Genomic DNA, 57,671 nt, shown 5'->3' on the forward strand with positions numbered 1-57,671 from the left:
GACTCGAACGCCCGACCAATTGATTAAAAGTCAACTGCTCTACCGACTGAGCTAACGACCCATACCTAACTGTGTGATATTGCGTAAAATAACCTGATGAAGTGGTGGGCGGTATTGGGCTCGAACCAACGACCTCCTCCTTGTAAGGGAGATGCTCTACCAACTGAGCTAACCGCCCACTTCATAATGACTAAATTCTCATTACCACGCTTTAATGTAATTGGTGGGCGGTATTGGGCTCGAACCAACGACCTCCTCCTTGTAAGGGAGATGCTCTACCAACTGAGCTAACCGCCCAATTACATTAAATAATACAACTATCACAACGAATAATAATGGTGGGCGGTATTGGGCTCGAACCAACGACCTCCTCCTTGTAAGGGAGATGCTCTACCAACTGAGCTAACCGCCCGTCGTGATGGGGTGCATTATAGGGATACTGCGCTATGAGTCAACGATTTTTATCGGTTTTTTATCGTAAAAATGATCGTTCGTTTTATTTTTAGTCAAGATGCTTTTTTTAGCACCATAACTGACACAGCAATTAACCAAAATAATCCGTTGTTGTTACTTCGTCAAACAAAAAATAACCTATTTGAAATTTTTCTGCAGGTTAAAAGCTTAATGCCATTGAGGAATTAGCATCCAGTGATAAAATAAAGCAACAATTTCGTTTTTTTGATAATCACGGTTACTTATCTTCTATTTTTGGCTCCTTATATAAGAAAGAATATAAGTAAAACGTACTAAGGCAATCTCAATGAGTAAAATAAAAACCCGTTTTGCACCAAGTCCTACAGGCTATCTACATGTTGGTGGTGCTCGTACTGCACTGTATTCCTGGTTATTTAGCCGTCACAACAAGGGTGAGTTTGTACTGCGTATTGAAGACACCGATTTAGAACGTTCTACTCAACCTGCCATTGATGCAATTATGGACGGTATGAATTGGTTAAATCTAAACTGGGATGAAGGTCCTTACTATCAAACCAAACGCTTTGATCGTTATAATCAAGTTATCGATCAAATGTTAGCAGCTGGTACTGCTTATCGTTGTTATTGTTCTAAAGAACGTTTAGAGAAACTACGTGAAGATCAAATGGCGAAAGGTGAGAAACCTCGCTACGATGGTTGTTGCCGTCACGGTGATCACAACCATACCCCAGATGAACCTCATGTAGTTCGTTTTTTAAATCCTCAAGAAGGATCTGTGATTTTTGATGACAAAATTCGTGGCCCGATTGAGTTTAGTAACCAAGAGCTTGATGACTTAATTATCCGTCGTACTGATGGTTCACCTACCTATAATTTCTGTGTAGTGATTGATGACTGGGATATGGAAATTACACACGTTATTCGTGGTGAAGATCATATCAACAATACCCCACGTCAGATCAATATATTAAAAGCACTTGGTGCTCCAGTACCTGAATATGCACACGTATCCATGATCTTAGGTGATGATGGTAAAAAATTATCTAAACGCTATAACGCAGTAAGTGTAATGCAATATCGTGATGACGGTTATTTACCAGAAGCGTTATTAAACTACTTAGTACGTTTAGGTTGGTCTCATGGCGACCAAGAGATCTTTAGCATCGATGAAATGATTAAAGATTTCACTTTAGAAGCTATTAGTAAATCAGCAAGTGCGTTTAATACTGACAAATTACTTTGGTTAAACCATCACTATATTAATACCTTACCTGCTGAACAAGTAGCCGTACACCTAGATTGGCATATCAAACAACAAAATATTGATACTAGTAATGGCCCATCACTGGTTGAATTGATTAAATTACTCGGCGAGCGTTGCAAAACATTAAAAGAGATGGCGGAAAGTTGTCACTACTTTTATGTTGACTTTGATAGTTTCGAAGAAACCGCGGCGAAAAAACACTTACGTCCTGTCGCTCGTCAACCATTAGAAGTAGTTCGTGATAAATTATCAGCAATTACTGATTGGACAGCGGAAAATGTACATAAAGCAATCCAAGAAACCGCTGAAGAATTAGAAGTTGGTATGGGTAAAGTCGGTATGCCTCTACGTGTTGCTGTCACAGGTGCGGGTCAATCTCCTGCACTAGATGTTACTGTTCATGCTATTGGTAAAGCTCGTAGCATCGCTCGTATTAATAAAGCATTAGATTTTATTACTGACAGAGAAAATCAAGCTTAATTGAGCTGATTATCTTATTTCACAACGAAGAGTCGTCACTTATTTTTAAGCGGCGACTCTTTTTTTGTATTCTTTTTCATCAATCAATAAATAATGTGAGATTAAGTGATTGACAGCATTGTGCTTGTTGCCTATTATCAAGCCCGTTCCAGTATGTTGGGGCTATAGCTCAGCTGGGAGAGCGCTTGCATGGCATGCAAGAGGTCAGCGGTTCGATCCCGCTTAGCTCCACCAATATACTTTTGAACAATCCATTATGTGGGGTTATAGCTCAGTTGGGAGAGCGCTTGCATGGCATGCAAGAGGTCAGCGGTTCGATCCCGCTTAGCTCCACCAGAATCTTAAGATCCTGAAGAGAAATCTTCAGGATTTTTTATTTTCACCAATGTATTCACTTAATTAGTGATTCACACTACCCGCAAAGATAAAACTACTGCGCAGTATATCCCCCATCTACCGCATAAAAAGCGCCTGTTGAAAAACTACTCTCATCTGAAAGTAAAAAAGCCACCATATTAGCCACTTCTTTTCGCGTTGCCATTCTCTTCATCGGATGTGTTGATGCCATCCATTGACGAACTTCATCCGGTAACTGTTGCATTCGCGGTGTGTCTACATACCCAGGCCCTATTGCATTCACACGTATACCTTGCTGTGCAAATTCCAAGGCAGCTGAACGGGTGATCCCTAACACAGCATGTTTGGCTGCAGTATAAGCAGAAATTCCGGCAATACCGACAATACCATTTGTCGAAGATAAATTAACGATACTCCCTCCACCACTTCTTAGTAAGGCCGGAATACCATATTTCAATCCGTAAAATACGCCGTTAATATCGGTATCCATAACCGCTTTCCAATCATCAATATTATAATCAACAATCGATGTATTATGCGGACCTGTAATACCTGCATTATTCACTAATCCATGTAATGCGCCTGTTTGTGCTAATATTGCTTCAAACATGCTTTTAACTTGCTCAGGTGATGTCATATCTGCTTGTAATGCTATGACTTTTTCACCTGTAGGATCGATTGTGTAAGCGGTTTTTTTAACCTGTTCTAATTGTCGTCCACTTATAAAGACTGTTGCACCCGCTTGATATAATCGTTGGGCAACGCCTTCCCCTACTCCTGTTGCAGCCCCAGTCACTAACACCGTTTTGCCTTCAAAATAACTCATATTCACCTCAGTTCACTTAGTTTAAGTAATTAACTTTAGTTAATCATGTTAAATAGGATATTTGATTAACTAAAGTTAATCAATATAAATTTTCTTCAGCTAAAATGAGCTGTTATTATTAACTTCAATTAATTTGATAGAAAAATGTAGGTACTAATGGAGCAACTTGAGCTAGAAAACGCCCTATCGCTTTTACAGTGTACTCTGGTTGCACAACGCACCCGTTATACACCAGAGCAAGTAACTTGGGGACAATATGATATTTTAGAATTATTGCGTTTACGCGGTGATTTAACGCCATCTCAACTTTGTGAAATTTTAGCTATCTCACGCCAAAATTTATCTAAGTTTATGCGAGGATTAAAATCATTAGGTTTTATTGCTCAGGATCGTTCTAAGAAAGATAAACGTGAATTAATTACGCATTTAACAGATGAAGGTAAAGCTTTTTTAGCAAGAGCCGCTTTAGGCCGAAAACAGAACGCACAGAAGCTACAAGCGCAATTAACACCTGCAGAACAAGCTATGTTTATTGAATTGAGTCATAAAGTTATTAACGCACTAATAGCGGATAAGTTACCTACAGAGCCTGATTAACGCGACTGCTTTAATGGTTTTAGTAACCCTTCTAAGCCATCAATTTTAATTGCTAGGGTCATTTCCATTAGTTGCCCTAGCTTTCCTTCAGGGAAGGTGCCTTTCTTGGCAAACCACAATAAATACTCTTCAGGTAAATCCACCAGCATTCGCCCTTTATATTTACCAAATGGCATTTGTGTGTTGGCTATATCAATAAGATGCTGTTTTTCTAGCATGATCTCTATCGCTTTATCGAGAAGGAATGATAAGGATTATAAGGTAATTTAACGATAAAAAAAGCAGTACCGACGGGTACTGCTTGATTTATGTTACATGATAACTAAGTTATCCATCTTACATTGTTATTTATTTCACATGCTATCTGTCTTATCTCAATGATTAAACAAACAGGCCTGTGATAGCAGCAGATAAGAAGCTAACTAGCGTAGAACCAAATAGTAATTTAAGACCAAAACGAGAAACCACATTACCTTGCATTTCGTTCAGACCTTTAATAGCCCCTGCAACAATACCGATAGAAGAGAAGTTAGCAAATGAGACTAAGAAGACAGATAAGATCCCAACAGAGCGTGGTGTTAATTCAGCAGCCAGATCTTGCAAGCTTCCCATCGCGACGAATTCATTAGAGACTAATTTAGTTGCCATCACACTACCTACACGTAATGCATCTTGCTCAGGTATACCAATCACCCATGCTAATGGATAGAAAACATAACCTAAGCAATCTTGGAAACTAATACCGAAAATCATACTAAAGATAGCGTTTACCGCAGCAATTAATGCGATAAAACCAATCAACATTGCCGCAACGATTAAAGCAACTTTGAAACCAGCTAAGATATATTCACCTAACATTTCGAAGAAGCTTTGACCTTCATGCAGATTCCCCATCTGAATATCTTCTTCATTTTCAACAGAATATGGGTTAATCACTGATAGGATAACGAAAGTACTGAACATATTCAGAACCAGTGCAGCAACAACGTATTTAGGATCAAGCATAGTCATATAAGCACCAACAATTGACATTGATACCGTAGACATCGCTGTCGCCGCCATAGTGTACATACGGCGCTGAGACATTTTGCCCAATACATCTTTATAAGCGATAAAGTTCTCAGATTGGCCAAGTACTAAGGAGCTAACCGCATTAAACGATTCTAGTTTCCCCATACCGTTCACTTTGGACAGCACTGTACCGATAATGCGGATCACGAAAGGCAATACTTTGATATGTTGCAAAATACCAATTAATGCAGAAATAAAGATGATGGGACATAATACATTCAAGAAGAAGAATGCTAGACCACCTTTCATCATACCACCGAAGACAAACTCAGTACCTTGTGCGGCATAACCTAATAAGTGATCAAATAGCCCAGCGAAACCACGGACAAAGCCTTCACCAATATCAGAATTGAGGAAGAACCATGCCAATGCGATTTCAATAATTAATAACTGCACAATATAACGCAGACGGATCCCTTTGCGGTTATTACTTGCAATAAATGCTAATGCACCAATAACTGCGAGAGCCAAAACAAAGTGAATGATAGAAGACATGCATGCTCCAAAAATAAAAATAAATCTTGGAGAGCATTTTATGTAACGCGTAACATTACGATGTGATTATTGTCACAATACAGTGAAACCATATACACACTATTTATTAAATAAGATAGGTTGATCACACTTTAGGAGTAACTTAAGTAACACGAAATGTGAATTTAGCTTAAGTTAAAGATGCTACTGAGAACTGCTCTCAATAGCATCTAAGTTTATTGTAAACGATTATTTAGATTGATCAAGCAAGCGGATCATTTCGTCTTCATCAATAACAGTAATACCTAATTCATTTGCTTTGGCTAATTTAGAACCCGCCGCTTCACCAGCAATGACCATATCTGTCTTTTTCGAAACGCTACCACTCACTTTTGCACCAAGTGCAACTAATCTATCTTTTGCTTCATCTCGCGTTAATTGAGAAAGAGAGCCTGTCAGCACGACTGTTTTACCAGCAAAAGGATTATCACCTGCTTCATGAGTAGCCACAACCGGTGCCGGCCAAGTAATGCCAATGTCATTAACAAGTTGATCAATCACATTTTTATTATGTTCTTCTTGGAAAAAATTAACCACATGCTTTGCAACAATATCACCCACATCAGGAACTGCCTTTAAGGCTTCAATATTTGCTTCACGTAATGCCTCTAATGAAACAAAATGAGCGGTTAATCCATTGGCCGTTGCTTCTCCTACTTCACGAATACCAAGGGCATAGATAAAACGGGCAAAAGTGGTTGATTTTGCTTTTTCTAATGCATTAAGCAGTTTTTTGGCTGATTTCTCCCCCATACGTTCTAAACCAGATAAGATCTTTTCATCTAAACGGAATAAATCAGCCGGTGTTTTGACATACTCTTTTTCAACCAATTGGTCGATAATTTTATCTCCCATGCCGTCAACATCCATCGCACGACGAGAAACGAAATGTTTAAGCGCCTCTTTACGTTGCGCTGCACAAATTAATCCCCCCGTGCAGCGGGCAACAGCCTCACCTTCTATACGCTCAATATCAGATTGACAAATAGGGCATTGGGTTGGAAAAACAATTTCTTGTGCATTCTCAGGGCGTTTTTCTTCAATCACACTCACAACCTGAGGAATAACATCGCCTGCACGGCGAATAACCACCGTATCACCAATACGTAATCCTAAACGTTCAATTTCATCAGCATTATGAAGTGTGGCATTACTGACTATTACCCCTGCCACTTGTACGGGATCTAAACGAGCGACAGGTGTAATCGCCCCTGTACGCCCCACTTGAAATTCAACATCTTTAATCACCGTCATCTGCTCTTGGGCTTGGAATTTGTAAGCAATCGCCCAACGGGGAGCACGAGACACAAATCCCAACTCTTCTTGTAGAGCTATATCATCTACTTTGATAACCACACCATCAATATCAAAGCCTAGATTAGGGCGAATTTCTGCTACATGATGGTAAAAATCAAGTACAGCTTTAGTTCCGGTACATAATTTAATAGCATCACTAACAGGTAATCCCCATTTTTTAAATTGCTGTAAACGTGCATAATGGCTTGTCGGTAATTCACCGCCTTCAAGCACGCCAACACCATAACAGAAGAAAGTCAAAGGGCGCTTGGCTGTAATACGAGGATCTAACTGACGTAATGAACCCGCTGCTGCATTACGAGGATTAGCAAATACTTTTCCTCCCGTGCGTCGAGCTTCTTCATTTAAATGCTCAAACCCTTTTTCAGTCATAAAGACTTCTCCACGAATTTCAATTCGTGCGGGGATATTATCGCCATATAAACGCAAAGGAATGGCTTTAATGGTTCTGACATTCTCAGTAATATTTTCTCCAGTGGTACCATCACCACGGGTTGCAGCTTGTACTAAGCGACCATTTTCATACAGTAGACTTACCGCAAGTCCATCTAATTTTAATTCACAACAAAAAGTGATCTCTTCATTATTTTTCAGACGTTCACGTAAACGTTTATCAAATGCTAAATAGGTTGTTTCATCAAAAGCATTATCTAAAGAGAGCATTGGAATTTCATGTCTAACTTGCTCAAAAGCCGTTAAAGGTAATGCCCCTACCCGTTGAGTAGGAGAATCTGGGGTAATGAGTTCAGGATGTTCGGCTTCTAATGCTTTTAGCTTATTCATTAAGCGATCGTATTCAGCATCAGGAATTTCAGGTGCGTCCATGACATGATAGAGATATTCATGGTGACGTAGTGTAACGCGAAGTTCATCAATTTGTTGTTGAATATTTTGATTCATGAGGTATCACCAAAGAAAGAAAAGCCCCCGCAAGCGGGGGCTGAGGTTGTTGGCAATGTGAGAAAAACCAAGTTTCCCCACTTTGTATTATCAGCCGAAAATCAAGTCATTAATTTTCCTGATTTCTTTAAATCTATCCAACCTAGCACCGCAAGCGAGCTTTTGATAAAAAGACTATTGATGTAAATCTAGTGTTCTACGAATTCTAGATTTATAAAGTTCAATTTTTTGTGGTGTTAACAGTTTGCGCTCTTCATCAAGCACAACACCGCCCACATCAGAGGCAATACGCTGAGCTGCTTGCAACATCAATTTAAAGTTTTGATTAGCATCACCATAAGATGGCACCATCATAAACATGGATACGCCAGGCGTGGTTAATTCAGCCATCGTATCAATATTGAAAGTACCCGGTTTTACCATATTGGCAAGACTAAACAATACAGGGCCATTACCCGTCGGGTTAAGATGTCGATGGAAAATATTCATCGCACCAAACTGGAAACCCGCTTGAATAATGCTCTGCATTAACACCTCACCGTCAAGCATTTGACCATGATGAGCGCTGACATTTAATACTAATACCAGCTCTTCTTCTGCTTTTGGCTCTTCTGTTCCGGATAAAGCTTGCTCAGCTTGTTTCACATCAGATGAGGTTTCAGCATCCAATGGCCTATCTGTATCAGTGGTATGTATTTCATCACTAGCAACAGAGTTCGACGATTCTGGTATCGGCTCTACATCGGCAAGTTTTGTCTCACTAATATCACCTTCTTTTACATCAGCATGGTTTACCTCTACTTCGGGTATCGGTTGTTTTTGCTGAGGCGCAGAGTCATTATTTTGTTCAATAACATCAAAAACACCAAGACTAGGCTCTCGTTGTAATGAAGTATCGTTAGAATGTCCCTGTGCTGGTGTTCCAGACATAAGTGGATCTTTATCTGCAACTGAGGATTGTGGCGCAAGTGTTGGCTCCGATTTAACCGGTGGCACACTTTGAGCCTCCTGCGTTGAAGTTAAAGACGACATCTGATGATTTGCCTCAGTATACTGGGGTTCATCATCGTTCTCATCTGACTGATAATTCTGTTTCTGACGTTTTACTGGGCGATTACGGAAAAGCTTAGAACGCTCTTTTCGACCAATCCATAAGCCGTGTAATAACAAAGCTATGATTAAAATCGCACCAACAACGATTAATATCAGACGCAAATTTTGCTGCATCATTTCTATCTCTGTTGTCTTGAGGTTTAATAGCCACAATGGCGAATATTACTTTTACTAAGAGTATTTGCCAATGCTTATAAGTGCAAGCCAATACTTAATTTTCTTGTCACAAAGATACACTCTTCAATACCTTATGCGCATTTTTTAGACAATTTATCACTAGTAAGGCTGATTATCTCTCTATATGATACTAGCTTGCCCTTATAGGAGAGAATAGGAAGTATGACAAATTTGACAGAATCGACCAAAAATTTAAATGGATTTCACTATTTTGCACTTGGGTGGCGATTAATTACTCGCCCGGGTCTAAAACGTTTTGTTATTTTACCCTTACTTGCCAATATTATTATTCTCGGTAGTGCCTTTTGGTGGTTATATGGCCAGATTGGTGAAATGGTCAATTGGATGATGGAAAAAGTCCCTGATTGGCTACAGTGGTTAAGCTATGTTATCTGGCCACTGTCAGTTATTTTTATTTTGCTGGTCTTTACCTATTTCTTTAGCACCATAGCCAATATTATCGCTTCGCCTTTTAATGGATTATTAGCGGAAAAATTAGAAGGCCAAATAACGGGTATTAATCCTCCGGATACCGGCTTATTAGGTATTACAAAAGATATTCCACGTATTTTAAAACGAGAAATCATCAAGGTCGTTTATTATTTGCCAAGAGCCATTGTATTGTTATTGCTCTATTTTGTTCCCGTTGTTGGACAAACTATCGCCCCAATTCTTTGGTTTATATTTGGTGCTTGGATGATGGCAATCCAATATAACGACTTTCCATTCGATAACCATAAAGTCTCTTTCGCCAAAATGAAATCAACGCTGAAAAAAGACAAATGGAACAATTTACAATTTGGTATGGTAATTAATATCTTCACTATGATCCCAATCTTAAACCTAGTCATTATGCCGGTTGCAATTTGTGGTGCCACTGCCATGTGGTGTGATCGATATCGTCATCAACATGTACAAGCAGGCCAGTGGTAATACCACTGGTTTCATTGTGATTAGAATCTTTTGGAATAAAAAGTAAAAAAAGTTATAAGGATATTCATAAAGCTTATTTCCATCTTTTGCTTGATGGCGTATGGTAATTTCATCTGACCTTATAAAAAATCATGTACCGAGGATAAAAATGAGCAAAATTTTCGAAGATAACTCGCAAACTATTGGCCATACCCCCCTAGTTCGTTTAAAACATTTCGGTAATGGCAATATCTTAGCTAAAGTAGAATCTCGTAATCCAAGCTTTAGTGTAAAATGCCGTATCGGTGCAAATATGATTTGGGATGCAGAAAAAAAAGGTATCCTGAAACCCGGCGTAGAGCTAGTTGAGCCAACCAGTGGTAATACTGGGATTGCCTTGGCTTATGTAGCTGCTGCACGTGGCTATAAGCTGACACTGACTATGCCTGATACCATGAGTATTGAGCGCCGTAAATTATTAAAAGCATTAGGCGCTAACCTTGTGTTAACTGAAGGCGCTAAAGGTATGAAGGGAGCGATTGATAAAGCGAACGAAATTCGTGATAGCGATCCTAGCCGTTACCTTCTACTACAACAATTTAGTAATCCAGCAAACCCAGAAATTCATGAGAAAACCACAGGCCCTGAAATTTGGAATGACACTGATGGCAAAGTTGATGTAGTTATCGCAGGTGTCGGAACGGGTGGTACCATCACGGGTATTGGTCGCTATTTGAAAAATACTCAAGGTAAAGCTGTCACCATGGTTGCGGTAGAACCTAAAGATTCTCCTGTTATTAGCCAAGCATTAGCAGGTGAAGAAATTAAGCCTGGTCCACATAAAATCCAAGGTATTGGTGCAGGTTTTATCCCTGAAAACTTAGAGTTATCACTATTAGATCGCGTGATCCAAATTACTAACGAAGAAGCATTTGAAACAGCTCGTGACGTTATGACCAAAGAAGGTATTTTAGCGGGTATTTCATCCGGTGCGGCAATTGCGGCTGCAGTGAAATTAGCTAAAGAGCCAGAATTTGCTAATAAGGAAATCGTAGTGATTTTACCTTCTTCAGGTGAACGTTATCTCAGCACCCCACTTTTTGCTGATATCTCTGACAGCTAAATCGCGTCACCTAAAATGTAAAATATTTATTAAAAAAGCACCTTCAGGGTGCTTTTTTTGTGGTAGAGATCAAACTTTGTTATCCAGATAGGTGATTTATTCTGTCGAGTTTAGTATTTAATCAAGTAATTATTTCGAAGGTCGAAATTAATCAGAAAATAGGCAAGTGATAAAAATAGCACTGCTTTCAATTTCTGGGGACTATTTTTATCGGATAACGTAACATGGCTTATATTATCTGATATTGCTACGCAAAGCAGGACAATTTCATCTACACTTACTAAGTCCTGACTTAATGTGAATAATTGAGTTATAAAAGGAAAAAATCCTATGTACCAGCAAGAAGTTACTATTACAGCACCAAACGGCTTACATACTCGTCCTGCAGCACAGTTAGTAAAAGAGGCTAAAACTTTCTCTTCTGATATTAGTCTTATTTCTGGTGGTAAATCAGCCAGCGCGAAGAGCTTATTCAAATTACAAACTTTAGGATTAACCCAAGGTACTGTAGTCACTATTTCTGCTGAAGGCGAAGATGAAAAACAAGCAGTAGAACATTTAGTTAAGTTAATGGCTGAGTTAGAGTAATCCAGTTACCTTTCGCTATTCATTAACGTCCTATTTTCCCCTGAAAATCGCTCAGGGGAATTTATAACTCGATGATTTTAAAACAGCAGTGTCTCTTGATCCTATTTTTTTAAAATTATCACCAGCAAGTCGTAGGATAAATTATGATTTCAGGAATTTTAGCTTCACCGGGTATCGCATTTGGTCAAGCTCTTCTACTTAAAGAAGAACCTATTATTATTAGCCAACGTAAAATCCAAAGTGACGAAGTTGACACCCAAATCGAACGTTTTAAAGATGGTCGTAATAAATCAGCGCAACAACTAGAAATCATTAAAGCCCGTGCTGAAAAAAATCTTGGTGCCGATAAAGCTGAGATTTTTGAAGGCCATATTATGTTATTAGAAGATGAGGAACTCGAACAAGAGATCATATCCCTCATCAAAAGTGACAAGAAAACCGCAGAAGCAGCGGTTCAATCTGTTATTGAAGATCAGGCAACCGCATTAGAAGCCTTAGATGATGAGTACTTAAAAGAGCGTGCGGCTGACGTTCGTGATATTGGTAAGCGCTTAATGCGTAATATCTTAGAGATGCCAATTATCGATTTAAGTGCTATTTCTGAAAAAGTGATTTTAGTTGCTACAGATTTAACGCCATCAGAAACAGCGCAGCTTAGCTTAGACAATGTGTTAGGCTTTATCACTGACTTAGGGGGTAGAACATCACACACCTCTATCATGGCACGCTCTTTAGAGATCCCAGCGATTGTTGGCACATCTAATGCAACAGAAACCATTAAAAAAGAAGATTATCTGGTTCTTGATGCGATTAACAATAAAATCATTATTAATCCTTCTGATGAAGAGCTCGAAGCATTAAAGGCTATCAAAGAAGAGTACCTACATGAAAAAGAAGAGCTGGCAAAACTAAAAGATTTACCAGCAATTACCCTTGATGGGCATCAAGTTGAAGTTTGCGCTAATATAGGTACTGTACGTGATGTCGCAGGTGCTGAGCGTAATGGTGCGGAAGGTGTTGGACTCTATCGTACTGAATTCCTATTTATGGATAGAGATTCCTTACCAACAGAAGAAGAGCAATTCCAAGCTTATAAAGCTGTGGCTGAAGCGGTAGGCAGTCCTGCGGTCATTATCCGTACTATGGATATTGGTGGCGATAAAGACTTACCTTACATGAATTTACCGAAAGAAGAGAATCCATTCTTAGGTTGGCGTGCAATTCGTATTTGTCTTGACCGCAAAGAGATCCTTCATCCACAATTACGTGCTATCTTAAGAGCGTCTGCTTTTGGTAAACTACGTATTATGTTTCCAATGATTATCTCTGTTGAAGAGATCCGAGCATTGAAAGCGGAACTTGAAATACTGAAAAGCCAGCTTCGTGAAGAAAATAAGCCTTTTGATGAATCTATCGAAGTCGGTGTTATGGTTGAAACGCCAGCAGCGGCTGTTATGGCTCGCCATATGGCAAAAGAAGTTGACTTTTTCAGTATTGGGACTAACGATCTAACACAATATACTCTGGCTGTAGACCGTGGAAATGAGCTGATATCTCATCTATATAATCCAATGTCACCTGCTGTACTTAATCTGATTAAACAGGTGATTGATGCATCACACGCTGAAGGTAAATGGACTGGAATGTGTGGTGAGCTTGCCGGGGATGAACGGGCAACAATGTTGCTTCTGGGCATGGGATTAGATGAGTTTAGTATGAGTGCTATATCAATTCCTCGCATCAAAAAAATTATTCGTAACGCCAATTTTGATGATGCAAAAGCACTGGCAGAGCAAGCACTTGCTCAGCCGACTGCAAAGGAATTAATGGACTTAGTAGAAACTTTTACTAAAGAAAAAACACTGTGCTAATAACGTTAGCCAGAGCCCGGTCCCAACTAAAATAATTAGGAGAAGATTCATGGGTCTGTTTGATAAATTAAAATCACTGGTTTCAGAGGAAAAGAAAGGCAGTGGCACGATTGATATTGTTGCACCACTTTCTGGTGAAATCGTCAATATCGAAGATGTTCCTGATGTTGTTTTCGCTGAAAAAATTGTAGGTGACGGTATTGCTATCAAACCTGCTGGTCATAAAATTGTTGCACCAGTTGATGGTACTATCGGTAAAATTTTCGAGACTAACCATGCTTTCTCTATTGAGTCTGACAACGGTATCGAATTATTTGTCCACTTCGGTATCGACACAGTTGAACTAAAAGGTGAAGGATTTAAACGTATCGCTGAAGAAGGTCAACAAGTTAAAGTCGGTGATACTGTTTTAGAATTTGATTTAGCTGTTTTAGAAGAAAAAGCAAAATCGGTATTAACACCGGTTGTGATTTCTAATATGGATGAAATCCAAGGTTTAACTAAAATGACAGGCCCAGTAACTGTTGGTGAAACCGTTGTAATGCAGATCAAAAAATAATTTTTAATCTGTTCTCACTTTTAAACCGCCACATTTCCTCTGTGGCGGTTTTTATATGCAAGCGAATAAGCTTTAACGAGGGCAGAAAACTCAACCAAACACCCCAGTTGATAAATAGCGATCGCCTCTATCACAAATAATAGCCACAATCACAGCCCCTGGGTTCTCTTTAGCAACGCGTATTGCACCAGCTACGGCTCCCCCAGAACTAACGCCACAGAATATACCTTCTTTACTCGCTAATAGGCGCATGGTTTGTTCTGCTTCTGTTTGGGACATATCTATAACACTATCAACCAACTCTTTTCGAAAAATACCGGGTAAATAGGCTGGAGACCAACGACGAATACCCGGAATTTGACTTTTTTCTTCCGGTTGTAAACCGACAATTTTTACTGTGTCCGATTGCGTTTTTAGGTAACTCCCCACCCCAGTTATCGTACCTGTTGTTCCCATGCTAGAAACAAAATGGGTAATGCGCCCTTGAGTCTGTTGCCAAATTTCAGGTCCAGTTGAAGTAAAATGCGCTCGAGGGTTATCGGGGTTATTAAACTGATCTAATACCTTCCCTTCACCTTTACGCTCCATTTCTTGCGCTAAATCTCTCGCCCCTTCCATACCAATTTCGCGGCTAACCAAAATAAGCTCGGCGCCATACGCTTGCATGGATGCTTGACGCTCTTTACTCATATTTTCTGGCATTAATAATTTTAGTCGATAACCTTTTACTGCCGCTATCATCGCTAAAGCAATCCCTGTATTACCACTGGTTGCCTCAATTAATGTATCGCCAGGTTTAATTTCACCGCGTAATTCAGCTTGCTCAATCATCGATAACGCGGCTCTATCTTTCACAGAACCCGCCGGATTATTGCCTTCAAGCTTAACCCATATTTCTGCATCTAATCCTTGTGAAAGTCGTTGTAATTTGACCAATGGTGTATTACCAATAAATTGTTCTAAGCCTGCCACAATAAATCCCTGATCATTTATTTGTTTGTATTAATGAAGAAATCATATTTAACTTATTAACGCAATAAAATTAACATTTTTTAATAGATTTTATTCTTTTTCGTGTTATAGCCTGTATAGTTAGTTTTACTCAATAGCCAAAATACCCATGCAAAAAAATCTGCATGGGCAGTCATTAACTGTAATAAAAGAATAATGCTATTTTTTTAAGCTGTGTATGCCAGTGAAACTGTTGTTAAGGGACGATCTTGTGCATATAACCGCGCTTTTGCACCGCCCATATAGTAAATATCACCTTTATGGGGTATTGATGTCATATCATTCCATACCGCGCTAATTGGCGTATTTCCCCACTCAATAGGCTGTAAAACCAATTGCCAATAGTGTCCTTTAGGAGTCACTTCTATTACTTTGACGGGAAGTTTACATAAGCTATCACTATGCGGGCTAAGTGAAATTTCCCAAGGACGCAAAAAAACATCAACTTTGCCTTGATAGAGCGGCGTAACCGATAAAGGTAAGTGATAGCCAGCAATTTGTAATTGCGCACCATTAATTTCACCTTGGAGATGATTAACATCTCCGAGAAATTCTAAAACAAAGCGACTTTCAGGCGTATGCCAAACTTGTTGCGGTGTACCCACTTGTTCGATTTTGCCATTTCCCATAATAACGATGCGATCAGCGACTTCCATTGCTTCTTGTTGATCATGGGTGACAAAAACACTGGTAAATTTAAGCTCACTATGTAATTCCCGTAACCAACTGCGTAATTCAGTTCTCACTTTGGCATCTAACGCACCGAAAGGCTCATCGAGTAATAAAATTTGCGGCTCTACAGCCAATGCTCTCGCTAAAGCTACGCGCTGTTTTTGCCCTCCTGAAAGTTGTGCAGGATAACGCTGTGCTAAATGAGGCAGTTGGATCATCTCTAATAATTGCGTGACTTTTTTATCAATCGCGGCTTTGTTAGGACGTTCGCGACGTGGTAATACGCTTAAGCCAAAGGCAATATTTTCAAATACCGTCATATGGCGAAACAGTGCATAATGTTGGAAAACAAACCCAACTTTGCGCTCGCGAGCATGTAAGCGACTGACATCTTGCCCTGCAAAACAGATTTTACCTTCCGTTTGATGCTCAAGTCCTGCAATGATACGTAATAATGTGGTTTTACCTGAGCCTGATGGCCCCAATAGCGCCATCATTTCACCGGAATTGACCGTTAAATTCACGTCATGCAACACTTCAGTGCGATCAAAATATTTTGTGACATGATTAATTTCAATACTCATATTTTGCCCCTGTTTTGCGTTATTGCTGACGTTCTAAATGCCATTGCAACGCACTTTTAACCATTAATGTAATAATTGCCATCATGGCAAGTAATGCTGCTGCCGTAAAAGCCCCCACAGTGTTGTAGTCTTGGTGCAAAAGTTCGACCTGTAAAGGCAGTGAATAGGTTTCACCACGAATAGCACCCGAAACAACAGAGACGGCACCAAATTCCCCTATAGCACGTGCATTTGTTAAAACCACACCGTAGAGCAATGCCCAACGAATATTAGGTAATGTCACTCGCCAAAACATTTTCCAACTACTGGCACCTAATAACACAGCAGCTTCATCCTCTTGGCTTCCTTGGCTCATCATCACCGGGACAAGCTCTCTCACAACAAAAGGACAAGTGACAAATACCGTCACTAATACCATACCGGGCCAAGAGAACATTAACTGAATATCGAATTGTTCCAACCACTGCCCTGCCCAACCATTGCTACCATAAAAAAGCAGATAGAGCAGTCCCGCGACGACAGGAGATACCGCAAATGGGATATCAATCAGCGTCATTAACCACTGACGCCCCGGAAAACGAAAACGCGTAACAAGCCATGCCATACTAATACCAAACAACATATTTATCGGTACAGTAATTAAAGCGATAAGTAGCGTAAGCCAAACAGCATGTAACATATCGCTATCTAGCAAGTTGTCGGTAAATATTTCTATGCCTTTTGAAAACGCAGTCATAAAGATCCACGCAATAGGCACCACTAAAAATAAAATGGATAACACAACGCCTGTAAGGATCAATCCCCATTTTACCCAATCAATTTGGCGACGATAAAGAGAGCGTTGTTGCGCTATATCCGACATTAATGCCCCCTTAATCGCTTGCCAAAGCGGCTTTGTAATCCATTAATTGAAAACAGTAAGACTAATGAAACCAATAAAATAACAGAAGCGACCGCGCTGGCTGCAGGATAATCAAACTCCTGTAATCGAATAAATATCATCAAAGAAACCACTTCGGTCTGCCATGCAATATTGCCAGCAATAAAAATAACAGCACCAAATTCCCCTAAACTACGCGTAAAAGAGAGCGCCGTACCGGCTAATAACGCCGGAGACAATTCAGGTAACACAACTTTACGGAACGTTTGCCAACGGTTTGCCCCTAATGTTTCAGCCGCTTCTTCATATTCAGGGCCTAACTCTTCTAAAACAGGTTGCACCGTTCTGACCACAAACGGCAAACTAGTAAAAGACATCGCCACAGCAATACCAATCCATGTATTGATCACCTTGATATCAAACTTATCTAACACCAAGCCATACCATCCTTGTGTAGAAAACAACGTTGCTAAGGTTAATCCCGCTACCGCTGTAGGTAAGGCAAAAGGTAAATCCATTAATCCATCAAGAAACTTTCTGCCGGGGAAACGATAGCGCGTAATGATCCACGCTAATAACATGCCAAAAATAGCATTAAAAATACTTGCAACACCGGCTGACAACAAAGTGACTTTATACGCTGCCACGATTTGAGGGTGGGTTATCACCGCCCAATATTGTGCCCAACTCATTTCAGATAACTGCACAACCAGCGCACTCATAGGTAGTAATAAGATCAAACAAGTATAAAAAAGCGTACTACCTAAACTAAGCCCAAATCCGGGTAATACTCGCTTGCTGGCTGTGGCAAACATTATTGGCGTCCTTCTAATAATAATTTATCTAGCGTGCCATCTGTAGCAAAATGCGTTTTCATCACTTGGTTCCAATCACCAAACACATCTTCAATGGTAAATAATGAAGTCGCTGGAAATTGATCTGCTTTTTTGGCCATCACCGCTTTATCATTTACGCGATAGTTAAATTGTGTGATGATCTCCTGCGCTCTCGGGCTATATAAATAATTTAAGTAAGCTTTGGCGAGGTTTTCTGTTTTATTGCGTTGCACATTTTTATCAATCCATGCCACAGGAAACTCCGCTAAAATATCTACAGGAGGGACAATAACTTGATAATCATCTTCACCATATTGCTGGCGAATATTATTTACTTCAGACTCAAAACTAATTAAAACATCACCAAGTCCACGTTCAATAAATGAGGTCGTTGCCCCCCGTCCCCCGGTATCAAATACCGCAACATTTTTAAGTAACTTTGTCATAGCATCACGGGTTTGCGCTTCATTTCCATAAGCTTTTTCAAACGCTCCCCATGCGGCTAAATAGGTATAACGACCGTTACCTGATGTTTTTGGGTTAGGGAAAACCACTTTGACATCTTCACGGGTCAAATCTTGCCAAGAAGTGATATTTTTAGGATTTCCTTTACGAACCAAATAGGCCATGGTGGAATAATAAGGTGAGCTATTATTAGGTAGACGTTGTTGCCAATCAGCAGGAATAAGCTTGCCTTTATCATGCAAAATTTGTACATCCGTCACCTGGTTATAAGTGACAACATCCGCAGGTAAACCTTGTAATATGGCTAATGCTTGCTTAGAAGAGCCAGCATGCGACTGTTTGATAGTGACTTTGTCATCAGGATGTTGAGCATCCCATTGAGTTTTAAAATCACTATTAAGCTGTGTAAATAACTCGCGAGCAATATCGTAAGAGCTATTAAGTAATTGAGCTGCATTTGCATAACTACTCGCAACCAAAGACAATGCAACGGTTGCCTGTAATGCAAAAGTTCGGATTGTTTTGTTCTTCATTATAGTACCCATCAGCGTAAGTCTTATTCTAATGGTTACTCTATCGGCTTTATTTATAACAGTGTAGTTAGCTTTTGTTATTTGATATAACTAATAGCTATTATAAATGGATAAAGAGTGAGATTGCCCAAATAAATAAGCATCATAATGATTTAACTGAAAATAATTCAACATTGAGATATCGAGAAACGACCTCGTCAAAATAAAAACGCCAGCATAGTAAATGATACTGGCGTGGCAAAATAGCAGTGTAACGCTAAGACTTACAGAGCGGCTAATACTTCATAAGAAGGAGCGAAATAGTAGCTACCTGTCACAGGTTTACTCATACGCAGTAAATCATCGTATTTACCATCAACTTCACCAAACATACTGAGTAATTGCTGTTCAATATTATATAAACGGCCACAGTAAGCTAAGAAATAGAGGCCATGTTTACCACTAGCAGTTCCATAAGGTAAGCTATGACGCAAAATCGCTAACTCTTCACCATTTTCTTCAATAGCAACACGGGATACATGAGAGGTAATATTGCGTTCTGATTCATCCAACTCAATGCTCTCTTTTTTAGTACGACCAATCATTTTTTCTTGATCTGATTCACTAAAACGCGCCCATTTTTTTAGGTTATGCTCATAGCGTTGAACTAAAACATAGCTACCACCAGCATCAATACCTTCATTAATTAAAGCAACACCATAGCGCTCGTCACCAACAGGATTTTCTGAACCGTCAATAAAACCACTAAGATCACGCTCTTCAATCCAGCGGAAACCGTGGATCTCTTCTTCTATTTGGAGCACGTTACCAAAAGCAGCTATTGCAGCTTGCGCTAATGAGAAATTCACATCATGACGCATGGATTGGATATGGATAAGTATATCGCGCTGAGTCGCAGGAGCTAACCCTTTACCTAATGGACGAAATGGCTTTAACTCTGGCGCACTATTATTATCTGATAATTTTTTCCAAAGATCTGAACCAAAAGCTACTACGGCACCTAATGAAGCATCAGGATACTGTTTTTGTAATTCGCTAAGGGATTGCATAAATTGTTGGCAGCCTTGACGTAGTTGATCAATTTCCCCCACCACCATTGCTTCAATAAATAGACCGAATTTACTATGTGCGACTAAAATACCGCTTTGTGCATGAGACATATTGCTTCCCTAATAAATAATAAAAAACATATAAATTAATGTGGTTTATTATATCCAACATTTATTTTTAGGCTTTGCTATTTAACAAATTTTTGTTAGCAGAAAAGGTAAATATAAAATTATTTTATTAATAACACTTAAAAATAACCTATTTTTGCCAAACAATTTGTGTTACCTGCCAATTTGCTAATGTTTCATCGGGTGGCATTAGACCATCAGGGCCATCCCATTGCCCAGCAAAAACATAGCTCACTGATTTTGCTTGTTCTGATTGGCATTGAATGGTTTTTTGTTTATCGACTTTCGGCCCGTTACTGCACATACCAAATGCTTTTTTATAAATATCTTTAAATGGTGTACCTATTGTCGTTCCCCACGCTGTTTTCGCATTAGGATCAGATACCGTGATTTTATCTACTGTGCCCTTTTCTTGGCCATAAAAAGCCACTTGTACTTTTTCATCTTCAAGTGCTTGCACAATAACTATAATATTGCCTTGTTGCATTTCCATTCCTTGTCGGTAATGGAAACGGCTACCCAACTCTTTTTCGAGCGCTTGCTCTGTCACTGCCGTTGAAGCGGTGATATTACCTAATCCATTTGCAGAAACCGTTAACGTCTCATTTGAGAACCAATTCATTGGATTAAGTGCAGAAAAAGACATTCCCCCCATGGATGAACAGCCACTTAATAGCAAGACACTTGTGCTTAAACACAAGGGTAACCAAAATTTAGGCATTATAAATACTCCATTTCACTTTTTCGTTATAAATTCAATTGATGCTAAGGCAACAAGTTTTTACTCGCGTTAAACTAAAATAACTGAATACTTCAGACTAGTTACGACCATAACTCAGCCAAGTTTGTTCCCTTAAATCGACAATATCAGATTTTATCCAGTAAATAAGCAAGGTTAAGTTCTTTTTTATCGAGGCAACATCATGATAGGAAAGAAAGTACAAAAAAAGAAAATCCTCTCTATTAACCGATTAAAATTATCTTAACCGTCAATAAAAGAGGATTTAGCGAAGAATTAAAGATCGAAGTCCTGAACGATAATTAGGCGTTTAGTGTAAGCCGTATTCTCTTGATTTTGATCTTCATAGAGAAGCTTTTCAAACATACAAATAGTGGCATCGTTCTCTTCGGGGATCATTAAAGTAATTTGTGGACACCCTTTTGCAATGAGTTTTTTCTCTAGCCGAGAGATTAGTGCATTGGCAATTCCTCTACCGCGAAACTCAGGATGAACGCCCAAATAGTAAAGCGAGCCACGATGACCATCATAGCCTCCCATTACACTACCGACTATTTCGCCAGCAACCTCTGCGATTAAAAAGAGATCGGGGGAGTGGTTAATCTTTCGTTCAATATCAATTTCAGGATCATTTTCTGGTGAGATCAAGTCGCAACGTTCCCAAAGTGTAATGATTGCCTCAAAATCATCTTGACGGAATACACGTATTTCCATTGTTTTGCCTGTTATCTTTCACAAGTTACTAAATTTATTATCCCTTGTTTACTTTATCAATCAACTTCAAAATGAGAGCATAGGTCATATCGCGTTCCATTTTTAATAAATATGATAAAAACTGTAGGTTATTATGAGTTTACCTGATATTCATCGTGTGCAATCATTTTTTTTGTCGTTGCAAGATAGTATTTGCCATGCTATTGAAAATATAGACCAAAAAGCAACCTTTCAGCAAGATAATTGGCAAAGAGAAGCTGGCGGTGGTGGTCGTACTCGAGTGCTCACCCAAGGTGCTATTTTTGAACAAGCGGGTGTTAATTTTTCCCATGTTTATGGAGATGCCTTACCTGCATCAGCCACGGCTCATCGCCCTGAATTAAGCGGTCGTCGTTTTCAAGCAATGGGCGTTTCATTAGTTATTCACCCTCTTAATCCCTATATTCCTACTTCACATGCAAATGTTCGTTTTTTCATTGCTGAAAAAGAGGGAGAAGCTCCTGTATGGTGGTTTGGTGGAGGCTTTGACTTAACGCCTTATTATGGATTTGAAGAAGATGTTATCCATTGGCATAAAGTGGCTAAATCTGTGTGTGATCCCTTTAGCCAAAATTATTATGCTCGATATAAAAAATGGTGTGATGACTATTTTTATTTAAAACATCGTAACGAACCGCGTGGTGTTGGTGGTCTATTTTTTGATGACTTAAATACTCCTGATTTCGATCACTGTTTTGAATTTGTACAACATGTCGGGCAAGGCTACCTGGATGCCTACTTGCCGATTGTCGAAAAACGCAAATCTATACCCTGGGGAGAGCGTGAACGCCAATTCCAACTTTATCGCCGTGGCCGTTATGTCGAGTTTAATTTGGTTTGGGATAGAGGCACGCTATTTGGTTTACAAAGTGGCGGACGTACTGAATCCATTTTAATGTCAATGCCACCATTAGTGCGCTTTGCATATGATTATCGCCCTGAACCTAATACTCCCGAAGCTAAGCTGTATACTGATTTTTTAATTCACAAAGAGTGGGTATAGCAGTTACTGACGCATTAAAACTAAAGCCATTTATTTATTATAATTGGCTTTAGTTTGGTAAAAATTACTGCTTTATTAATTAGTCATTAAATAAAAAGGCGAGTAATCCAGTCACTTTATTTTTATTTTCCCACCCCTCTCCTCTCATACAAATATCAAAATACTGTTTACGCTCTGATTCATTGGCATCATAACGAGAATAGGAATAATAATTTGAATTAGGAATAGTAACTTCTTTACCATCTACTGTTATCGTTGAAGAAGAAGGATAGCTATAATTTGGCGTTGAACTCAAATAATGCTCAGGGTAGCGTTGTTTTGCTTCTTGCATGCATAGATTTTTAGCGATATCTAAAGGTGTGGGATTTTTCATATTTACTTGCCATTTTTCTGGCGTAGCACAGCCAGAAAGTAAAAAAATAGCAAAACCCATAGTTATTTTTTTCAAAGTAAAAAACTCATTAATACGAATAGTAATCAGTTACAATTTAACTGTTTTTTGAAAAAAATACTTAATTTTTGCTTAAATTGTTTCGGTTTCTTTTATGAAAGTATGAAGAATTCATCAATAATCAATAAAAAAACTGAGTCCAGTGAAACGAACTCAGTTTTTATTCTACATTTAACTGGCTATTTAATTTATTTTGATTTCTTTAAATGAGCCATTAAACGCTTACGTTTACGTATTTGCGAAGCTGTTAATTTATTTTTCTTATCCGCATAAGGGTTTTCCCCTTCTTTAAATTGAATACGGATAGGAGTTCCCATCACTTGTAGTGTGCGACGGAAATAATTCATTAAATAGCGTTTATAGCTATCAGGTAAATCAGACACTTGGTTACCATGAATAACCACGACAGGTGGATTATATCCCCCAGCATGGGCATATTTCATTTTTACACGGCGTCCACGAATAAGAGGGGGTTGGTGATCATCCTCTGCCATCTTCATTATGCGCGTCAACATTGATGTACCAACACGACGTGTCGCGCAAGTATAGGCTTCTTGAATCGACTCAAACAGATTACCAACACCACTACCATGTAATGCCGAGATAAAATGAACGCGGGCAAAATCAACAAAACCTAATTTGAGATCAAGCATATCTTTAACTTGTTCGCGATCTTCTTGGGTCATACCATCCCATTTATTGACAGCAATAACTAAAGAGCGTCCAGAATTAAGAATATAACCTAATAAAGAGAGATCTTGATCCGAAATACCCTCACGAGCATCAATAACAAGTAGTGCAACATTACAATCTTCAATCGCTTGTAATGTTTTGATCACTGAGAATTTTTCTACCGTTTCTTTTACTTTTCCGCGTTTACGAACGCCAGCGGTATCAATAAGGATATACTCCTTACCATCACGCTCCATCGGTATGTAAATACTATCACGGGTAGTGCCTGGCATATCGTAAACTACAACACGCTCTTCACCTAACATACGGTTAGTCAGAGTTGATTTACCTACATTAGGGCGGCCTACAATAGCTAATTTAACAGGAAGTGTTGTCGGATCGAAATCATCCTCTTCTTCCTCTTCTTCTTGCTCTTTCTGCTCTGCTTCTAAAGCAGCCCAATAAGCGGCATTCTCTTCTTCTTCTGTTAATTCTTTCTCTTCTTCGACGACTTTACCCACAATAGGTAACAACGCTTGCTCAATCAGTTGAGAAACACCACGACCATGTGAAGCAGCAATAGGGAATATTTCCCCTAATCCTAAAGAGTAGAAATCAGCCAAAGCGGTATCAATATCGATACCATCTGTTTTATTCGCCACTAAATAGGTTTTTTTCTCAACACCACGCAAGTGTTTAGCAATACCTTGGTCGGCTGGCATTAATCCTGCTCGCGCATCGACTAAAAATAGCACAATATCGGCTTCTTGAATGGCTTGCAGTGATTGTGATGCCATACGGGTTTCTACACCCTCTTCTGCACCATCAATACCACCAGTATCAATGATAATAAATTCTTCACCGTCTAATTCTGCACGACCATATTTACGGTCACGGGTAAGTCCAGGAAAATCCGCAACTAATGCGTCTCTTGTGCGTGTTAGTCGGTTAAATAATGTGGATTTTCCCACATTAGGGCGCCCTACTAAGGCAATAACGGGTATCATTTTTTGATGCCTCATAAAAATACAATCATAAATCTGATGGTATTTTACATGTAAATACTAAAAAGACGAAACGGCTCCTTTAAAGGAGCCGTAAAATAATTATATTTGTCAGTGCTTAATTACCGACGATATAGATAAAGTTTACCGTCACGTGCTTGGATCATCAGTTTATCTTGAACAGCCTGTGGACGGCTTAATAAACCTGAGCTATTTACTTTATTTTGAGCAATAAATTTGCCTGTACTGGTATCAATCCAATGGAGATAGCCTTCTGCATCTCCCACCACTAAATAACCATCAACGATAGCCGGGGCGGTTAAATTACGGTGCAGTAGATCTTCTTGTGTCCATAATGTCACACCATCAGATTTGCGCACAGCTAAAACTCGGTCATTTTGGTCAACAAGGTATAGATTGTCACCCAAAAGTACCATGTCATTAACTGAACCTAAATCACGTTTCCAGATGATCTGCCCTGAACGCATATCTAGACTGACTAAATTACCGTTGTAAGCCATGGCATAAACAGTATTTTCATCAATAATTGGCGTAATATCGACATCATTTAAGCGGCTGATCTCAGTAGAGCCTTTCACTTGTGAAATATTTTGCTGCCAAACTAATTGCCCTTGAGATAACACTACCGCACTAACACGGCCATTATCAGCGCCCACAATCGCTGCACCATAAGCAACAGCTGGTGCTGATTCACCACGTACGGATAATGATGGTGTATCTAAGTTGACCGTCCATGATACTTCACCTGTCAGCAAATCAAGCCCTTGCAACATACCGTTACTGGTATGAATAAGCACTAAACCATCACTAACAACAGGTTTGGAAATCGCTTCTCCGGCAACATCTGTTTCCCAATCAATAGAACCATCATCTGTATTTAAAGCATACACTTTTGCTTTTTCTGTACCGACAAAAACACGAGTACCAGAGACGGTTAAACCACCGGAAAGTAATGCTGATTCATTAGAGGAGAAGAAACCTTTTTTAGTTGAGAGATCTTGAGACCAAATCTCTTTACCCGTTTCTAATTCTAATGCTTTAACTACCCCATGGCGATCAGCGACATACACAACTGAACCATCCCATGCTGGTGACAAGTGGGAATAGTATTTTCCAATACCATTGCCAACCGATTTGTCCCACACCACATAAGGGGTAAATTGGCTCTGCACCTCAGGCAATGGAGACATTGTCACATTATCCTGCTCACTAGAACACCCAGCTAATAATGCTGATGCTAGTAGACCGATCAGGAGAGTTTTACGCAGTTGCATGTCTGAAGATCCCTTTAATTGGATAAATTATTGAGTTTAAGTTCAACCAATGAGCGAATAGCGCCTGCATTTTCATCATTCAATGCATTACGATAAGCGGCGGCTGCACCTGCGTTATCGCCTTTTTTCGCTAATACATCACCACGGATATAATTTTTCATTCCATCCCATGCTTTACTTTTCACTTGCTCTAATGAAATTAACGCAGCATCAGTTTTATCTAATGCCAGTTGCACACGAGCTAAGCGAAGGTTAAGCATATCTGCAAATGCTTCATTCTTTACCATAGATATTGCTTTAGTCAGGTGAGTTTCACCTTTGGCTAAATCGTTGGCATCAATCGCTAATTGAGCTAACTCTAAAGAGGCTAAAGCACCATAAATATCGTTAGTTTCAGAAACAAATTTTTCGGCTAATGCGATATTTTCAGGCGTTGGTTTAGTTAATGCTTCATTTATTGTTGCAAATTCACCCGCACTCTCTTGTAGACGGTTGGCTTGATGTGATTGCCAATATTTCCAACCCCAAATTCCACCCACGCCAATGACAATAGCGAGAATGATCGTTAAACCATAATTTTTTAAAAACTGTTTAATTGCATCAACTTGTTCGTTTTCGGTGCTATAAACTTCCACAAGTCTCTCCTTAACCTAATAACAGCGTCAATTGTTGGGCCAGTTCGCTACGCGATACAATGGTCTGTTCACCTGAACGTAAATCTTTCACGGCTACTGTGCCAGCGTTAATTTCATCTTCACCTAAAATTAACGCGATTTTAGCACCATGTTTATCAGCACGTCCTAATTGCTTTTTAAAATTGCCTTTACCGTGATTGGTCATTAAGCGCAATGTAGGTAATTGATCACGGATTTCTTCTGCCAGCATTAATGCTGCACTTTGGCTATTATCACCAAAAGACGCAAGGTAAACATCAGCGACATGAGTATCAGCAACAAACTCAGGATTAACCGCTTGAACTAATAAGATCATGCGCTCCATCCCCATGGCAAAACCGACCGCAGGCGTTGGGTGTCCACCTAATTGTTTCACTAATCCATCATAGCGACCACCCGCACATACCGTTCCTTGTGAACCTAATGCACTGGTTACCCATTCAAAAACAGTACGGTTATAATAATCTAAGCCTCGGACTAAACGCTGATTAACACGATAAGTAATACCTACAGCATCAAGTAATGCACATAAACCATCAAAGTGTTCTCTTGATTCGTCATCAAGATAATCGAAAAGTTCAGGCGCATCATTCAATAAAGTCTGAATTTCAGGATTTTTAGAGTCTAAAACACGTAATGGGTTAGAATACATACGACGTTTGCAATCTTCATCTAATTGATCAACGTGTTGCTCTAAAAATGCGACTAATGCTTCACGGTATTTTGCCCGCGCTTCGAGTGAACCAATAGAGTTCAGTTCTAAAGTCACGTGCTCTGCAATACCTAAAGCCTTCCACCAGCGTGCCGTTAACATAATCAGTTCAGCATCAATATCAGGCCCTTGTAGGCCAAATACTTCTGCACCTAATTGGTGAAATTGGCGATAACGACCTTTTTGAGGGCGTTCATAACGGAACATTGGCCCTAAATACCATAAGCGTTGCTCTTGGTTATAAAGTAAACCATGTTCAATTCCTGCGCGGACACAACCTGCGGTATTTTCAGGACGTAAGGTTAAGCTTTGTGCGTCTTCACCTCGATCGGTAAAAGTATACATTTCTTTTTCAACAACATCGGTCACTTCACCAATTGCTCGCTGAAATAGAGGGGTATGCTCTACGATAGGTGTTCTAATTTCACTAAAACCATAACCGGCTAAAATTTGTTTTAGCGTATTTTCGATTTTCTGCCATACCCGCGTATCAGCAGGTAGGTAGTCATTCATACCACGAATGGCTTGGATTTTTTGTGCCACTTTTTTTCTCTAATAGTTATTAATTGATCAATAAACTGATTATAGAAGCGAAAACAATCAGTATTCAATGTGAAATCAATAGTAATACAGGCTCATTAGTTAATGAGCCTGTTAATTGCGTGTTATTTATCCAATTGATTTATATTAATTCGGAGGTTGCCGTCAAGCATTGCCGCTTTTGTACGGATTTTCGCCTCTAATAAATCAATCATATTACTATTATCAAGACGCTCTTTTTGTCTTACACCGTCTTCATAAAAACCACTGCGCGTTTTAGCTCCGGTTACACCTAGTGTAGAAACTTCGGCTTCACCAGGACCATTAACCACACAGCCAATAATAGAAACATCCATTGGTGTAATGATATCTTCAAGACGTTGTTCTAATTCATTAACTGTACCAATAACATCAAACTCTTGACGAGAGCATGTTGGGCAAGCAATAAAATTGATACCACGAGAGCGAATACGTAATGATTTTAAGATATCAAAGCCAACTTTTACTTCTTCAACCGGATCTGCGGCTAAAGAGATACGTAAAGTATCACCGATACCTTCTGATAGAAGGATCCCAAGGCCTATAGCTGATTTCACTGATCCGGCTCTTGCACCACCAGCTTCGGTGATCCCTAAATGTAAAGGCTGATCAATTTTTTTCGCTAATAAACGATAAGAATCAACAGCAAGGAAAACGTCAGAAGCTTTTACACTGACTTTAAACTGATCAAAGTTCAATTTATCTAAGATATCAACGTGGCGCATAGCCGATTCAACTAGCGCTTCAGGGGTTGGCTCACCATACTTTTCTTGAATATCTTTCTCTAGTGACCCCCCATTCACACCAATACGAATGGGAATATTGCGATCCCGGGCACAATCGACAACTTGACGAATACGCTCTTCATTACCAATATTACCAGGATTAATACGTAAACAATCGACACCATATTCAGCAACTTTAAGTGCAATACGATAATCAAAATGAATATCAGCGACCAAAGGTACTTTCACTTGTTGCTTAATTAGTTTGAATGCTTCAGCCGCATCCATAGTTGGTACAGAAACACGTACAATATCCACCCCAACACGTTCCAGAGACTTAATCTGGTTTACAGTCGCTTCAACGTCTGTTGTTCGTGTGTTCGTCATCGACTGTACCGCGATAGGAGCCCCATCGCCAATAGGTACATTACCAACATAAATTCGCGTCGATTTACGACGAATAATAGGTGATTCTTTATGCATTGATTAATTCTCCCATGCTTCCATGCTTCCATGCTTGCTCAAATGTATAGTCAGATTAAGCGCTCGGTACTGTTATTTTTGCTATTTTTCCAGTAAAACGGCTTAAGTCAACAGCTTCACCATTAAACTGTAAACGAGTAACAGAAGGTGCGCCTATTTTTAGTTTATAAGGTTGCTCACCATTAAATTCCAAACGGTCACCGGCTTTCTTAATACCATTAAATAAAACTTTATTTTGAGCATTACGAATTTCTAACCAGCATTCACCATCAAACATCAAGACCAGTTGATTTTCCACAATTGGTGCGGGTGTTGAATTGCCTTCAGCAGAATCAGCACGAGAAGTCGTTGATGTGGTTAATGGTGACACCGGTAATGGAACTGTTTTAACTTCTGCCTCAGGTGTGGCATCTGTTACTGATGGCTCGGCAACCTTATTAGCCTGATTATCTACTAATGGAGAAGCAGGCACTTGTACATTTTCACCCTCAGATGATGGGCTATTATTATCTAAGGTTGATAAAGGAGATTCTATCGTATTGGTGTTTTCTTGCGGACTATTTTGTCCTATGTCTTGCGAAGCCATAGAGACTAATTCTTGTTGATCGGCTTGATGACCCTGCCACCACCATAAACCGACTAAAGCTATCATTGCTATTACAATAACCCAAGTCAATTTCATCAACCAGCCTTCACGCTTTTTATGACGCTTACCCAATGAGTAATTTTGTGTTGTTGTGACTTTAACTTGTTTTATTGGGGCTTGTTGATCAATTAGACCTAGAATTGCGCTTTCAGGAACACCGACAAGTTTTGCATAAGAGCGCATATAACCACGTAAAAATGTCGGTGCAATACCAGAAGAGATAGTATCAGCTTCAATTTCACATACTGTTGTTAACTTCAAACAAAGTCGATCAGCAACAGTCTGCTGAGTTAGCCCCGCTTTTTCACGTGCCTGACGTAAAAGTTGACCCGCTGTTAATTTCACTTCTTCGGTTTTGTTTTCAGTATTCATTAGCAATCTAGGCACTGTGGCTATTGGATGTTTAACATTGATGAACACGAGAAAATACAGTTTTTAACGTCCTCATCGCGAATTTGGTGATTTTTGGTATTCAGCATGCTGACAAACCAAATAATCTGACGGTATATCCTCAATTAACACATTATTGTTGTTTAATAAATTTTGTTCACAAAGGAAATTACCATAAAACCTTAATACATTAACATTTACTGGCTTCGACTTCATCGCTAATTTGTAATAATCTAGCGCCTGAATAGGATTTCCCAATAACTGGGATGTTAATGCCATTCCTAAATTTGCTTCAGGATGCTCAGGCATCACTGACAGCACTTTTTGAAAATGATATTGGGCTATCTGATATTGTTGCTCAGCCAGATAAGCGTCCCCTAATTGAAGACGAAGAGGCACTGCAACATGTTTTTTATTTGCTGTTGATTGGCAGCCTATTGTCAATAACACCAAGCAGATAGCAACAACCTTTGATGACATCCTTATCATCGTTATCTTCCTTAAATTAATTCATTCTTGCAACTCTCTACTTTGTTTTAAAACCACAGCACAAAGCGAGAGTTATCCACCTCTATCAGACTGCTTTTACTGAAATTGGTTCACCTTGCAGACGTTTTTTCAGAGTACGCTTAGTTCGGTCAATCACATCACCAGCAAGTTGACCACAGGCAGCGTCAATATCATCACCACGAGTTTTACGTACAATAGTGGTGAAACCATATTCCATTAACACTTTAGAGAAACGATCAATGCGACTATTAGAACTACGTCCATAAGGTGCGCCTGGGAACGGGTTCCATGGAATTAAGTTGATTTTACAAGGTGTATCTTTTAAGCACTCTGCTAATTGATGTGCTTGTTCAGTGCTGTCATTAATATGATCAAGCATGACATACTCAACAGTAACTCGACCTTGGTTTGCATTAGATTTAGCAATATAACGACGCACGCCATCAAGAAACATTTCAATATTATATTTCTTGTTAATAGGAACAATTTCATCACGAATATCATCTGTTGGTGCATGCAATGAAATCGCTAAAGCAACATCAACCGCATCAGCTAATTTATCTAATGCAGGTACGACACCGGATGTAGACACGGTGACTCGACGTTTAGATAAACCAAAGCCAAAGTCATCCATCATAATTTCAAGAGCAGGAATAACATTGTTAAGGTTAAGTAATGGTTCACCCATTCCCATCATAACAACATTAGTGATTGGACGACGGCCTGTCTCTTTTAAAGCACCAATAATTTTAGCAGCACGCCACACTTGGCCAATAATTTCAGAAACTTTAAGGTTACGGTTAAAACCTTGTTGTGCCGTTGAACAGAATTTACACTCTAACGCGCAACCCACTTGTGACGAAACACATAACGTCGCACGATCATCTTCAGGAATATAGACTGTTTCAACTTGTTGAGAGCCTACTTTAATCGCCCACTTAATAGTGCCATCCGCAGAGCGTTGTTCTTCAGATACTTCAGGTGCCTTGATTTCGGCAATCTCTTTTAACTTCGCACGCAGCACTTTATTGATATCTGTCATCTGATCAAAATCATCATAGCAATAATGGTATATCCATTTCATGATTTGATCAGCGCGGAAAGGCTTTTCGCCCATAGAGACAAAAAGCTCACGCATCTGTTTACGATTTAAATCTAACAGATTGATTTTTGTTTTTTGATTCACAGTATTTTCTTTAGAAACAGCGACAGAAGCGCTTGGCGCTGGAGTGGTAGATTGGGTCATGACATTGCCTCGTTGTTACACTATGCGGCCTACGTTAATAAAATCTATTAACGGGATACTTATTAATTAATAAAAAGACGCCCCATTAAAGATTAACAGGGCGTCGCATTGTACATTTTTTCGTATACAGATGCTAATAAATTAGCGTGGGCAAATTTCGTTTTCAGTAAAGAAATAAGCAATTTCACGCGCAGCTGAAGCTTCTGAATCTGAACCATGCACTGCATTTTCTGTAAAGCTATCCGCGTAATCAGCACGTAAAGTACCCGCTAAAGCGTTATCAGGATTAGTTGCACCCATTAAGTCACGATGACGTTGGATAGCATTTTCGCCTTCTAATACTTGTACCATGATAGGGCCAGAAGTCATAAACTCAACTAAACCATCAAAGAAAGGACGGCCTTTATGCTCTTCATAAAAACCTTCTGCTTGTTCACGAGTTAAATGCAACATTTTGGCTGCTACGATGCTGAAACCCGCACTTTCAAAGCGGTTATAGATTGCACCAATAACATTTTTTTTCACTGCGTTTGGTTTGATAATAGAAAAAGTGCGCTGAATAGCCATGTATTACCTCAAAATATTGTATTAATAACAACTTATGTTGCCTGTTTTTATCGCAGATCATGGAAAAACAGCTCAAAACCGTATCCCCTGCAAAAATAAGGGATTGATTATAGGGGGATAACAATAAATTGCACAGATGAAATCCCGCTTTTTTTTAAAAAACTGTGGCAAAAAAGTTATAATTTATCGATTTAATCACATTTTTTACCTTCATTTGATTAAACTCTGCACTTATTTAACGAAAACTAAAATTCACCATATCCGTTTGACCGCTAAGATCAAGCACCGAAAGTTGGTATTTGCCACGTTTTTCTAATAAATAAGAGAACGTTGCCCCATTTTCAGTTTTACCGATTTGTTCACCATTTAAAAACCACCACTGCATACCACTTCCCCCTTGTGTAGAAACCGTTATTTCAAGCTGAGTTTCACCAGGCAATGGACGCAATAAATCCCCTTTTCTTATCCCAGAGATATACAAGGGGATCATATCTTCTTTAATCGGTGGACATGTTAATGAAATTGGTGGTAATCGTTTTGCTCTACGCTCTTTTTCAGGCAACCAAGCATCTAATGCTATCGGCCATAAAGCAATATCCTTTAATTGAGCACCAGGACAATTAGGCCCTGTACGTTTTCCTTCTTTATCTATCCATACTTTTTCATTGATGCCTAAAATGCCCTCTTGGCTTTCATTCAATAGTGTTGGGGGAATAGTATTATCAAGGATCCAGCTTCGTCGGCTGACTCGACAGTTACTATCTTCTTTAGGCAAAGCTTTTCCCGTTGGCCAACAAATAGCTGCGGCTGAGACACTATTTGGCCTAGGATCAACAGGAGGCCGCTGTTTATTTTGATAAAAATAACTCGTCAATAAATTATTAACTTGATTCATTATCGGTACAGCGGTTGCAAATCCAAACTGCCCCGCAACAGGTGTGCCATCAGGTCTCCCCACCCAAACACCAATGGTATAACGCGCATTAACGCCTATCGACCATGCATCACGATAACCATAACTTGTGCCTGTTTTCCAAGCCAAAGGAACAACCGCTGAAATAGCACTATCAGGACGAGGCCGTGCCTCTCCCGCTAAAATTCGCCGAATGATCCACGCAGCACCGGGTGACATTAACATACGTTCATTGATGGTTTGCTCTGGCGTAAAACGTAACGGCGCTGTTTTTCCATGCCTTGCAAGCGCACTAAAAGTCGCCACTAATTGATCCATTCGTGTTGCTGTTCCTCCTAAAATAAGCGCTAAATTAGGTTCAGAGCCATAAGGAAAACGCATTTCAAGGTGATTATGTCGCAACTTAGCTGCAAATTTTTTTGCGCCATAAGCTTCTATTAATTGAACGGCAGGTAAATTTAATGAACGACTAAGGGCTTCACTGGCACTCACGGCACCGTTAAATCCAGTATCAAAATTACCAGGACGGTAATCTTCAAAACGGCGCGGAACATCTTGTAATAGTGATTCTGCATGGATCAATCCTTCATCCAAAGCAAGACCATAAATAAAAGGCTTTAAGGTTGATCCCGGCGAACGCCATGCACTTATCATATCAACATGCCCAAAGCGTTGATTATCATTAAAGTCCGCCGATCCAACATAGCCTTTAACACTCATATCCGTGTGATCGACCACAAGTATTGCCAGAGAAGTTTTATCGGCTAGCTGATATTTCCACTGTTTGGCTAGCTCTTCTAGTTGTCGCTGAAGATTAATATCAATCGTGGTTGTGATCACCGGCGCTTTTTGCTCGTTATACATACGCCGAGCCAATAACGGCGCGAGTTGTGGCGTTTGTCTTGGTGCAAGTAGCACTTGCTCTTGCTTTATTTCAGCCACTTTCTCTTTGGGCCAAATTTGATATTCCGCTAATCTATCTAATACTTTATCCCGTGCAGCTTGAGCACGCTCTGGATACCGGTCTGGCCTTAAACGACTGGGTGCTTGAGGTAATACCGCCATTAATGTTGCTTCACCTGCTGATAAATCAGCGGGAGATTTACCTAAATAGGCCCAACTTGCAGCGCCAATCCCTTCTAAAGTGCCACCAAAAGGTGCACGGTTAAGATAAATTTCTAAAATCTCATCTTTCGAGTAATACCATTCAAGCTGTAATGTCCGCCATAATTGTTTTAATTTTCCCCCTAAAGTCCGTGAGTGGGGGTCAATCAAACGCGCAACTTGCATTGAAAGCGTACTGCCTCCAGAAACAATTTTTCCCGAGCTTAAGTCTTGCCATGCGGCACGTAAAATAGCTATAGGATTAACACCGGGGTGCTGATAAAACCAGCGATCTTCATAAGCTATCAACGCCTGCAAATATTCAGGGGAAACATCAGAAAGGGTAACGTGATAACGCCATATTCCTTCTTTATCAGCAAAACGCCAAAGTGGTGTTCCATCTTCAGCCGTTACTATGGTGGCGATTTGAGGCTCGGGATCTGGCAGTGGCCAGATCTTATCTGCTATCCATAGCAATAATGGTGTTACTAATAGAAAAATAACGCTCGCGGCGATTAACCGCTTATATCCTAGTTTCATTCAATCACTCAAAGGAAAAAGCCCTTTCCGAAGAAAGGGCTGTCTAGCTTAAGGCACAACATCAATTTTATTTTTTGTTGCCCCTACGGCACGCCAATAAGGCACATACATTGACTCAACTTGCGGAGGCGGTACTTGATAACTCCCCGGAGTTACCGCTCTTGCTAAGTAAAGTAATGTCGTAGGACGATATTTATCAACCGCTATTGCGGCAACAAAACGATCATCACGATATTCAAGATGTTTAATATTGGCTTGTCCCATATCATCAATAAACTCCTGCAAATCAGCAGCGCTATCGCTTAAGCTTGCGCTACTTGATGCTAAGTTTTGATTTTCAATTTCAAGCCCCGCTGGTAATAGATCAACCACTAAGGCATCAGGTACATCTCTATTAGCTGAAACCTCTAATTTTACCACCAGCATTTCACCACTTTGTAAGCGATTAGGATCGACTCGATTGCCTTTTAGATCGTAATAACTACGATTGATCTTCAATACATTGCTATAAGGCGCTGGGGCAACTTTTGGATATCCGACAACATTCATTCGAGAGTAAATGGTTGTACCACCTTGGTTGTTTAGTTCTAAACCTTCTTGCAATTGTGTTGCTGTCAATGCTTCATTAACTGCGCGATCACTACTCATTGCTGGCACTTGACGATTAATGGTTACTTCCCAAGGCTTCTCTGCCATATCAATAAAGAAACGACCAGCAAGGTATAGTGAGTTACTCTCCTGTGTAGAGAACCATTCACGCCCTGTTAAGTTATCAGATAATGTAATAACACTGGCATCACGAGTTTGAGTTTCCAAATTGTTTTCACTGAGTAGCGCAATAATCAACGCTTGGTCACGAATAGTACTGCCGTAATCACCTAAACCGTAATTATATTTACGTGGCATGGTGACACCTTCAGCAATTAGGCTTTCAGCACGAGAGTTATCTCCCATCAATTTCAAAGCAACACCTAACTGCACAAGCGCTAAACCACTACCCGCTTGATTACGTTCTAGATATAAACGGCGCAATTCTCCCAAAGGGGCTTTTTGCTGATTAGCCAGAACTAAAGCCGCATATGCTCTTGCTGAGAATCGAGCCGCATCTTGGTTAACCACATACTCTTCATTAACAATATTTTTATCTTGTAAATAACGTAGTAGACGATCATTTGCCCGTTTTAATGCCTCAGTAGGAACTTCATAACCTTGTTGAGACGCTCTAAATAAGAAATCTGTTGCATACGCCGTTAACCAAAACTCTTCACGCCCACCTTGAGCCCACAAGGCAAATCCTCCTTCGGATTTTTGCATTGTTAAGATATGAGCAATCCCTTTTTCTATGGCTTCTTTTCTTTGCATATCTGTTTGTGTTTTGATCCCCAATTGTTTCAACTCTTTCTCTGTTGAATACAAGGATGGATATAATCCACTAACAGTTTGCTCAAGACATCCATAAGGATATGCAAATAACTCTCTAACATAACGCGCTACCTGTAACGGAGGGCGGCTAGTAAGTAATAATTCCCCCTCAAGCGTTGAGCGATTAAATTGATTTAATGCTTCGTTTGGTAGGCGCCAAGACTCACCATCTGCTAATGTATTGGCGTAATGTATTGTCTCAGCAGGATACGCAGGGCGTACACCTATTTTCCAAGTATTTTGATAAGGTTTTATCTCTTCATTAGGTACTTTAATACCATAAATAGACAGGGAAAATTCTCCTTGGCCAAATCCATGTTTTGCCGTAATAGGGATTTGAACTTGAGTTCGTTCACCTTTCGATAATGAAACAGTTTTACTGTCGACACCCGCTAAATCAACTAATCCTGATGCCGTATAATTTAACGTAATAGATTGTGGTGCATCCGTTAAGTTAGTTAAATCTAATGACAGTAACGCATCATCTCCCCCAGCCATAAAGCGTGGTAATGAGAGTTGAGTAACTAATGGCGCGGCAACAACAACTTTACCTTCTTGGCTACCAAATTTATCCGCAGTCCATGCTTGAGCCATAAGGCGGACTTCACCATTAAACTCAGGTATAGGTAAAGAAACCTCACCTTCACCTTGTGCATTTAATTTTACAGGTGTTGCTTGTTGAGCAATGATTTGCACATCTGTTAATGGTTTTTTACCACCACGAGATAATGCACTTTCTTCGCTTCCATCACCACCAAAACGTAGGTTGGCTAAACGCCCTTCTCCTTCAATTAACTGACCATAAACATCGTATTGATCAACGCTATAACGCTTACGACCAAAGAAAGCTTCGTACGGATCAGGCGTTTTATAGTCGGTAATATTTAAGACACCTGTATCAACTGCAGACACTAATACATTGATGTTTTCCGGCAATGGCTGGCCTGCAACGGGCTTAGCTTTAATCCGAATTTTTAGATCTTGATTTGGACGAATTTTTTCAGGTGCATCCAGTGCAATATCTATACGGCGATTGTTATCTTGTAGTGGTAAATGCAAAATACCTACTGCACGTTTTACCGTCGCTTGTTTGGATGTATCCCCCGGTCTTACCACCACCGAAGTCAAATATAAATCGTGTCTTGCCCACTCTTTATTAATAGGTACTTCAACATCAAGCCCTTTTTCAGGTACATCAATCTCTTGCCACCATAGTGGCCCATCACTCGATTCTAATAACACATAACCTTTGCCAGGATGAGGGGCTGCAATATTGAGTTTGACTTTTTCACCCGGTAAGTAACTCTCTTTATCTAATTTTAATTTAACTTGATCAGGTCTTACTGCCCCGGTTCCGCCTGTATTATCCATCCAAGAATAGCCCGCCCAAAAACGTAAGCTACTGACAAGTTCTGTTTTAGGATCGACCACTTCTATACGATAAGAGCCCCATTCAACAGGGAAAGCCACTTTTGCGGTACCATCTTTAGCTATTTTGATAGTCTGCTCATCCATTTGCAGATCTTTTTGATTGTAGCCAGACTCCCAACCATTTGAATTAGACCAACGCCAATAATAATCATAACGTTCGTAAATAAATCTTACTTTTAGGTCATCTGCAGGTAATTTTTTACCCTCTTGATCGGTATAAACGATTTCAAACTCCGCCATTGAGTTTTCATCAACACTATAGCCTGATTTATATTTATCATTACGGTAGTCATACACCTCTTTTTTAGCAAAAACAGGGCGAATTCCCGCAAGATGTGTCGCTGGCCATACCGCTTGTTGATAACGGCGAGTAACAGGACGCCCTCCGGCTTCAAGTAAGCTTGCTTGTAAGATAATATTAATCGGTGATTTCACTTCAGCATAACGGTCTTTATCAACCGTTAATGCCCCTTCACCATCCGTATCAAGAGTAAGTTCAAATTCATCTAATAAACGACTTAAATTTTCATCTTTTACGGCACCAAATTCATAACCCGGCAGTTGACTGACTGCTTCTCGCGAAGCTTTTAAGAATACCTGCCCTTGCAAGCGATTATCTGCTGCCGGTGCACCATAAAGATAACGACCTTTAATATCAAAATAAGCATTATTACCACTGAGTAAAATGCCTTTTTTACCGGTGATCTCTAATGCCATACGCTCAGGCATAAAATCTTCAACTTGGAATTGGTAGAAGCGTGGAGTGCCATCGCCTAAATCAAAACGTAATTTCCGAATACCTGTACTCTCATTTTCAGGGATCATCAGTTTCAACTGATAAAAACCATTTTCAGGTTGCCAAACAAAACTACGGGAAACCTGACCATCCGTTTTTAATAAGTCAACTTTAACAGGTTGCTCTTTAATCGGGTTTCCATCACCATCTCGCAATAAACCATTAACGATTAAGGTTTCGCCGGGGCGGTACAGATCGCGTGGACCAAAGACAAAAAATTGTTTGCTATAACCTTGTGGCCCGCCGATATCAAATTCGGATAAATCAAGGGCTGGTTTACGCAAATCAATCATACTGGTTTGCCCATTACGAATAGCGAGTAATAAACGTGCTTTATCACTCTTTTCTAATGTGGCATGCCCTTGATTATCAGTTTTTGTTTTAGATATTAAATTACCTTTTTCATCTAAAAGACGAATTTCAATATTGTCTAATGCTGTGCCATTTTTCAGGGATTGAGTAAAAATATCTAGCGTATTAAGGTAGCTATGTACTGATAAACCGATATCACTAAAAGTAAATACCGTTGCCGGCATGGTATAGGAGTATTTACCTGCCTGCTGCATTACGGCGATATAGACACCCTCTTTTTTTAGGGCTTCAATAGATTTGAGTGGTAATAAGACATTTTCACGGGTGTTTTTTTCTGTATCAAGTTCAAAGCGCCCGCTATACACCAAATCCGCTTGTGACAGAAAATCGTCTGATTCCCAATAGTTAATATTAGAGCGACTTTCCCATTGAGTTAAAAATTGTGTTAACCGATCATCTTTAACTCGAAAAAAGTTAACATCGACTTGTTCGACATTTAATGCGCTAATTGGCAAACCTTCCGTTGCTTCTAACGGTAATAATGAGCCTTTACTGGTAAAGCCGACCGATGGAAAAATCTCTTCTGTAGTAAATTTTTGGCTAAATGGCTCTACTAATTTACGTTCGTTAATTCCTTTAATTTGAGCATCAATAGTCAGGTTTAACTCTGTTGAAGGTGGCAAATGGCGGAACCGTAACTCCATCAGATTATCAGATAGCTCCCAAGCCCCCTCTAATTTACCTTTTTTAGTATCAACAAGACGGATAACATCATCAAATTTCTGATCAGGATCGAGTGGTACTGAAAAAGTCACTACCATCGTACTTGCGCCATCGCGTTGTAATTCAGAGGCATCTAGTACAGTCACCTCTTTACCTGCATAACGACGAGCAAGTTCATTGCGCACTTCTTGGCTAGTTAATGCAGTTTGATTATTCGTTTTGGTTGTAACTGCGGTTTTATCACCAAGCTGTGTCGTCGTTTGTTGCGATGTGCTTTTTTGTTCCGCAACTTGTGTTGGTTGTGAGTTATCACTCGCCGAAGATTGCTCATCTTCTGTTTTGTTATCATCACAGCCTGTTAAAGCTAATGCTGAAGCCAGTACCACTGCAAGTGTACACCAACGGTACCCTCTTTTTTCCGTGTACTGTCTAAATTGATCTCGATTCATATCCATTTCCTTTAATTCAACCCCTGAATTATATGATGTTTTATGCAGGCTATAATAATATACAACGTATTAAGTAAATTAATTATCTAATACTACAGCCTTATTTAGGCTTTACTAATTATTTGTTTGTGCGTTTTTAAGCAAAGTAATAGTAAAACAAAGAGTTACATATAAATGCAAACCATTTGCTATTTTAATCATTTTCTTATTATAGGGTAAAAAAAAGCGATATCTGATGAGATATCGCCTAAACTGCAAAAAATTAGGTTAGGTATTCAAATTAACGATTGGAATACCCTTACGAAGAAAGCCCCCTAATTTGCGTTGATAAAAAGGGGTTACATGGTGAGTCATAAAATGACTTACACCTTGCTCATCTTTATTCACAAAACAGAAATCCAGAGATTGTCCTTCTTCTAGATGCTCAAAAGCGGCTTCAGCAGCTTGTGGGAGTATCTGAGCAATAATATTTTCTTCTCCAGTGATTTCTAGCCCAATCAAATAAAATGACTCATCATCACCTTGCTCCAAAGCATTAACAATAAATGCACGACGAATAGGCTTATGTTGACCAAAAAATTCGCTCAATGCTTGTGTTAATTTTTCAGGCTGTGGCTCAAGCACACTCAGTTGTAGAGAAGAACCTTCAACAGCAACAATTTCTTGTACTTCAAATTGTTCAGATACATCCATTACAAACTCCAAATCACATAATGTTTATTATTTTGCTTTTGTTAATAATAAATTAGCGATAGAACGAACACCATATCCTGTTGCCCCAGCAGCCCATTGCTCTACAGATGATTTTCTGTAAGTTGCTGAACAGTCGATATGTACCCAGCCTTTTTTATAATCTTTCACAAAGTGAGAAAGGAAAGCGGCTGCTGTACTTGCGCCTGCGGTATGTGAAGGTGCGGCAATATTATTGAGATCAGCAAAACTTGATGGTAACTGGCTACGATGGAAATCAGCTAATGGTAAGCGCCAGAACAGTTCATTTTCTTGATCTGCACTTGCTAATAATTCATTCGCTAATTTATCATCAAAACTTAATACAGAGTGATAATCATTACCTACGGCCACTTTAGCTGCACCAGTCAATGTTGCCGCATCGATAATCAATTCAGGGGCAAAGTTGCTAGCATCAATTAAACCATCTGCTAAAACTAAACGACCTTCTGCATCCGTATTCATGATTTCAACGGATTTACCATTACGATAACGGATAATGTCTCCTAACTTAAAGGCATTACCGCTAACCATATTATCAGCAATACAGAGCAATAGTTTTACGCGTTTATTTAAACCTCGTGTAATAGCTAAAGCCAAAGCACCTGCTAAGGTTGCAGCACCGCCCATATCCGCTTTCATAGAATTCATGGAAGAAGAAGGTTTGATGCTATATCCGCCTGAATCAAAGGTGATCCCTTTACCAACAAGACAGGCAAAGATAGGGGCTTCAGCATCTTTAGTTGGATTAAAATCTAATGCTAAATAGACGGGATCACGTGAAGAGCCTCGACCTACGGTATAAATTCCCGCATAGTTCTGATCTCTCAGATCAGCCCCTTTGGTGATTTTATAGCTGATATCTTCTTTATCTAAACCACAGAACAGATCAACAGTACGCTGAGCCAGTTGTTCAGGCCCTAACTCTTCTGCTGGGGTATTTATTGTGTCACGCACCCAATCAACAATGCGGATACGCGACTCTAATTCTTTTTTGTCCGCTTCACTTAATTGTGGCCATTCGATTGAACGTGCGCCTTTAGGTGCTCTAAAACCTAACCAAAACGCCCAACTACGTTCTAAATCCCAGCCGTCACCAACTAGAGCAACATTACGAATACCTTGACCATCAATTTTGCGCCCACCACGCTGAATGGCCCCTAAGCGGTTTTCTTCCGTTAAGTGAACGGTCATGCCAGTTTCGTTAGTGCTAATTAGTGCTTTTTCTCCCCAACATGCTGCTGCAGGTTCATTAGACAGCATGATAGGCATAATTTGTTTATTCATTTATTATCTCACTTATTATTACTGATGGCAGTTAACCTATTCAGACTACCAGATATTTACCTTTTAGCGTGATCAATTTACTGCAAAAAATCAGTCACGACTATTCTCATTAAAGCCTTTTAGCTAATTGCATGTTACTTTACGAGCAATATCCCATAAACAAACGCTGGTTACTCAGTCTTTTGGGGTATTTATTCCTCTTTTAAAGTTAAATCATACTGAGCAATAAAAACAAAAAGACTGGCAATTAACCAGTCTTTCGCATTAATCATTTACTCGATTATTCAAATTCATCAAGCCAAACTAATAAAATTGCTTCAAGAATTTTTTCATTCGATTTTTGTGGATCATCATCAAAATCGTCTAATTGGCAAATCCACTGATGCATATCGGTAAAACGAACGGTTTTTGGATCTGTATCGGGGTAGAGATCATAAAGCGCTTCCCCTATTTCACGTGTATCACTCCATTTCATTTTAAACTCCTAAAATCAGTGTTCTCTCGCATGGTTGATAGAATATTTAGGTATTTCAACGACTAAATCTTCATCAGTTACCTTCGCTTGGCAACTTAAACGACTTTCTGGCTCTAATCCCCACGCTTTATCTAACATATCGTCTTCCAGTTCTGAACTCTCATCAAGAGAGTCAAAACCTTCACGAACGATACAGTGACAAGTGGTACACGCACACGACATTTCACACGCATGTTCAATCTCAATGCCATTACGTAATGCAACATCAAGAATAGACTCACCTTCAGTGGCATCAACAACAGCACCTTCCGGGCAAAGTGTGCTATGGGGTAAAAATACAATTTTAGGCATAGTTATATCTCATCCACAGAATGACCTGCCAACGCTTGACGAATGGAAGTATCCATACGACGCGCAGCAAATTCCTGAGTTTGCTTATCCAGTTGTTTAATGGCGTTTTCAATGGCAACAGGATCTGTTCCCTCAACGCTTTCTATTAAAGTATCTACAACATTATCGATAGCCGTTTTCTCATCTTCCGTTAAGAGATGAGCATCTTCTTGTAATGCTGCGGTTAAACTTTCTAACACGCGAGCGGCTTCGACTTTTTGCTCGGCAAGACGACGAGCTTGTAAATCTTCTTTGGCATTTTCCATTGAAGATTGGATCATATTAGCGATTTCTGTATCACTAAGACCATAAGAAGGTTTTACCTGTACTGAGGCTTCAACACCAGTGGATTTTTCCATCGCACTAACGCTTAATAAACCATCAGCATCCACTTGGAAGGTAACACGTATATGTGCTCCCCCCGCCGCCATTGGTGGAATACCCCGCAAAGTAAAACGGGCTAATGAGCGACAATCACTCACCATTTCACGTTCACCCTGTACCACATGAACACTCATGGCAGTTTGACCATCTTTAAAAGTGGTAAATTCTTGTGCTCTCGCAACAGGGATAGTGGTATTTCGTGGGATCACTTTTTCAACCAGCCCGCCCATGGTTTCTAAACCTAATGAAAGCGGAATAACATCCAACAAGAGCATTTCGCTATCAGGTTTATTACCTACCAGAATATCTGCTTGAATAGAGGCACCAATAGCAACAACTTTATCAGGGTCAATCGAAGTTAATGGTTCACGTTTAAAATAATCGCCTACCATTTGGCGCACCAGAGGCACGCGAGTTGATCCGCCCACCATAACCACTTCGAGCACTTCATCCACGTCAACATCAGCATCTTTTAATGCTCGACGAACGGATAACAACGTACGTTTAACTAAAGGTTGAATTAATGATTCAAATTCAGCGCGGGTAATTTCCCCTTTCCAACCATTGATATTGATATCAGCCACATCATTATCACTTAAAGCGATTTTAGTTTCTGAGGCAATATCAAGTAATTGACGTTGTAAAATAACATCATTTTGATAGCCAAATCCCGCACGCTCTCTGATCCAGTCGGCTAACATCATATCAAAGTCATCACCGCCTAACGCAGTATCACCACCAGTTGCTAAGACTTCAAACACCCCTTTAGTTAAACGTAAGACAGAGATATCAAAAGTTCCGCCCCCTAAGTCGTAAACGACAATAGTGCCTTCTTTTCCGGAATCTAATCCATAAGCAATCGCGGCAGCAGTAGGTTCATTTAATAAACGTAATACATGTAAACCTGCACGACGTGCTGCTTCTTTAGTGCCTTGACGCTGTGCATCATCAAAATAAGCAGGTACAGTGACAACCACACCATCAAGTTCACCACCTAATGATTGTATTGCACGCTCTGCTAAGGCTTTTAAAATATCCGCAGAAACTTGAATAGGATCGACAATGCCAGCAGGTGTTTTAATTAATGGCAGTCCACTATCATTGTCATGAAAATGGTAAGGGAGGTTAGGATAACGACTGGTTATATCATTTAGCGAGCGCCCCAGCATTCGTTTTATTGAGCTGATGGTATTGGCGGGATCTTTTTCAGCTTCTTGTTTCGCCTGCCAGCCAACATTAATATTATCAACTTGATACTGCACAACAGATGGCAATAAATAGCGACCTTCACTATCAGAAAGCGCTTCGGCTTGCCCACTACGTACAGTGGCAACAAGTGAGTGTGTTGTTCCTAAGTCAATACCCGCAGCTAATCGACGCTGATGTGGCGCAGGTGTTTGTCCTGGCTCGCTAATTTGTAATAATGACATAACAATTTTCCTTAAAAACCATCAAACAAGCGTTCTTCAAGATGCTCGACTTGCTCTTTTAATTTCGCGAGAAAACGTAATTTTCTCACATTGTCTGCGGCAATGTCCCAAGTCTGACTGTCCAGTGTTTTCACCATTTCATCATAGCGTACAGTGTACATTTTCTCTAAGCGCGCAGAAAAATCAGCCAGTAAATTTTCAGCATCAGTACTATGCTCTATATCATCCAGCTCTTCACGAAGCGTAAGCTGCTCCATAAGAAAAGCCGTATCGTGCATCGTTTGTTGCTCATTAGCAATATCGATGCCCTGTAAAGAGAGCATATATTCAGCTCTTGAAAGTGGATTTTTTAAGGTTTGATAAGCCTGATTGATAGTCGAAGCAAACGAAATTGCTTGTACTTGCTCTTTGTCAGATTTACCCGCAAAACGATCGGGGTGATATTGACGTTGCATCTCTTGATAACGAGAAGCAAGCTGTTGTTTATCAATATCAAAACGATTAGGCATGCCTAATAGGGTGAAATAGTCCATACTTCTGCTCTTGGATTAATTGATATTAATACCATGTATAAATATTGATTACACGGTAAAGCTTTCTCCACAACCACATTCGTTAGCCACGTTTGGGTTGTTAAACTTAAAGCCCTCGTTTAATCCTTCTTTAACGAAATCAAGCTCTGTTCCATCTAAATAGACCATGCTTTTACCGTCAATAATAACTTTCACACCTTTATCTTCAAAAACGGTATCTTCGTCATTGATGACATCAGCAAACTCAAGAACATAAGCCATCCCAGAACAGCCTGATGTTCTTACGCCTAAACGCAAACCTTCGCCTTTGCCACGATTAGCAAGAAAAGAGCGAACACGGTTAGCAGCGGCTTCTGTAAGGGAAATTGACATGGCACACCTCACTCATAAAGAACGAAAGCGGACACTGAAACATAACCTTCAGCATCCGCCAATATTTTATTTTTTTATTATAACAGGCAATTATTTGCCTTGGCGTTTGCTTTTATAGTCTGCAATCGCGGCTTTTATTGCATCTTCAGCCAGAATTGAACAGTGAATTTTCACTGGTGGTAATTCTAACTCTTCAGCAATTGCGGTATTTTTAATCGCTTCTGCTTCATCTAAGGTTTTACCTTTCATCCATTCGGTAACCAAAGAGCTTGATGCAATCGCTGAGCCACAACCATAAGTTTTAAAACGTGCATCTTCAATTACACCGTTATCATCAACTTTGATTTGTAGCTTCATGACGTCACCACAAGCTGGTGCGCCTACCATACCGCTCCCCACTGTAGGGTCGTTGTTATCAAATGAACCCACATTACGAGGATTTTCATAATGATCAATTACTTTATCGCTATAAGCCATGATTTAACTCCTGAAAACGTCTGATTAATGGTGAGACCATTCGATACTGTTGATATCAACGCCTTGTTTATGCATTTCCCAAAGTGGAGAAAGATCACGTAAGCGACCAATTGCACTGTGAATTTGTTCAATTGCATAATCGATTTCTTCTTCAGTGGTGAAACGACCTAAAGAGAAACGAATAGAACTATGTGCTAATTCATCGGTTAATCCTAAAGCACGTAGTACATAAGAAGGCTCTAAACTTGCTGATGTACAGGCTGAACCTGAAGATACAGCAAGATCTTTCAGTGCCATCATTAATGATTCACCTTCAACATAGTTGAAGCTGACATTAAGAATATTTGGCGCTGTATGTTCTAAAGAACCATTGATATACACTTCTTCAATATCTTTGATGCCATTCCATAAACGTAAACGTAATTCATTTAAACGTTTAGTTTCATCAGCCATTTCTTCTTTCAATATACGGTAAGCTTCACCCATACCCACAATTTGGTGAACGGCTAATGTACCTGAACGCATACCACGCTCATGCCCACCACCATGCATTTGTGCCTCTAAGCGAATGCGTGGTTTACGGCGAACATAAAGCGCACCAATACCCATAGGTCCGTAAACTTTATGTGCAGAAAGAGAAAGTAAATCGACTTTTAATTTGGAGAGATCGATTGGTAATTTACCGACGCTTTGCGTTGCGTCAACGTGGTAAATAATGCCTTTGCTACGGCATAACTCACCAATAGCAGCAATATCTTGCACCACACCAATTTCATTATTCACGTGCATGATAGAAACTAAAATAGTGTCATCACGCATAGCGGCTTCGAGTTCTTTCAAATCAATTAAGCCATCGCTTTTTGGTGCTAAGTAGGTCACTTCAAAACCTTCACGCTCAAGCTGACGACAAGTATCTAAAATCGCTTTATGCTCAGTTTTTGATGTGATGATGTGCTTACCTTTTTTCTGATAAAAGTTTGCAACACCTTTTAGTGCCAAGTTATCTGCTTCAGTTGCCCCTGAGGTGAAAACAATTTCACGAGGATCAGCACCAATAAGATCAGCAATCTGATTACGAGCGATATCGATCGCTTCTTCAGCTTGCCATCCAAAACGGTGCGAACGAGAGGCTGGGTTACCAAAAATGCCGTCAATAGTCAGGCATTGCATCATTTTTTCAGCAACTCGAGGATCAACGGGTGTGGTTGCTGAATAATCTAGATAAATGGGTAATTTCATTGCTCACTAACTCCAAAGACGACAGATCTTCTTTAATAATTTTGTTTTGTTTGCCTAGAGATCGCCGTTAAACTCGCATATTAACAATGGTTTCTTGTAAACGACCATTGATAGCATGACGTTTTTCATTGTCTTGACGATCAGCGACATCCATAACCTCTTCGTTATTAACTAACTCTTCAAGGCTAATGCTGCTAAGGAAACTGGTAATACGATCACTTAAATCACGCCACAAAGTATGAGTCAGGCAACGATCGCCACCTTGACATCCTTCTTTATTACCCTGACAACGGGTAGCATCAACAGATTCATCAACTGCTGAAATGACTTGAGCAACAAAAATTTGCCCCGCTTCACGACCGAGTAAATAACCACCACCCGGGCCACGCACACTTGCGACTAATTCATTTTTACGTAAACGTGAAAAAAGCTGCTCAAGGTAAGAAAGGGAAATCCCTTGACGCTCAGAAATATCAGCGAGGGGGACAGGGCCTTGCTGCGAATGCAATGCAACATCAAGCATAGCAGTAACTGCATAACGCCCTTTTGATGTCAGTCTCATAACAAATACTCCGTGGTGAACAATAGTCAAATTGTGTCATTCCTGAGTAATTTAGTCAACTATTTATCTGAGTGTTTTAGTCAGGTATTAAGCTCAGCAACAATGACGCATGTTAATCAACTTAATCCTTTATTTCTTAGCCCATTTTTCAACGGATGTTAAAATACCACGTAAGATATGAAGCTCTTGTGTTTCTGGACGTGCGCGCGTAAACAAGCGGCGTAAACGACTCATCACTTGTCCTGGATGTTTAGGACGAATAAAACCAGACTCATTAAGTACCTGCTCTAAGTGAACATAAAAGCGTTCAATATCTTCAGCGGGTGGATAATCAATCTCTGATGAAGCATTTTCCTCTTGTTTTTCCTGTTGAGCAAGTGCAGCCATGCGAATTTCATAACAAACAAGTTGCACCGCCATCGCTAAGTTTAAAGAGCCATATTCAGGGTTGGTAGGAATATAGAGGTGGTAATCACATTTTTGTAATTCTTCATTAGTTAAGCCTGTGCGTTCACGGCCAAAGATCACCGCAACGGGCTTATTTGCTGCCTCTTTTACGCAACGTTCACCACATTCACGAGGTGCTAGCATTGGCCAAGAGAGCGTACGATTACGCGCACTTGTTCCAATCACTAACCCACAGCCTTCAATGGCATCATCAATAGTCTCAACAATATGGGCATTGCCAATAACATCGCTTGCCCCTGCTGATAAGGCTATAGAGTGAGAGTCGGGTTTTTCTTTAGGATTAACAAAATAAAGATTCGTTAATCCCATGGTTTTCATAGCACGAGCTGTCGAGCCCATATTGCCTGTATGTGAAGTTTCGACAAGGATAATGCGAATATTTTCTAACATTGATTTCTAACTAATTGTTTTATGATCCATCTATTTTATCACAAATGTAGCCAAAAACGCGAACGCCTGTTATACTTCGCCTCGTTTTTTATCCCCGTTCTTTAACATCTTGTGGAAGATAACCATGCATCCGATGCTGAATATTGCCATACGTGCTGCACGTAAGGCTGGTAATTTAATCGCCAAAAATTACGAAAATCCTGAATCTGTAGAAACGAGCCAGAAAGGTAGCAATGATTTTGTCACTAATGTTGATCGCGAAGCGGAACAGGCAATCATTGAAATCATTCGTAAATCTTATCCAAAACACACCATTATTACGGAAGAAAGTGGCGAGTTACTCGGTGAAGATCACGATATCCAATGGGTTATAGATCCACTTGATGGCACCACTAACTTTATTAAACGCCTACCACATTTTTCTGTTTCTATCGCTGTACGTATCAAAGGTCGCACAGAAGTTGCTGTGGTTTATGATCCTATGCGTAACGAACTTTTCTCAGCTGTTCGTGGTCAAGGTGCACAATTAAATGGTTACCGCCTCCGTGGCTCTAATGCACGTGATTTAGATGGTGCTGTTTTAGCAACTGGTTTCCCATTCAAAGCAAAACAACATTCAGCAGCTTATATGAATATGCTGACTAAACTGTTTGTACCATGCGCTGATTTTCGTCGCACAGGTTCAGCAGCATTAGATTTAGCTTATGTTGCCGCGGGTCGTGTGGATGGCTTCTTTGAAATTGGTTTAAAACCTTGGGATTTCTTAGCAGGTGAACTTATTGCTCGTGAAGCGGGTGCAATTGTATCTGACTTTACTGGTAATCACGGCTATCTACAAACTGGTAATATTGTTGCGGGTAATCCTCGAGTTGTCCGAGCATTATTGGCAGAAATTCGTAGCGAATTAACTGATGCTTTAAAACGTTAATTGATACGAATAACAAAAAAATATAAAAAAACTATCTTATAAAATGATCCCCAGTAGTTGGACAGCCAATTACTGGGGGTCTTTTTTATTGCCTATGCGTTTTCAATTAAAAGGGCATTTACTGAAAGTTGGCTAATTTCTTGTGCAATCTTATCTAATAGTTGTGATGTTATCTCTTGCTTATTAACACGTAATAGAAAAGCTTTTCTTGCAATGACAAACCCTAATATCTGACCAATAAGAGCATGAGCACGAATAGTGATTGTTACTTCATCACTCTTTGTATCCATTAATCCAACTAAGCGAGAAAGGCGAAGATGAAAAGGCTCAATCAGATTACTATAAATAAGATCGTAATTTTCCGTCGGTTCTAACTGTTCACGTAGAATCAACTGACTGTAATAATGGCGTTTTGGTGATAATAATGCACGAGTTAAACCTGTGACTAGTAATAGAACTAATTCAGCCACTTTTTCATTTTTATAAGGTCGGTTTTCTTTCAATAAAAACTGAAGCTTATTATCAAATTGGTCAAACTGAATTTCAGAGGCTAATTCTGTAGCAATATATCGGATCACTGCTGTATAAACCCCTAATTTTCCGCCAAAGTGGTAAGGTATTGCTGATTGATTAACACCAGCATCTTGCGCAAGTTGTCGCGTTCTCAATCCACTGATCCCATGTAGTGCAAAAAGCCTAATACCTTCTTGCACTAATTTCTCTTGAGTTTGTTCTGTACTTACTGCAGTTTTACTGGTGTTTTTCATTATAATCAACTAGTTACTATTAGGACTATATATCTGCCCGCATTAATTGTGTTGAGTTAGAATTTAACTCAATCCCTTTGCTTTTGCCAACCACAACAGTGCCACCTAAATTACATAAGTGGTGGCCGAAGCCACAATTAGGCTCAAAAGCAAATGTCATACCTTCTTGTAATACCAATTCTCTCCCTGGATTAGGTAATCGCTCAATTTGTTTATAACGATGAGCAAGAGGTAATGATTCAATACCTGGCGCTGTGCCAAAGCCGATTGGACCATAAGGATTAATACTGTGAATAAGTGGATGAACATGCCATCCCCCTGATTCTAATAGTGGTTTTTCCATTAAATCAACTACTTCACCAAAGGTTATCCCTGCTTTTAAATGTTCAACGCCAATTTCATAGCATTCACGTGCAACTAATGCTGCTTTTTCTAAGTTTTCGTGAATTTTACCTACAGCAACCGCCGCTTGATGTTGCGTTTCATACATTCCATATAAAGCAAAAATCTCTGATAATATAATATCACCCATTTGAATTTCACGAGGTGCTTGTGAGCGATATTGCCAAACAGGAGGCCCCCAACCGATATACTCAGATCCTGATCCCATTAAAATTTCAGCGGTAAATCCACCCCTTGATAAACAAGTGGCAGTAATTGCGGCCGCAAGCTCCGCCTCTGTTGCACCAGGCCTTGCAGTCACTCGCATTGCCTCGCTCATTGCTTCACCAATGGCGGCAGCATATCTTACATGAGCGAGCTCTTCTTCACTTTTAACTGATGCCCGTCTAAAGAAATCACGATACACACTGCTAAATTTTGCATAAGGAAATGCTTCCTTAATACCATTTAGAGTATTAAATGGCATTGCACCATCAAAATAAAATGGGGGATAAGGTTCTAAGCCAATAATACCAATATGTGCATTTTGTTGTACTCCCATCTCTTTTAGAAAATGAGCAATACTACGCCCTGTTTTTCCTACAACAAGATTATCTTCATCAATCCACTGCAAATCACCACGTAGTTTTGCCTGCATATGATCAGCTATCATCATTGGTGCAAAAGTAACTATCAATGGTTTCTTATCTTCATGAAAAATAACAACCGATCCTAATCTGTCATTTGTAAAATAGTGGTCAATACAAAACGGTGCAGGTGCTGCCGATTCTCTATCACCATAAATAATCAATGTATCTAATTGGTTATCTCTCATAATGTCTCTAGCTAACTGCCAGCGTCGGTCTCTTTCTTGTAAAGAAAAACTAGCTGGGATCACTGATTTACTTTTCATAGTAATACCTTCTTCTATTCATTCATTTGAATGAATTAAATTTAGCTTTAATATTTAAAATGATCAATCGTTTGGTTGATCAAAAAATGCGCTTTAAAAAATAAAAAGAAAAAAACCTGTAATATCAAAAGGTATTACAGGCTTAGACATTTATGAAAAATAGGAAATAAAAGGATTAAGTATTTTGCGGTTGTACTTTCGGTCTAATAAACATTGCAGGAATAGTTAATGCCGCCATCAACCAGAAAATGAGGTATTCTTGGTTAGGGAGTTTTTCATATAACCATCCCGATACAATCGTCATAATAGCGATACTTCCCCCCATTGCTAGAGCAGAATAAACCGCTTGTAAACGAATAATTTCATGCTCTTGACGTGCAGTAATAAAACGCATTGCCGCTAAATGGCATACGGTAAATGTGCCACTATGCAAAATTTGTACAATAATAAGCGCCGGTAATGCTGTAAAACTGCCCATCATCCCCCAGCGCAATAGCCCTGCAAATGCTGAAAGTAATAATAAGTTTCGAGCACTCCAACGGCGGAATAAACGACGGCTAAACATAAAGACAACCACTTCAGCAACTACGCCTAAGGACCAAAGATAACCAATCGTTGCTGTATCATAGCCTGCTTTTTCCCAATAAAGTGCGCTAAAACCGTAATAAGCAGCATGAGCACCTTGTAGTAAAGAAACACATAATAGAAAACGCCAGACTGGGCCATCTGAAATCAGTTTCATAAATGAAACATGATGGTGTTCCGTTTTTTTGACCTTACCTTGGGGCATGATTTTCGGACGTAACATTGAGGTAAGGAATAATGCAAGAGTGCTGGCAATCAATCCATAAAGAATAATCGGGTGTCCAAAAGCATCAATCAATATCCCCAATAATGAGGAACTAATAATAAATGCAATAGATCCCCAAACCCGAATTTTGCCATAATCTAAAGGAAATTGTTTTTGCCATGTTCCCGCAAGTGAATCTCCCAAAGGCACCATGGGTGCAAAAAAAACGTTAAATCCGGTCATTACCAAAAAGAGCCAAGCCCAATGAGTGCCCAACATAAATGCAACGGTAAATAGGAGAGATAAAAAAGCAAAAAGTCGCAATGCAGTAATGAGCTTTGATGGATCTTTTACAGCCGGCGTTAAAATCAAGCTTCCTACAAAACGAGCGGTTAAGCCCACCCCAAGTAGTAAGCCTATCATCGCAGGATCAACCCCCTCGCCCTTTAACCAGATAGACCAAAAAGGCAAGAAAATACCATATGAGAAAAAATACGTAAAATAATCTAAGGCAAGCCACAGTGTTGATGGAATAACCATCCAACCCCCCATTTTTAACATGCAAAAAAACCCGCCAAGAACATGTTCTCGAAGCGGGCTTGTATAACGGGTTTTATTATATCGTTACAAACTTATGCGTAAACTGGAAATTTAGCGCAGATATCCAAGACTTTTTGTTTCACTTTTTCAATGTTCGCTTCATCATTGATATTATCAAGGACATCACACATCCAACCGGCTAAATCTTTTGCTTCCGCTTCTTTAAAACCACGACGTGTAATCGCTGGAGAACCAATACGAATACCAGATGTAACAAATGGACTGCGAGGATCATTTGGCACACTATTTTTGTTCACAGTGATATTAGCACGACCCAGTGCAGCATCAGCATCTTTACCTGTAATATCTTTATCAACTAAGTCTAATAAAAACAGGTGGTTCTCTGTGCCACCAGATACTACTTTATAACCGCGCGCTAAGAAAACGTCTACCATTGCTTTCGCATTTTTTGCAACTTGTTGCTGGTAAACTTTAAACTCAGGTTCCATTGCTTCTTTTAATGCAACGGCTTTACCCGCGATCACATGCATTAAAGGACCACCTTGAGAGCCAGGGAATACGGCAGAGTTTAATTTCTTATAAAACTCTTCATCGCCACCCTTAGCAAGGATAAGACCACCACGAGGACCCGCTAATGTTTTGTGTGTTGTTGTAGTCACAACGTGAGCATGTGGTACTGGGTTTGGATAGACACCCGCTGCAATCATACCTGCAACGTGAGCCATATCGACAAATAAGTAAGCCCCTACGCTATCTGCGATTTCACGCATTTTAGCCCAATCAACCAAACCTGAATAAGCTGAAAAACCACCAATGATCATTTTTGGTTTATGCTTTTTAGCTTGCTCAGCGATATCTTGGTAATCAATTTTACCGGCTTCATCAATACCATAAGGAACGATATTGTAGAGTTTACCAGAGAAGTTAACCGGAGAGCCGTGAGTTAAGTGACCACCTTGGGCCAAATTCATCCCTAATACTGTATCACCCGGTTTAAGTAATGCCATATACACAGCCGCATTCGCTTGTGATCCAGAGTGAGGTTGTACGTTTGCATAATCAGCACCAAATAGTGCTTTGGCACGATCAATAGCTAATTGTTCAACAACATCAACGTATTCACAACCGCCGTAGTAGCGTTTACCTGGATAACCTTCTGCATATTTGTTGGTCAGCTGAGATCCCTGCGCCTGCATAACACGAGGACTAGTATAGTTTTCAGAAGCAATTAATTCGATGTGCTCTTCTTGACGAGTCACTTCACCTTCCATTGCATTCCATAATTCCGGATCGTAATCAGCAATATTCATTTCACGTTTTAACATTCACATCTCCTGACTCAGCTAACTTCACTAAAGGCGAACTCCCTTACGGGAGTAAGAATGACATACAGTGTAAACTCTTTTTCCTCATTGAGATAGTCCCAAAAGAAAAAATACGCAATCGTTTGCTAAGCCACTATAACACAGTTCTATTACTTTTTGATAACCTCATTTTATCTGCTGTTTTTGTTCTTTTTGAGGCACATCTCGCTAATTTATGTAAACCCTCAACATCATTCTCTAAGATTTCCCCATTTTCCTAAAAAAAATAAAAACTCAGATTTACAAATAAAGCAAAAAGATATAAGTTGTATTAAAAATACATGTTATAAAAATCATATTAAACTGAATATTTTTCAGGAGCAATTATGTTAGATGCACAAACTATCGCGACAATTAAATCCACTATTCCTCTTATTGCTAAAACAGGCCCCGCGTTAACGGCACATTTTTACGACAGAATGTTCTCTCGCCATCCTGAGTTAAAAGATATTTTTACCATGAGCCACCAAAACAGTGGCGCACAACGTGAAGCGTTATTTAATGCGATATGTGCTTATGCAACGCACCTTGAGGATTTACCTGCTATTTTGCCGGCGGTAGAAAAAATTGCACAAAAACATGCCAGTTTGAATATTCTTCCTGAACATTATCCTATTGTTGGAGAAAACTTATTAGCCACCATTGATGAAATGTTTAACCCGGGCAAAGAAGTGCTTGATGCTTGGGGAGCCGCTTACCAAGTTTTGGCTGATGTCTTTATTAATCGGGAAGAGCAAATTTATCAACAAAAAGAACAAGCTTCTGGAGGCTGGCGAGGATTACGTCACTTTAAAGTTAAGCATAAAGTAAAACAAAGTGAGGTTATTACCAGCTTTGAATTAGAGCCTGAAGATGGACAAGCTGTTACACCTTACCGTGCAGGCCAATATTTAAGTATTTATATTCGTGATGAGAAACTTGCAAATCAAGAAATTCGTCAATATTCCTTAACGCAATCGGCAAACAATAAAACCTATCGTATTGCGGTGAAACGTGAAGACAAGGGAATTTTATCTAATTTTCTTCATGACCATATCCAAGAAGGAGACATCTTACAAGTTGCCGCACCAGGGGGCGATTTTTATTTAGATATATCATCAACAACGCCTGTCACATTAATTTCAGCAGGTGTAGGCTTAACTCCTATGTTAGCGATGTTGCACACCCTCTCTTCTCACCAAGCACAAGTCAATTGGTTACATGCAGCAGAGCATGGTGGCGTACATGCTTTTAAGGAAGAAATCGCACAAGCAGGAAAGCAAATTAAACAATATCAACAAGCAGTATGGTATCGTCTCCCTCGTACTGAAGACATTATCAATAAAGACTATCAATTTGAAGGGTTGATGGATTTAACCAAGATACATGAATGGCTATCAATACCTAATATGCAGTTCTATTTCTGTGGTCCATTACCTTTTATGCAATCTGTCGCTAAACAACTTATTACTCTCGGTATTGAAAGCGATAAACTTCATTATGAGTGCTTTGGCCCTCATACTGTTATTAGCCAATAACAGCCAGAATAGGTAAGAGAATAAATTAAATAATAAGGGAAAAGCGCTGATTATTTTACTATTCAGCGCTTTTTATATTGGAAACAACTAACTATTTAATAAGTAACTTTTATTGATGTCGGTATAACATGATATTTAGACGAATAGCGATACCAAATAACACTAATTAAACAGAGTGTATAGCCGAACAACTCGCTACCTTCTTCCACCATATTTTTTACTGTGCGGTTATAGTCTTCACCTAACAATTTCTCCCACAAAATCCCCATACCAAATAAGCGAGAGAACAGTAAAACACTGAGTAAACCCGCCATAAGCATTCCTTGACTAGAATGCGTTATAAAATGGGTTAAGCCATATAATGTTTTTTTCCCTTCTCTGATAGCGATCGCTATACAGACAAATGTTACCGTTAATGCAAACCAAACCCATGAACCATGTGCTAATTGGTCAAAAACACCATCTAACTCACGAATTAAGATACACAAGAAAAAGCCCATAATCAGTGTGTATCCCCCTCTCATTTCTGGCTGTTTATAAGCAGGTATAAAGAAAAGAAGACATATTATAGCCACAATAAGTTCTTGCCCCAGTTCGGTTGCTGAGGTTTCAGAAATACCATTATTCAGCACCAAAATATCGAGGAAAATAAACCCTGTTGTTATTGCCACAATCATGGCGGAAAACAAAAATAAAGCAAAACGCTTTAATAAATAGCTAAGCACGATATTACCCATAGAATAATAAATATTTAAGTTGATGATAATAACTGTCTACAAAAGTTATTGAATAACATTTTGTGCCTTAAAAGGTGAGAATTTTAGTAAAATAAATTGTTTATTATCATCAATAGACTTGTATAAGATATAAATAGCACAATAGGTGAAACATAAAAAAACATTTTATGAACAAAGAAAGGTAATTATTAATATTACTTATTTAATGAGTATAATTATCAGCAATACAAATCATTTATTATCACTTATAAATTTATAAAAGATAATCAGTAAATAAATAAACTTATTGAGATAATATAAAAAAGAATTAATTAATAAAGATAAAAAAACCTGATAATTAAACTAATAATCATCAGGTTTCATAAACAACGCTTATTTATTTTTTAAATAGCTTCTTCGTCTTGCTCTCCAGTACGAATACGGATAACTCGATTCACATCAAAAACAAAAATTTTACCGTCGCCAATCTTCCCCGTTTGAGCGGTAGTCATTATAGTATCGACACAAGTTTCAGCTATTTCATCAGCAACAACGATCTCAATTTTTACTTTAGGT

Annotated in this window: 52 protein-coding genes and 5 tRNA genes (1 of these 57 running past the window's edge); 12 read left to right on the top strand and 45 right to left on the bottom strand. The window is 39.5% G+C overall.

What is annotated here, in order from left to right; all coding sequences use genetic code 11:
- Positions 1 to 102: 102 nt before the first annotated feature.
- The 3 genes from AACQ49_RS09085 to AACQ49_RS09095 form a co-directional block, all read right to left on the bottom strand.
- Positions 103 to 178, bottom strand: a tRNA-Val gene (locus AACQ49_RS09085).
- 43 nt (positions 179 to 221) lie between these two features.
- A tRNA-Val gene (locus tag AACQ49_RS09090) sits at positions 222 to 297 on the bottom strand.
- A 39-nt stretch (positions 298 to 336) separates the two neighbouring features.
- Positions 337 to 412: transfer RNA gene (locus AACQ49_RS09095), tRNA-Val, on the bottom strand.
- A 348-nt stretch (positions 413 to 760) separates the two neighbouring features.
- On the opposite strand from AACQ49_RS09095, the gene gltX reads away from it, so the two are divergent.
- The 3 genes from gltX to AACQ49_RS09110 all read left to right on the top strand — a co-directional run bounded on the left by gltX (position 761) and on the right by AACQ49_RS09110 (position 2,515).
- Positions 761 to 2,179 carry a glutamate--tRNA ligase gene (gene gltX / locus AACQ49_RS09100; RefSeq protein WP_004243784.1) on the top strand — a complete coding sequence of 473 codons (1,419 nt, stop codon included), beginning with the start codon at positions 761 to 763 and terminating at the stop codon, positions 2,177 to 2,179.
- 158 nt (positions 2,180 to 2,337) lie between these two features.
- Positions 2,338 to 2,413, top strand: a tRNA-Ala gene (locus tag AACQ49_RS09105).
- 26 nt (positions 2,414 to 2,439) lie between these two features.
- Positions 2,440 to 2,515, top strand: a tRNA-Ala gene (locus AACQ49_RS09110).
- Positions 2,516 to 2,609: 94 nt separating this feature from the next.
- Here the strand turns inward: AACQ49_RS09110 and AACQ49_RS09115 are convergent.
- A complete protein-coding gene (locus AACQ49_RS09115) occupies positions 2,610 to 3,362 on the bottom strand; it encodes an SDR family NAD(P)-dependent oxidoreductase (protein WP_012368117.1) in 753 nt (250 codons plus the stop codon).
- A 156-nt stretch (positions 3,363 to 3,518) separates the two neighbouring features.
- Here AACQ49_RS09115 and AACQ49_RS09120 point away from each other — a divergent pair, with 156 nt between their 5' ends.
- The gene (locus AACQ49_RS09120) at positions 3,519 to 3,959 is read left to right on the top strand and encodes a MarR family winged helix-turn-helix transcriptional regulator (protein WP_004248417.1); all 441 of its coding nucleotides are present in this window, start codon (positions 3,519 to 3,521) and stop codon (positions 3,957 to 3,959) included.
- On the opposite strand, the gene AACQ49_RS09125 is transcribed toward AACQ49_RS09120, so the two are convergent.
- From AACQ49_RS09125 to zipA, 4 genes are all read right to left on the bottom strand, one after another.
- Complete coding sequence (locus tag AACQ49_RS09125) at positions 3,956 to 4,177, bottom strand: DUF3820 family protein (protein WP_004243788.1); 222 nt, start codon at positions 4,175 to 4,177, stop codon at positions 3,956 to 3,958. The genes AACQ49_RS09120 and AACQ49_RS09125 overlap by 4 nt on opposite strands.
- Before the next feature lie 163 nt (positions 4,178 to 4,340).
- The gene (locus tag AACQ49_RS09130; RefSeq protein WP_004248418.1) at positions 4,341 to 5,525 is read right to left on the bottom strand and encodes a NupC/NupG family nucleoside CNT transporter; all 1,185 of its coding nucleotides are present in this window, start codon (positions 5,523 to 5,525) and stop codon (positions 4,341 to 4,343) included.
- A gap of 228 nt (positions 5,526 to 5,753) precedes the next feature.
- Positions 5,754 to 7,781, bottom strand: coding sequence for an NAD-dependent DNA ligase LigA (ligA, locus tag AACQ49_RS09135; protein WP_004248419.1), 2,028 nt, complete (start codon positions 7,779 to 7,781; stop codon positions 5,754 to 5,756).
- A gap of 174 nt (positions 7,782 to 7,955) precedes the next feature.
- The gene (zipA, locus tag AACQ49_RS09140; protein ID WP_161779011.1) at positions 7,956 to 9,011 is read right to left on the bottom strand and encodes a cell division protein ZipA; all 1,056 of its coding nucleotides are present in this window, start codon (positions 9,009 to 9,011) and stop codon (positions 7,956 to 7,958) included.
- Positions 9,012 to 9,233: 222 nt separating this feature from the next.
- On the opposite strand from zipA, the gene cysZ reads away from it, so the two are divergent.
- From cysZ to crr, 5 genes are all read left to right on the top strand, one after another.
- Complete coding sequence (gene cysZ / locus AACQ49_RS09145; RefSeq protein WP_161779012.1) at positions 9,234 to 10,004, top strand: sulfate transporter CysZ; 771 nt, start codon at positions 9,234 to 9,236, stop codon at positions 10,002 to 10,004.
- 148 nt (positions 10,005 to 10,152) lie between these two features.
- Positions 10,153 to 11,106 carry a cysteine synthase A gene (gene cysK / locus AACQ49_RS09150; RefSeq protein ID WP_004248422.1) on the top strand — a complete coding sequence of 318 codons (954 nt, stop codon included), beginning with the start codon at positions 10,153 to 10,155 and terminating at the stop codon, positions 11,104 to 11,106.
- Between the two features lie 330 nt (positions 11,107 to 11,436).
- Positions 11,437 to 11,694: a phosphocarrier protein Hpr gene (gene ptsH, locus AACQ49_RS09155; protein ID WP_004243798.1), complete on the top strand. Its 258-nt coding sequence runs from the start codon at positions 11,437 to 11,439 to the stop codon at positions 11,692 to 11,694.
- Positions 11,695 to 11,837: 143 nt separating this feature from the next.
- The gene (ptsI, locus tag AACQ49_RS09160; RefSeq protein ID WP_004243799.1) at positions 11,838 to 13,565 is read left to right on the top strand and encodes a phosphoenolpyruvate-protein phosphotransferase PtsI; all 1,728 of its coding nucleotides are present in this window, start codon (positions 11,838 to 11,840) and stop codon (positions 13,563 to 13,565) included.
- Between the two features lie 49 nt (positions 13,566 to 13,614).
- The gene (gene crr / locus AACQ49_RS09165) at positions 13,615 to 14,124 is read left to right on the top strand and encodes a PTS glucose transporter subunit IIA (RefSeq protein WP_004243800.1); all 510 of its coding nucleotides are present in this window, start codon (positions 13,615 to 13,617) and stop codon (positions 14,122 to 14,124) included.
- A 90-nt stretch (positions 14,125 to 14,214) separates the two neighbouring features.
- Here crr and cysM read toward each other — a convergent pair whose 3' ends face one another.
- The 8 genes from cysM to AACQ49_RS09205 all read right to left on the bottom strand — a co-directional run bounded on the left by cysM (position 14,215) and on the right by AACQ49_RS09205 (position 21,736).
- Positions 14,215 to 15,096 (bottom strand): cysteine synthase CysM, encoded by an 882-nt coding sequence (gene cysM / locus AACQ49_RS09170; protein WP_004243801.1) that lies wholly within the window; start codon positions 15,094 to 15,096, stop codon positions 14,215 to 14,217.
- Between the two features lie 206 nt (positions 15,097 to 15,302).
- On the bottom strand, positions 15,303 to 16,391 hold the full coding sequence (cysA, locus tag AACQ49_RS09175; RefSeq protein WP_004248424.1) for a sulfate/thiosulfate ABC transporter ATP-binding protein CysA: 1,089 nt from the start codon (positions 16,389 to 16,391) through the stop codon (positions 15,303 to 15,305).
- Positions 16,392 to 16,410: 19 nt separating this feature from the next.
- Positions 16,411 to 17,253 carry a sulfate/thiosulfate ABC transporter permease CysW gene (cysW, locus tag AACQ49_RS09180; RefSeq protein ID WP_004243804.1) on the bottom strand — a complete coding sequence of 281 codons (843 nt, stop codon included), beginning with the start codon at positions 17,251 to 17,253 and terminating at the stop codon, positions 16,411 to 16,413.
- Positions 17,253 to 18,086, bottom strand: coding sequence for a sulfate/thiosulfate ABC transporter permease CysT (cysT, locus tag AACQ49_RS09185; protein WP_004243805.1), 834 nt, complete (start codon positions 18,084 to 18,086; stop codon positions 17,253 to 17,255). Before cysT ends, cysW begins: the two co-directional genes overlap by 1 nt.
- Positions 18,086 to 19,117, bottom strand: a complete 1,032-nt coding sequence (gene cysP / locus AACQ49_RS09190) for a thiosulfate ABC transporter substrate-binding protein CysP (RefSeq protein ID WP_004248426.1) — start codon at positions 19,115 to 19,117, stop codon at positions 18,086 to 18,088. Before cysP ends, cysT begins: the two co-directional genes overlap by 1 nt.
- A gap of 251 nt (positions 19,118 to 19,368) precedes the next feature.
- A complete protein-coding gene (locus AACQ49_RS09195) occupies positions 19,369 to 20,265 on the bottom strand; it encodes a Dyp-type peroxidase (protein ID WP_004248427.1) in 897 nt (298 codons plus the stop codon).
- A gap of 148 nt (positions 20,266 to 20,413) precedes the next feature.
- Positions 20,414 to 21,004 carry an RpoE-regulated lipoprotein gene (locus tag AACQ49_RS09200; RefSeq protein ID WP_161779013.1) on the bottom strand — a complete coding sequence of 197 codons (591 nt, stop codon included), beginning with the start codon at positions 21,002 to 21,004 and terminating at the stop codon, positions 20,414 to 20,416.
- A 294-nt stretch (positions 21,005 to 21,298) separates the two neighbouring features.
- Positions 21,299 to 21,736, bottom strand: coding sequence for a GNAT family acetyltransferase (locus tag AACQ49_RS09205; RefSeq protein WP_161779014.1), 438 nt, complete (start codon positions 21,734 to 21,736; stop codon positions 21,299 to 21,301).
- Between the two features lie 133 nt (positions 21,737 to 21,869).
- Between AACQ49_RS09205 and hemF the strand changes: the two genes are divergently transcribed.
- Positions 21,870 to 22,778: an oxygen-dependent coproporphyrinogen oxidase gene (gene hemF, locus AACQ49_RS09210; RefSeq protein ID WP_036907770.1), complete on the top strand. Its 909-nt coding sequence runs from the start codon at positions 21,870 to 21,872 to the stop codon at positions 22,776 to 22,778.
- 79 nt (positions 22,779 to 22,857) lie between these two features.
- Here the strand turns inward: hemF and AACQ49_RS09215 are convergent, their stop codons facing one another.
- From AACQ49_RS09215 to trmJ, 23 genes are all read right to left on the bottom strand, one after another.
- Complete coding sequence (locus tag AACQ49_RS09215; protein WP_237612813.1) at positions 22,858 to 23,226, bottom strand: hypothetical protein; 369 nt, start codon at positions 23,224 to 23,226, stop codon at positions 22,858 to 22,860.
- A 191-nt stretch (positions 23,227 to 23,417) separates the two neighbouring features.
- Entirely contained in the window at positions 23,418 to 24,908 is a 1,491-nt protein-coding gene (gene der / locus AACQ49_RS09220; protein ID WP_049256198.1) for a ribosome biogenesis GTPase Der, read from the bottom strand.
- Between the two features lie 119 nt (positions 24,909 to 25,027).
- Positions 25,028 to 26,200, bottom strand: a complete 1,173-nt coding sequence (gene bamB / locus AACQ49_RS09225) for an outer membrane protein assembly factor BamB (RefSeq protein ID WP_004243816.1) — start codon at positions 26,198 to 26,200, stop codon at positions 25,028 to 25,030.
- Between the two features lie 14 nt (positions 26,201 to 26,214).
- Positions 26,215 to 26,835 (bottom strand): YfgM family protein, encoded by a 621-nt coding sequence (locus AACQ49_RS09230; RefSeq protein WP_004243818.1) that lies wholly within the window; start codon positions 26,833 to 26,835, stop codon positions 26,215 to 26,217.
- Positions 26,836 to 26,845: 10 nt separating this feature from the next.
- Positions 26,846 to 28,129, bottom strand: a complete 1,284-nt coding sequence (gene hisS / locus AACQ49_RS09235) for a histidine--tRNA ligase (RefSeq protein WP_004243819.1) — start codon at positions 28,127 to 28,129, stop codon at positions 26,846 to 26,848.
- A 122-nt stretch (positions 28,130 to 28,251) separates the two neighbouring features.
- Positions 28,252 to 29,373: a flavodoxin-dependent (E)-4-hydroxy-3-methylbut-2-enyl-diphosphate synthase gene (ispG, locus tag AACQ49_RS09240; protein ID WP_004243820.1), complete on the bottom strand. Its 1,122-nt coding sequence runs from the start codon at positions 29,371 to 29,373 to the stop codon at positions 28,252 to 28,254.
- 55 nt (positions 29,374 to 29,428) lie between these two features.
- Positions 29,429 to 30,391 (bottom strand): cytoskeleton protein RodZ, encoded by a 963-nt coding sequence (rodZ, locus tag AACQ49_RS09245; RefSeq protein WP_004243822.1) that lies wholly within the window; start codon positions 30,389 to 30,391, stop codon positions 29,429 to 29,431.
- Between the two features lie 72 nt (positions 30,392 to 30,463).
- Positions 30,464 to 30,898, bottom strand: coding sequence for a hypothetical protein (locus tag AACQ49_RS09250; RefSeq protein WP_017627969.1), 435 nt, complete (start codon positions 30,896 to 30,898; stop codon positions 30,464 to 30,466).
- An 85-nt stretch (positions 30,899 to 30,983) separates the two neighbouring features.
- A complete protein-coding gene (locus AACQ49_RS09255; RefSeq protein WP_004243825.1) occupies positions 30,984 to 32,165 on the bottom strand; it encodes a bifunctional tRNA (adenosine(37)-C2)-methyltransferase TrmG/ribosomal RNA large subunit methyltransferase RlmN in 1,182 nt (393 codons plus the stop codon).
- A 141-nt stretch (positions 32,166 to 32,306) separates the two neighbouring features.
- The gene (ndk, locus tag AACQ49_RS09260) at positions 32,307 to 32,732 is read right to left on the bottom strand and encodes a nucleoside-diphosphate kinase (RefSeq protein ID WP_004243827.1); all 426 of its coding nucleotides are present in this window, start codon (positions 32,730 to 32,732) and stop codon (positions 32,307 to 32,309) included.
- A gap of 235 nt (positions 32,733 to 32,967) precedes the next feature.
- Complete coding sequence (gene pbpC, locus AACQ49_RS09265) at positions 32,968 to 35,289, bottom strand: peptidoglycan glycosyltransferase PbpC (RefSeq protein WP_004250636.1); 2,322 nt, start codon at positions 35,287 to 35,289, stop codon at positions 32,968 to 32,970.
- Between the two features lie 48 nt (positions 35,290 to 35,337).
- Complete coding sequence (locus AACQ49_RS09270) at positions 35,338 to 40,422, bottom strand: alpha-2-macroglobulin family protein (RefSeq protein WP_445260521.1); 5,085 nt, start codon at positions 40,420 to 40,422, stop codon at positions 35,338 to 35,340.
- A 267-nt stretch (positions 40,423 to 40,689) separates the two neighbouring features.
- On the bottom strand, positions 40,690 to 41,115 hold the full coding sequence (locus AACQ49_RS09275) for an enhanced serine sensitivity protein SseB C-terminal domain-containing protein (RefSeq protein ID WP_004248435.1): 426 nt from the start codon (positions 41,113 to 41,115) through the stop codon (positions 40,690 to 40,692).
- Between the two features lie 27 nt (positions 41,116 to 41,142).
- A complete protein-coding gene (gene pepB, locus AACQ49_RS09280) occupies positions 41,143 to 42,438 on the bottom strand; it encodes an aminopeptidase PepB (RefSeq protein ID WP_004243837.1) in 1,296 nt (431 codons plus the stop codon).
- Between the two features lie 280 nt (positions 42,439 to 42,718).
- A complete protein-coding gene (gene iscX / locus AACQ49_RS09285; protein ID WP_004243841.1) occupies positions 42,719 to 42,913 on the bottom strand; it encodes a Fe-S cluster assembly protein IscX in 195 nt (64 codons plus the stop codon).
- A 15-nt stretch (positions 42,914 to 42,928) separates the two neighbouring features.
- Positions 42,929 to 43,264 carry an ISC system 2Fe-2S type ferredoxin gene (gene fdx / locus AACQ49_RS09290; RefSeq protein WP_036895310.1) on the bottom strand — a complete coding sequence of 112 codons (336 nt, stop codon included), beginning with the start codon at positions 43,262 to 43,264 and terminating at the stop codon, positions 42,929 to 42,931.
- A gap of 2 nt (positions 43,265 to 43,266) precedes the next feature.
- Positions 43,267 to 45,117 carry a Fe-S protein assembly chaperone HscA gene (hscA, locus tag AACQ49_RS09295; protein ID WP_004243843.1) on the bottom strand — a complete coding sequence of 617 codons (1,851 nt, stop codon included), beginning with the start codon at positions 45,115 to 45,117 and terminating at the stop codon, positions 43,267 to 43,269.
- 11 nt (positions 45,118 to 45,128) lie between these two features.
- Entirely contained in the window at positions 45,129 to 45,650 is a 522-nt protein-coding gene (gene hscB, locus AACQ49_RS09300) for a co-chaperone HscB (protein WP_004243844.1), read from the bottom strand.
- Positions 45,651 to 45,698: 48 nt separating this feature from the next.
- Positions 45,699 to 46,022 (bottom strand): iron-sulfur cluster assembly protein IscA, encoded by a 324-nt coding sequence (gene iscA, locus AACQ49_RS09305; protein ID WP_004243846.1) that lies wholly within the window; start codon positions 46,020 to 46,022, stop codon positions 45,699 to 45,701.
- Positions 46,023 to 46,112: 90 nt separating this feature from the next.
- Entirely contained in the window at positions 46,113 to 46,499 is a 387-nt protein-coding gene (iscU, locus tag AACQ49_RS09310; RefSeq protein ID WP_004243847.1) for a Fe-S cluster assembly scaffold IscU, read from the bottom strand.
- Between the two features lie 24 nt (positions 46,500 to 46,523).
- Complete coding sequence (locus AACQ49_RS09315) at positions 46,524 to 47,738, bottom strand: IscS subfamily cysteine desulfurase (protein ID WP_004243849.1); 1,215 nt, start codon at positions 47,736 to 47,738, stop codon at positions 46,524 to 46,526.
- A 67-nt stretch (positions 47,739 to 47,805) separates the two neighbouring features.
- The gene (gene iscR / locus AACQ49_RS09320) at positions 47,806 to 48,300 is read right to left on the bottom strand and encodes a Fe-S cluster assembly transcriptional regulator IscR (protein ID WP_004248437.1); all 495 of its coding nucleotides are present in this window, start codon (positions 48,298 to 48,300) and stop codon (positions 47,806 to 47,808) included.
- A gap of 129 nt (positions 48,301 to 48,429) precedes the next feature.
- Positions 48,430 to 49,158 (bottom strand): tRNA (cytosine(32)/uridine(32)-2'-O)-methyltransferase TrmJ, encoded by a 729-nt coding sequence (gene trmJ, locus AACQ49_RS09325; RefSeq protein ID WP_012368128.1) that lies wholly within the window; start codon positions 49,156 to 49,158, stop codon positions 48,430 to 48,432.
- A 124-nt stretch (positions 49,159 to 49,282) separates the two neighbouring features.
- On the opposite strand from trmJ, the gene suhB reads away from it, so the two are divergent.
- Positions 49,283 to 50,086, top strand: a complete 804-nt coding sequence (suhB, locus tag AACQ49_RS09330) for an inositol-1-monophosphatase (RefSeq protein ID WP_004243855.1) — start codon at positions 49,283 to 49,285, stop codon at positions 50,084 to 50,086.
- A gap of 92 nt (positions 50,087 to 50,178) precedes the next feature.
- Here the strand turns inward: suhB and AACQ49_RS09335 are convergent, their stop codons facing one another.
- The 4 genes from AACQ49_RS09335 to glyA all read right to left on the bottom strand — a co-directional run bounded on the left by AACQ49_RS09335 (position 50,179) and on the right by glyA (position 54,823).
- Complete coding sequence (locus AACQ49_RS09335; protein ID WP_049221201.1) at positions 50,179 to 50,853, bottom strand: CerR family C-terminal domain-containing protein; 675 nt, start codon at positions 50,851 to 50,853, stop codon at positions 50,179 to 50,181.
- Positions 50,854 to 50,878: 25 nt separating this feature from the next.
- Positions 50,879 to 52,147, bottom strand: a complete 1,269-nt coding sequence (locus AACQ49_RS09340; protein ID WP_155289950.1) for a M24 family metallopeptidase — start codon at positions 52,145 to 52,147, stop codon at positions 50,879 to 50,881.
- A gap of 175 nt (positions 52,148 to 52,322) precedes the next feature.
- Positions 52,323 to 53,498, bottom strand: a complete 1,176-nt coding sequence (locus AACQ49_RS09345; protein ID WP_004243859.1) for a 3-phenylpropionate MFS transporter — start codon at positions 53,496 to 53,498, stop codon at positions 52,323 to 52,325.
- A 71-nt stretch (positions 53,499 to 53,569) separates the two neighbouring features.
- Positions 53,570 to 54,823, bottom strand: coding sequence for a serine hydroxymethyltransferase (glyA, locus tag AACQ49_RS09350; RefSeq protein ID WP_004243862.1), 1,254 nt, complete (start codon positions 54,821 to 54,823; stop codon positions 53,570 to 53,572).
- Positions 54,824 to 55,188: 365 nt separating this feature from the next.
- Between glyA and hmpA the strand changes: the two genes are divergently transcribed.
- The gene (gene hmpA / locus AACQ49_RS09355; RefSeq protein ID WP_161779015.1) at positions 55,189 to 56,379 is read left to right on the top strand and encodes an NO-inducible flavohemoprotein; all 1,191 of its coding nucleotides are present in this window, start codon (positions 55,189 to 55,191) and stop codon (positions 56,377 to 56,379) included.
- Positions 56,380 to 56,474: 95 nt separating this feature from the next.
- Here the strand turns inward: hmpA and AACQ49_RS09360 are convergent, their stop codons facing one another.
- Together AACQ49_RS09360 and glnB are read right to left on the bottom strand one after the other, a co-directional pair.
- Positions 56,475 to 57,116, bottom strand: coding sequence for a hypothetical protein (locus tag AACQ49_RS09360; RefSeq protein WP_004243864.1), 642 nt, complete (start codon positions 57,114 to 57,116; stop codon positions 56,475 to 56,477).
- 383 nt (positions 57,117 to 57,499) lie between these two features.
- A protein-coding gene (gene glnB / locus AACQ49_RS09365) for a nitrogen regulatory protein P-II (RefSeq protein WP_004243865.1) crosses the window boundary here: on the bottom strand, positions 57,500 to 57,671 show its 3' portion. It continues 167 nt past the right edge of the window; only the last 172 of its 339 coding nucleotides appear in the window; the start codon falls outside the window, past its right edge; it ends in the stop codon at positions 57,500 to 57,502.

The sequence above is a fragment of the Proteus sp. G2675 genome (genome assembly GCF_963886535.1).
Lineage (GTDB): Bacteria > Pseudomonadota > Gammaproteobacteria > Enterobacterales > Enterobacteriaceae > Proteus > Proteus mirabilis.

What these genes read in the sequence shown, in the direction of transcription:
- iscR (WP_004248437.1), bottom strand. Translation starts at nt 48,300, where the DNA reads ATGAGACTGACATCAAAAGGGCGTTATGCAGTTACTGCTATGCTTGAT.
- crr (WP_004243800.1), top strand. Translation starts at nt 13,615, where the DNA reads ATGGGTCTGTTTGATAAATTAAAATCACTGGTTTCAGAGGAAAAGAAA.
- AACQ49_RS09200 (WP_161779013.1), bottom strand. Translation starts at nt 21,004, where the DNA reads ATGCCTAAATTTTGGTTACCCTTGTGTTTAAGCACAAGTGTCTTGCTA.
- iscU (WP_004243847.1), bottom strand. Translation starts at nt 46,499, where the DNA reads ATGGCTTATAGCGATAAAGTAATTGATCATTATGAAAATCCTCGTAAT.
- hscA (WP_004243843.1), bottom strand. Translation starts at nt 45,117, where the DNA reads ATGTCATTATTACAAATTAGCGAGCCAGGACAAACACCTGCGCCACAT.
- AACQ49_RS09335 (WP_049221201.1), bottom strand. Translation starts at nt 50,853, where the DNA reads ATGAAAAACACCAGTAAAACTGCAGTAAGTACAGAACAAACTCAAGAG.
- AACQ49_RS09195 (WP_004248427.1), bottom strand. Translation starts at nt 20,265, where the DNA reads ATGTCTCATGCACAAAGCGGTATTTTAGTCGCACATAGTAAATTCGGT.
- cysP (WP_004248426.1), bottom strand. Translation starts at nt 19,117, where the DNA reads ATGGGTACTATAATGAAGAACAAAACAATCCGAACTTTTGCATTACAG.
- ligA (WP_004248419.1), bottom strand. Translation starts at nt 7,781, where the DNA reads ATGAATCAAAATATTCAACAACAAATTGATGAACTTCGCGTTACACTA.
- AACQ49_RS09360 (WP_004243864.1), bottom strand. Translation starts at nt 57,116, where the DNA reads ATGGGTAATATCGTGCTTAGCTATTTATTAAAGCGTTTTGCTTTATTT.
- AACQ49_RS09255 (WP_004243825.1), bottom strand. Translation starts at nt 32,165, where the DNA reads ATGACCCAATCTACCACTCCAGCGCCAAGCGCTTCTGTCGCTGTTTCT.
- der (WP_049256198.1), bottom strand. Translation starts at nt 24,908, where the DNA reads ATGATACCCGTTATTGCCTTAGTAGGGCGCCCTAATGTGGGAAAATCC.
- glyA (WP_004243862.1), bottom strand. Translation starts at nt 54,823, where the DNA reads ATGTTAAAACGTGAAATGAATATTGCTGATTACGATCCGGAATTATGG.
- AACQ49_RS09115 (WP_012368117.1), bottom strand. Translation starts at nt 3,362, where the DNA reads ATGAGTTATTTTGAAGGCAAAACGGTGTTAGTGACTGGGGCTGCAACA.
- cysA (WP_004248424.1), bottom strand. Translation starts at nt 16,391, where the DNA reads ATGAGTATTGAAATTAATCATGTCACAAAATATTTTGATCGCACTGAA.
- cysK (WP_004248422.1), top strand. Translation starts at nt 10,153, where the DNA reads ATGAGCAAAATTTTCGAAGATAACTCGCAAACTATTGGCCATACCCCC.
- hemF (WP_036907770.1), top strand. Translation starts at nt 21,870, where the DNA reads ATGAGTTTACCTGATATTCATCGTGTGCAATCATTTTTTTTGTCGTTG.
- hmpA (WP_161779015.1), top strand. Translation starts at nt 55,189, where the DNA reads ATGTTAGATGCACAAACTATCGCGACAATTAAATCCACTATTCCTCTT.
- AACQ49_RS09250 (WP_017627969.1), bottom strand. Translation starts at nt 30,898, where the DNA reads ATGATAAGGATGTCATCAAAGGTTGTTGCTATCTGCTTGGTGTTATTG.
- AACQ49_RS09345 (WP_004243859.1), bottom strand. Translation starts at nt 53,498, where the DNA reads ATGTTAAAAATGGGGGGTTGGATGGTTATTCCATCAACACTGTGGCTT.
- AACQ49_RS09315 (WP_004243849.1), bottom strand. Translation starts at nt 47,738, where the DNA reads ATGAAATTACCCATTTATCTAGATTATTCAGCAACCACACCCGTTGAT.
- AACQ49_RS09205 (WP_161779014.1), bottom strand. Translation starts at nt 21,736, where the DNA reads ATGGAAATACGTGTATTCCGTCAAGATGATTTTGAGGCAATCATTACA.
- hscB (WP_004243844.1), bottom strand. Translation starts at nt 45,650, where the DNA reads ATGGACTATTTCACCCTATTAGGCATGCCTAATCGTTTTGATATTGAT.
- trmJ (WP_012368128.1), bottom strand. Translation starts at nt 49,158, where the DNA reads ATGTTAGAAAATATTCGCATTATCCTTGTCGAAACTTCACATACAGGC.
- AACQ49_RS09275 (WP_004248435.1), bottom strand. Translation starts at nt 41,115, where the DNA reads ATGGATGTATCTGAACAATTTGAAGTACAAGAAATTGTTGCTGTTGAA.
- ptsI (WP_004243799.1), top strand. Translation starts at nt 11,838, where the DNA reads ATGATTTCAGGAATTTTAGCTTCACCGGGTATCGCATTTGGTCAAGCT.
- cysZ (WP_161779012.1), top strand. Translation starts at nt 9,234, where the DNA reads ATGACAAATTTGACAGAATCGACCAAAAATTTAAATGGATTTCACTAT.
- cysW (WP_004243804.1), bottom strand. Translation starts at nt 17,253, where the DNA reads ATGTCGGATATAGCGCAACAACGCTCTCTTTATCGTCGCCAAATTGAT.
- AACQ49_RS09340 (WP_155289950.1), bottom strand. Translation starts at nt 52,147, where the DNA reads ATGAAAAGTAAATCAGTGATCCCAGCTAGTTTTTCTTTACAAGAAAGA.
- suhB (WP_004243855.1), top strand. Translation starts at nt 49,283, where the DNA reads ATGCATCCGATGCTGAATATTGCCATACGTGCTGCACGTAAGGCTGGT.
- AACQ49_RS09125 (WP_004243788.1), bottom strand. Translation starts at nt 4,177, where the DNA reads ATGCTAGAAAAACAGCATCTTATTGATATAGCCAACACACAAATGCCA.
- fdx (WP_036895310.1), bottom strand. Translation starts at nt 43,264, where the DNA reads ATGCCTAAAATTGTATTTTTACCCCATAGCACACTTTGCCCGGAAGGT.
- iscX (WP_004243841.1), bottom strand. Translation starts at nt 42,913, where the DNA reads ATGAAATGGAGTGATACACGTGAAATAGGGGAAGCGCTTTATGATCTC.
- iscA (WP_004243846.1), bottom strand. Translation starts at nt 46,022, where the DNA reads ATGTCAATTTCCCTTACAGAAGCCGCTGCTAACCGTGTTCGCTCTTTT.
- gltX (WP_004243784.1), top strand. Translation starts at nt 761, where the DNA reads ATGAGTAAAATAAAAACCCGTTTTGCACCAAGTCCTACAGGCTATCTA.
- AACQ49_RS09130 (WP_004248418.1), bottom strand. Translation starts at nt 5,525, where the DNA reads ATGTCTTCTATCATTCACTTTGTTTTGGCTCTCGCAGTTATTGGTGCA.
- bamB (WP_004243816.1), bottom strand. Translation starts at nt 26,200, where the DNA reads ATGCAACTGCGTAAAACTCTCCTGATCGGTCTACTAGCATCAGCATTA.
- cysT (WP_004243805.1), bottom strand. Translation starts at nt 18,086, where the DNA reads ATGTTTGCCACAGCCAGCAAGCGAGTATTACCCGGATTTGGGCTTAGT.
- AACQ49_RS09270 (WP_445260521.1), bottom strand. Translation starts at nt 40,422, where the DNA reads ATGAATCGAGATCAATTTAGACAGTACACGGAAAAAAGAGGGTACCGT.
- zipA (WP_161779011.1), bottom strand. Translation starts at nt 9,011, where the DNA reads ATGATGCAGCAAAATTTGCGTCTGATATTAATCGTTGTTGGTGCGATT.
- rodZ (WP_004243822.1), bottom strand. Translation starts at nt 30,391, where the DNA reads ATGAATACTGAAAACAAAACCGAAGAAGTGAAATTAACAGCGGGTCAA.
- pepB (WP_004243837.1), bottom strand. Translation starts at nt 42,438, where the DNA reads ATGAATAAACAAATTATGCCTATCATGCTGTCTAATGAACCTGCAGCA.
- AACQ49_RS09120 (WP_004248417.1), top strand. Translation starts at nt 3,519, where the DNA reads ATGGAGCAACTTGAGCTAGAAAACGCCCTATCGCTTTTACAGTGTACT.
- ispG (WP_004243820.1), bottom strand. Translation starts at nt 29,373, where the DNA reads ATGCATAAAGAATCACCTATTATTCGTCGTAAATCGACGCGAATTTAT.
- pbpC (WP_004250636.1), bottom strand. Translation starts at nt 35,289, where the DNA reads ATGAAACTAGGATATAAGCGGTTAATCGCCGCGAGCGTTATTTTTCTA.
- ptsH (WP_004243798.1), top strand. Translation starts at nt 11,437, where the DNA reads ATGTACCAGCAAGAAGTTACTATTACAGCACCAAACGGCTTACATACT.
- ndk (WP_004243827.1), bottom strand. Translation starts at nt 32,732, where the DNA reads ATGGCTATTCAGCGCACTTTTTCTATTATCAAACCAAACGCAGTGAAA.